The 57,671-nt window shown below is 47.6% G+C and carries 41 protein-coding genes and 2 pseudogenes (1 of these 43 running past the window's edge); 28 read left to right on the top strand and 15 right to left on the bottom strand.

From position 1 onward, the window contains the following. The 9 genes and pseudogenes from NDA06_RS12820 to NDA06_RS12780 all read left to right on the top strand — a co-directional run. Nucleotides 1-539 (top strand): annotated as a pseudogene (locus NDA06_RS12820) (IS701 family transposase); it begins 728 nt to the left of the window's first position. A gap of 277 nt (nt 540-816) precedes the next feature. Further along, nucleotides 817-1,740 carry an isopeptide-forming domain-containing fimbrial protein gene (locus NDA06_RS12815; RefSeq protein WP_190985879.1) on the top strand — a complete coding sequence of 308 codons (924 nt, stop codon included), beginning with the start codon at nt 817-819 and terminating at the stop codon, nt 1,738-1,740. Next, entirely contained in the window at nt 1,740-5,768 is a 4,029-nt protein-coding gene (locus NDA06_RS12810) for a hypothetical protein (RefSeq protein ID WP_190985880.1), read from the top strand. The genes NDA06_RS12815 and NDA06_RS12810 overlap by 1 nt, the downstream gene beginning before the upstream one ends. 90 nt (nt 5,769-5,858) lie before the next feature. Then, entirely contained in the window at nt 5,859-7,967 is a 2,109-nt protein-coding gene (locus NDA06_RS12805) for an OmpA family protein (protein WP_190985881.1), read from the top strand. A gap of 105 nt (nt 7,968-8,072) precedes the next feature. Continuing rightward, nucleotides 8,073-11,147 (top strand): DUF11 domain-containing protein, encoded by a 3,075-nt coding sequence (locus NDA06_RS12800; RefSeq protein ID WP_190985882.1) that lies wholly within the window; start codon nt 8,073-8,075, stop codon nt 11,145-11,147. Between the two features lie 176 nt (nt 11,148-11,323). After that, nucleotides 11,324-16,300 carry an SdrD B-like domain-containing protein gene (locus NDA06_RS12795; RefSeq protein WP_190985883.1) on the top strand — a complete coding sequence of 1,659 codons (4,977 nt, stop codon included), beginning with the start codon at nt 11,324-11,326 and terminating at the stop codon, nt 16,298-16,300. A 95-nt stretch (nt 16,301-16,395) separates the two neighbouring features. Further along, entirely contained in the window at nt 16,396-17,019 is a 624-nt protein-coding gene (locus NDA06_RS12790; RefSeq protein ID WP_190985884.1) for a pseudouridine synthase, read from the top strand. 223 nt (nt 17,020-17,242) lie between these two features. Beyond that, nucleotides 17,243-19,555: a serine/threonine phosphatase gene (locus tag NDA06_RS12785; protein ID WP_190985885.1), complete on the top strand. Its 2,313-nt coding sequence runs from the start codon at nt 17,243-17,245 to the stop codon at nt 19,553-19,555. A 77-nt stretch (nt 19,556-19,632) separates the two neighbouring features. Then, the gene (locus tag NDA06_RS12780; RefSeq protein WP_190985886.1) at nt 19,633-20,907 is read left to right on the top strand and encodes a protein kinase; all 1,275 of its coding nucleotides are present in this window, start codon (nt 19,633-19,635) and stop codon (nt 20,905-20,907) included. Here the strand turns inward: NDA06_RS12780 and NDA06_RS12775 are convergent. Further along, complete coding sequence (locus tag NDA06_RS12775) at nt 20,904-21,125, bottom strand: DUF4327 family protein (RefSeq protein ID WP_190415607.1); 222 nt, start codon at nt 21,123-21,125, stop codon at nt 20,904-20,906. The two genes, NDA06_RS12780 and NDA06_RS12775, sit on opposite strands and share 4 nt — an antisense overlap. A gap of 312 nt (nt 21,126-21,437) precedes the next feature. On the opposite strand from NDA06_RS12775, the gene NDA06_RS12770 reads away from it, so the two are divergent. Further along, on the top strand, nt 21,438-22,322 hold the full coding sequence (locus tag NDA06_RS12770) for a lipid kinase (RefSeq protein ID WP_190985906.1): 885 nt from the start codon (nt 21,438-21,440) through the stop codon (nt 22,320-22,322). Between the two features lie 23 nt (nt 22,323-22,345). Here NDA06_RS12770 and NDA06_RS12765 read toward each other — a convergent pair whose 3' ends face one another. Further along, nucleotides 22,346-23,086: a Uma2 family endonuclease gene (locus tag NDA06_RS12765; protein WP_190985887.1), complete on the bottom strand. Its 741-nt coding sequence runs from the start codon at nt 23,084-23,086 to the stop codon at nt 22,346-22,348. A gap of 151 nt (nt 23,087-23,237) precedes the next feature. Beyond that, nucleotides 23,238-24,899 (bottom strand): citramalate synthase, encoded by a 1,662-nt coding sequence (gene cimA, locus NDA06_RS12760; RefSeq protein ID WP_190985888.1) that lies wholly within the window; start codon nt 24,897-24,899, stop codon nt 23,238-23,240. Nucleotides 24,900-25,005: 106 nt separating this feature from the next. On the opposite strand from cimA, the gene NDA06_RS12755 reads away from it, so the two are divergent. From NDA06_RS12755 to NDA06_RS12745, 3 genes are all read left to right on the top strand, one after another. After that, the gene (locus NDA06_RS12755; RefSeq protein WP_190428956.1) at nt 25,006-25,344 is read left to right on the top strand and encodes a 2Fe-2S iron-sulfur cluster-binding protein; all 339 of its coding nucleotides are present in this window, start codon (nt 25,006-25,008) and stop codon (nt 25,342-25,344) included. 116 nt (nt 25,345-25,460) lie between these two features. Continuing rightward, the gene (locus NDA06_RS12750) at nt 25,461-25,988 is read left to right on the top strand and encodes a hypothetical protein (protein WP_190985907.1); all 528 of its coding nucleotides are present in this window, start codon (nt 25,461-25,463) and stop codon (nt 25,986-25,988) included. A 4-nt stretch (nt 25,989-25,992) separates the two neighbouring features. Further along, nucleotides 25,993-26,760 (top strand): ATP-binding cassette domain-containing protein, encoded by a 768-nt coding sequence (locus NDA06_RS12745; RefSeq protein WP_190985889.1) that lies wholly within the window; start codon nt 25,993-25,995, stop codon nt 26,758-26,760. Between the two features lie 92 nt (nt 26,761-26,852). On the opposite strand, the gene NDA06_RS12740 is transcribed toward NDA06_RS12745, so the two are convergent. Next, entirely contained in the window at nt 26,853-27,251 is a 399-nt protein-coding gene (locus tag NDA06_RS12740; RefSeq protein ID WP_190668485.1) for a biopolymer transporter ExbD, read from the bottom strand. Next, nucleotides 27,235-27,885 (bottom strand): MotA/TolQ/ExbB proton channel family protein, encoded by a 651-nt coding sequence (locus tag NDA06_RS12735; RefSeq protein WP_190428953.1) that lies wholly within the window; start codon nt 27,883-27,885, stop codon nt 27,235-27,237. Before NDA06_RS12735 ends, NDA06_RS12740 begins: the two co-directional genes overlap by 17 nt. A gap of 312 nt (nt 27,886-28,197) precedes the next feature. Here NDA06_RS12735 and NDA06_RS12730 point away from each other — a divergent pair, with 312 nt between their 5' ends. From NDA06_RS12730 to NDA06_RS12715, 4 genes are all read left to right on the top strand, one after another. Beyond that, nucleotides 28,198-30,354: a TonB family protein gene (locus tag NDA06_RS12730; RefSeq protein WP_348251740.1), complete on the top strand. Its 2,157-nt coding sequence runs from the start codon at nt 28,198-28,200 to the stop codon at nt 30,352-30,354. 76 nt (nt 30,355-30,430) lie between these two features. After that, on the top strand, nt 30,431-31,141 hold the full coding sequence (locus NDA06_RS12725) for a tetratricopeptide repeat protein (protein WP_190415592.1): 711 nt from the start codon (nt 30,431-30,433) through the stop codon (nt 31,139-31,141). 604 nt (nt 31,142-31,745) lie between these two features. After that, the gene (locus tag NDA06_RS12720; protein WP_190985891.1) at nt 31,746-34,286 is read left to right on the top strand and encodes a TonB-dependent siderophore receptor; all 2,541 of its coding nucleotides are present in this window, start codon (nt 31,746-31,748) and stop codon (nt 34,284-34,286) included. A gap of 239 nt (nt 34,287-34,525) precedes the next feature. Beyond that, nucleotides 34,526-35,713 carry a PepSY-associated TM helix domain-containing protein gene (locus tag NDA06_RS12715; RefSeq protein WP_190985892.1) on the top strand — a complete coding sequence of 396 codons (1,188 nt, stop codon included), beginning with the start codon at nt 34,526-34,528 and terminating at the stop codon, nt 35,711-35,713. Between the two features lie 43 nt (nt 35,714-35,756). Here NDA06_RS12715 and NDA06_RS12710 read toward each other — a convergent pair whose 3' ends face one another. After that, the gene (locus tag NDA06_RS12710) at nt 35,757-36,542 is read right to left on the bottom strand and encodes a winged helix-turn-helix domain-containing protein (RefSeq protein ID WP_190428949.1); all 786 of its coding nucleotides are present in this window, start codon (nt 36,540-36,542) and stop codon (nt 35,757-35,759) included. Between the two features lie 500 nt (nt 36,543-37,042). Between NDA06_RS12710 and NDA06_RS12705 the strand changes: the two genes are divergently transcribed. Continuing rightward, nucleotides 37,043-37,402, top strand: coding sequence for a hypothetical protein (locus NDA06_RS12705; protein WP_190985893.1), 360 nt, complete (start codon nt 37,043-37,045; stop codon nt 37,400-37,402). Nucleotides 37,403-37,521: 119 nt separating this feature from the next. After that, complete coding sequence (locus tag NDA06_RS12700) at nt 37,522-37,770, top strand: DUF6761 family protein (RefSeq protein WP_190415582.1); 249 nt, start codon at nt 37,522-37,524, stop codon at nt 37,768-37,770. Between the two features lie 394 nt (nt 37,771-38,164). Here the strand turns inward: NDA06_RS12700 and grxD are convergent, their stop codons facing one another. The 3 genes from grxD to NDA06_RS12685 all read right to left on the bottom strand — a co-directional run bounded on the left by grxD (nt 38,165) and on the right by NDA06_RS12685 (nt 39,494). Continuing rightward, complete coding sequence (gene grxD, locus NDA06_RS12695) at nt 38,165-38,488, bottom strand: Grx4 family monothiol glutaredoxin (RefSeq protein ID WP_190415580.1); 324 nt, start codon at nt 38,486-38,488, stop codon at nt 38,165-38,167. 69 nt (nt 38,489-38,557) lie between these two features. Further along, entirely contained in the window at nt 38,558-38,818 is a 261-nt protein-coding gene (locus tag NDA06_RS12690) for a BolA family transcriptional regulator (RefSeq protein ID WP_190415578.1), read from the bottom strand. 37 nt (nt 38,819-38,855) lie between these two features. After that, nucleotides 38,856-39,494 (bottom strand): hypothetical protein, encoded by a 639-nt coding sequence (locus tag NDA06_RS12685; RefSeq protein WP_199292123.1) that lies wholly within the window; start codon nt 39,492-39,494, stop codon nt 38,856-38,858. A 307-nt stretch (nt 39,495-39,801) separates the two neighbouring features. Here NDA06_RS12685 and NDA06_RS12680 point away from each other — a divergent pair, with 307 nt between their 5' ends. The 3 genes from NDA06_RS12680 (at nt 39,802) to NDA06_RS12670 (ending at nt 42,952) form a co-directional block, all read left to right on the top strand. Next, nucleotides 39,802-40,098: a hypothetical protein gene (locus NDA06_RS12680; RefSeq protein WP_206755363.1), complete on the top strand. Its 297-nt coding sequence runs from the start codon at nt 39,802-39,804 to the stop codon at nt 40,096-40,098. A gap of 402 nt (nt 40,099-40,500) precedes the next feature. Continuing rightward, a complete protein-coding gene (locus NDA06_RS12675; protein WP_348251739.1) occupies nt 40,501-41,364 on the top strand; it encodes a metallophosphoesterase in 864 nt (287 codons plus the stop codon). 355 nt (nt 41,365-41,719) lie between these two features. Continuing rightward, entirely contained in the window at nt 41,720-42,952 is a 1,233-nt protein-coding gene (locus NDA06_RS12670; protein ID WP_199324084.1) for a DUF4336 domain-containing protein, read from the top strand. Nucleotides 42,953-43,461: 509 nt separating this feature from the next. Here the strand turns inward: NDA06_RS12670 and NDA06_RS12665 are convergent. After that, nucleotides 43,462-44,637: a WYL domain-containing protein gene (locus NDA06_RS12665; protein ID WP_190985896.1), complete on the bottom strand. Its 1,176-nt coding sequence runs from the start codon at nt 44,635-44,637 to the stop codon at nt 43,462-43,464. A 292-nt stretch (nt 44,638-44,929) separates the two neighbouring features. Here NDA06_RS12665 and NDA06_RS12660 point away from each other — a divergent pair, with 292 nt between their 5' ends. Further along, the gene (locus NDA06_RS12660) at nt 44,930-46,150 is read left to right on the top strand and encodes a hypothetical protein (RefSeq protein WP_190985897.1); all 1,221 of its coding nucleotides are present in this window, start codon (nt 44,930-44,932) and stop codon (nt 46,148-46,150) included. Between the two features lie 53 nt (nt 46,151-46,203). Next, the gene (locus tag NDA06_RS12655; RefSeq protein ID WP_190985898.1) at nt 46,204-46,953 is read left to right on the top strand and encodes a hypothetical protein; all 750 of its coding nucleotides are present in this window, start codon (nt 46,204-46,206) and stop codon (nt 46,951-46,953) included. Between the two features lie 136 nt (nt 46,954-47,089). Here NDA06_RS12655 and NDA06_RS12650 read toward each other — a convergent pair whose 3' ends face one another. Then, nucleotides 47,090-47,671 carry a Uma2 family endonuclease gene (locus tag NDA06_RS12650; RefSeq protein WP_190525772.1) on the bottom strand — a complete coding sequence of 194 codons (582 nt, stop codon included), beginning with the start codon at nt 47,669-47,671 and terminating at the stop codon, nt 47,090-47,092. Between the two features lie 212 nt (nt 47,672-47,883). Here NDA06_RS12650 and NDA06_RS12645 point away from each other — a divergent pair, with 212 nt between their 5' ends. The 4 genes from NDA06_RS12645 (at nt 47,884) to NDA06_RS12630 (ending at nt 55,393) form a co-directional block, all read left to right on the top strand. Next, a complete protein-coding gene (locus NDA06_RS12645; protein WP_190985899.1) occupies nt 47,884-48,060 on the top strand; it encodes a hypothetical protein in 177 nt (58 codons plus the stop codon). A gap of 107 nt (nt 48,061-48,167) precedes the next feature. Beyond that, the gene (locus NDA06_RS12640) at nt 48,168-50,804 is read left to right on the top strand and encodes a response regulator (protein ID WP_190985900.1); all 2,637 of its coding nucleotides are present in this window, start codon (nt 48,168-48,170) and stop codon (nt 50,802-50,804) included. After that, complete coding sequence (locus tag NDA06_RS12635) at nt 50,801-53,095, top strand: GAF domain-containing protein (protein WP_190985901.1); 2,295 nt, start codon at nt 50,801-50,803, stop codon at nt 53,093-53,095. Before NDA06_RS12640 ends, NDA06_RS12635 begins: the two co-directional genes overlap by 4 nt. Before the next feature lie 192 nt (nt 53,096-53,287). Then, nucleotides 53,288-55,393, top strand: a complete 2,106-nt coding sequence (locus tag NDA06_RS12630; RefSeq protein WP_190985902.1) for a S8 family serine peptidase — start codon at nt 53,288-53,290, stop codon at nt 55,391-55,393. A gap of 162 nt (nt 55,394-55,555) precedes the next feature. On the opposite strand, the gene NDA06_RS12625 is transcribed toward NDA06_RS12630, so the two are convergent. The 4 genes and pseudogenes from NDA06_RS12625 to NDA06_RS12610 all read right to left on the bottom strand — a co-directional run. Beyond that, nucleotides 55,556-56,338: a 1-acyl-sn-glycerol-3-phosphate acyltransferase gene (locus tag NDA06_RS12625; protein ID WP_190985903.1), complete on the bottom strand. Its 783-nt coding sequence runs from the start codon at nt 56,336-56,338 to the stop codon at nt 55,556-55,558. Nucleotides 56,339-56,489: 151 nt separating this feature from the next. Next, nucleotides 56,490-56,999, bottom strand: a complete 510-nt coding sequence (tadA, locus tag NDA06_RS12620) for a tRNA adenosine(34) deaminase TadA (protein WP_190985904.1) — start codon at nt 56,997-56,999, stop codon at nt 56,490-56,492. Nucleotides 57,000-57,052: 53 nt separating this feature from the next. After that, nucleotides 57,053-57,373, bottom strand: coding sequence for a glutaredoxin 3 (gene grxC, locus NDA06_RS12615; protein ID WP_190985905.1), 321 nt, complete (start codon nt 57,371-57,373; stop codon nt 57,053-57,055). Nucleotides 57,374-57,566: 193 nt separating this feature from the next. Continuing rightward, nucleotides 57,567-57,671, bottom strand: a pseudogene (locus NDA06_RS12610) (IS630 family transposase); the annotation flags it as partial.

The following is a 57,671-nucleotide window of genomic DNA, read 5'->3' as shown; positions in this document are numbered from 1 at the left end:
GTCAATTCATGCCAGTTGAGGACTTTACTCCTGTTCAACTCAATAAGGATAAACAAAAGACCGTTTGGGTGGCAACGGTTGAAGTTGAACTCGATAAGCTAGAAGGAACGAGAACAATTGCTATCGTCATGAATGCCTCAACCTTCGACTCTTCTAGTGATGTTGATTATTTTATTACCAATGTTGCCTCAAATATAGCCACGCCGGATTGGATAGTTGCTACCTATGCTCAAAGGAATTGGGTGGAAGTATTTTATCGGGAAGCTAAAGGCTGGTTAGGGCTATCTGAATATCAAGTCAGAGATTATAGAAGCCTGCTGAGACATTTCATTTTGGTGTTTTGTGCCTATACATTTATTTTATGGCACACCAAGACTGGAGGATTAAGAAGGCGTTGGGCATTGAAACCTTTAAACACCTTTACTGAAGCATTAGAAGCGTTTCGGACAGCCATGTCTTTCCGTTTTGTGCAGTGGCTGAATCAAAATTGGGACGTATTCTCAGCTTATAAAGAGGCTTTGGGCTTTATTTGGGCTTAAAATCTGTCTAAGTCCCGTTAATTTCATCTACCAAAAGTTATAAAAAACTATTAAGGCTAAAAAGGAAACTCTTCCTCTAGCAATATTCCTTAGAAAATTCTCTTGCGGAAGCGACTCAGATACAGGTATTGTCGTAGATCGTAGAAACCTGGTAGTGTAAGTTTCACCTAATCAGGGTCTATACCCCTCAGGGAGCATCAGGGAGTCTACCACCACAATTTCTTTATCTCTTTAACAGTCCAGCGATGGGGTGTTTTGTTTAGTTAATCTCTGAAGAATGAAATCCCTGCAACCTCTGTTGGGGCGTACCTACCTGCGTCTAACAGCTATCCTAACGTGTTCGTTTGCTTTTGCTTTTCAGTCGTTGCCCGTTAGCGCAATAGACATCTTGAATACCGCCTCTGCTGCGGGTGACAATCTCCCCCCAGAAGGCGTAAAATCCAATGAAACTTCAGTCACAGCAGGTCAAGCGGCTCTAGAACTGATCAAAACAGGCGATCGCGCCGCAGCAGAACCGGGCGACACGGTTGTTTATCGCTTGGCGTTGAAAAATACCGGCACAGCCACTGCCAGCAATATCAGCATTACAGACACCCTACCTGTGGGCTTACGGTATGTGCCGGAGTCCTTGCAAGCCTCGCTGACCACTGGCTCCAGTACTGCCCAAATCACTATACAACCCGCTACTACGTCCAACCGGACAGTTACCTTTAATTTTCTTAAACTTGAGCCGAACCAAACCCTGAACGTGGTTTATGCCGCCGTGGTAACGCCAGACGCTATTCGCGGTAACGGGAGAAATCAGGCACAAGAAACGAGGAGCAACATTGCCAGCCATCAGTTGCGGATTAGACCCGGCATTTTGTCAGACTGCGGCACCCTGATTGGGCGAGTATTTGTTGATAAAAACTTTGATGGCGAACAGCAGCCAGGAGAGCCAGGGGTGCCCAACGCCGTGATTTTTATGGATGACGGCAACCGCATCACGACCGATGCCAACGGTTTATTCTCACTTGCCAATGTTATCTCTGGCTACCGCACCGGCACGCTGGATTTAACCAGTCTACCGGGCTACACTCTGGCTCCCAACCAAAAATTTATTGAGCGCAATAGTCAGTCCCGCCTGGTGCAACTCGAACCGGGAGGATTAGTACGGATGAATTTCGGGGTGACACCTGCCTATCGGGAGGGCAAGCAGTGATGAACCAGGCAAAAGGCAAAAAGCAGCCGCCAAAAGATGGGATTTTGACGTATTTCTCGTTCTTTTTACTGTTTACTTTTTATTTCTTACTTCCTCGCTCCGCGAAAGCAAATGAACTGTCTGCACTACCTCAAGGTGGACTCGCAGAAGATTCCGAGTTTGCAATAAAAAATTCCACGACGCTCCCTGCAATCGAGGAGGCGACTGCCCTAGAGACGAATTCTAAATTCGCTGTCCCAGATTCCGCAGAAATTCTAGATTTAGCTCAAAATACTATACCGACGGATTCACCCCTCCCTTCAGTAGAGACGGTAACGGTAGAGGAATCGGCAAAACCAGCAACAGCAGCGCCCAGCCTCGTAGCGCCTGAAAATACCGCACCGACGGCTTCACCCCTTCCCGAACTTCGAGAAGAGGTTGGGACAGCGCCTGAGAACTCGACAACGATCGTACCAACTGCCACCGAGCTGAGACAGTCGATCCCTCAAACAAATGCCCAGCAACCTGCTAAGCCAAACTCAGATGCGATTCTGGCACCCACCGAAGTTCGGATTCTGACCCCTAAAAGTGGAGTCTTGGGAGAGTCGTCTACTAACCTCGTTGTCCAGTACCACACCCAAGCTCAGGTACAAGTCAGCGTCAACAAAAAACCACTGGATGCCAAAACATCCACCCAGATAGAGCGAGACGAAGTCCAAAACATTATCACTCAGGTTTGGTACAACGTCCCTCTAGAGAAAGGCGAGAACACAATTACAGTGCAAGCGAATAACGGCACCTCGGCAAGTGTCAAGCTAACTGTAAAAAGGACAACTGCCCAAACCTTAGAAATTGCTCCCGTGAGCGATGCTCGGATTCCCGCTGATGGGCGATCGCTATTGCCCCTAGCAGGGAGAATCACTAATGAGAATGGGCAATTAATCCGCGAAGATACAGTTGTCACTTTAACGACCAGCGCCGGTAAGTTTGTCGGTGCTGACGAGGACAAAGATCGAGCCGGATTTCAGGTGATTGCCAGAGAAGGACAATTTACCGCCCAACTGCAATCAGGTTTGGAAGCGCAGAAAGTCCGCATTCGAGCCGCTACAGAGGGGAATCGGTTAGAGGGGATTCGGGTTGGGAAAGACGCTCATCCTACCCCCATTAACCAGTCCCCAAACGCTAATCCCCTATCTCCCAATCTCCAGCAATATCCAACCCCCTCGAATACCCAATACCCGCCAGTACCCCCGACTGATAACCCCGTCGCTTATACCCAAGATGAAATATCTGCTAATACCCTTTCCGCTAACACCCTAGAAACTTATACGCAGGTAGAATTTATCACTAATCTGCGTCCTTCCTTGGTTTCGGGCGTGGTGAATCTGCGAATTGGCCCTAAAGGAACAAACTTCTGGGGACCGCGCCGAGAGTTTCTGAATCCGGATACCATCGACGATGGCACCAATATCGATTTGAGTGCTGCTGTTTTCGCCACAGGTAAAGTGGGGGAATGGCTGCTCACCGGCGCATATAATAGCGCTCGTCCGCTCAACCAAACTTGCGATGGCATCACCACCCTGTTCCGGGGGCCGCAATTCTGCGAGCAACAATATCCCGTCTATGGCGATAGCTCCACCGTTGATTATCTAACCCCCTCAAAAGATAGCCTGTATTTCCGTCTGGAACGCACTTCCCCAGTTTTTGGTGCCGAACCAGACTATGTAATGTGGGGAGATTACAACACCACAGAATTCGCCCGCGCCTCCCAGCTATTTAGCGCTACGTCTCGCCAGCTACACGGGTTCAAAGGCAACTATAACCTGGGCAATCTGCAAATCACTGCCCTCTATAGCCCGGATGTCGAAGGATTCCAGCGAGATACCGTTGCTCCCAATGGCACCAGCGGCTATTATTTTCTATCTCGTCGTCTGCTTGTCCCTGGTAGTGAAAGTGTTTTCCTAGAAACAGAAGAAATTAATCGTCCGGGAACGGTGACATCGCGCAAACCCCTGGTTCGTGGGCCTGACTACGAAATTGACTACGACCGGGGGACGCTGCTATTCCGTCGTCCCATCTTTGCCACGCGATTTGACCCGTTTGGCGTGACTCAGGTGCAGCGAATTGTCGTCACTTACCAGCATGAAGGGGTTGATAGCGAAGAGACAAATATTTATGCGGGACGAGCGCAGTATAACTTCTCACAGGACTTGAATCGCCAAGCTTGGGTGGGAGGTAGCTATTTTCGGCAAGATGAGGGATTGCAGGATTTTGAGCTATTGGGTGCGGATTTCCTGTTCCCTTTAGGGAATAGTGGTCAAATTGTTGGGGAATATGCCCGCTCAGCTCATAATTCTCCTTTTAACGGAGATATGAACGGCAATGCTTATCGACTAGAAGCGTATGGTGCGATCGCTAAAAGCATCCTCGCCCGCGCTTATTACCGTTCTGTCGAGGAAAATTTCTCCAATAATGCGACAACCAGTTTTACCCCCGGTCAAACGAGATACGGCGCAAATATTGCCGCCCAACTTAGCCAAACCACTTCGCTGACTGCTAGCTACGACCACGAGGTAAATTTCGGTACGGCACCCTTAGAACGGGTTGAATTCTTTGATATTTTTAACCCTCAACCTCAACCGACACCCGGTGAAAAAGTCGATAATTCTCTAACCACGGTTCGCGCCGGAATTCTGCAAAAGTTTGGGGCTTCAGACCTCAGCTTAGAATACGTCAATCGCTCCCGCGACGACCGTATCGGCGACACCTTCGACAGCAACGCCAGCCAAATAGTCTCTCGCCTCAACGTTGCTTTAAATGATGCCCTAACCTTTCGGGCACAAAATGAACTGAACTTGGGAAACGGCAGCGATGCCCTTTATCCCGACCGTACTACCTTTGGGCTGGATTGGGCAGTGATGGAAGGAGTAGCTTTGCGACTCGCCCACCAATTTGTAGACACTAGAGTCTTTGGTCGCAATTCCATCACCAGCCTGGACACACTGGTAGAACAAAAACTCGGCGAAAACACCTCCATTACAGGTCGCTACTCGATTATCAGCGGCTTCAACACCATCACTGGGCAAGGGGCGGTCGGGTTAAACCACCGCTGGGTTGTTGCCCCCGGATTGCGAGTCCATCTGGGTTACGAGCATATCTTCAGCGACTTGTTTAGCCGCACCGCCGCCGGACCGCGATTTGAACAGCCCTACGCGACTGGGCAAGGTGCCTCCGCCTTAGGACTCAGCGGCGGCGACGCTTACAGTGTTGGGGTGGAATATACCGACAATCCCAATTTCCAAGCATCCGCCCGATTCGAGCATCGTACCGGCTCTGGCGGCAGTAACACTGTGATTTCTGGCGCTGCTGCCGGTAAACTCTCTCCCTCCTTGACTGCCTTGGTGCGCTATCAACAAGCAAGTGCTTCTAACCAGTTGTTATACGCCTTGGGAGACACCATGAATGTCAAGCTGGGCATGGCTTACCGCAATCCCAATTCTGACAAGTGGAATGGTTTGTTGAGTTATGAATATCGCCGCAACCCCTCCACAATCCCAGAGACATTGCTACTAGGGAGTGGCACGGGTTACAGAGATCACATCATTGCTGCTGAGGCGATTTATGCTCCTTCCTGGCGGTGGGAATTTTATGGCAAATATGCCATGCGAAACAGCACTACCGATTTAGCCAATAACTTCAGCAACTCTTCGACTGTGTTTCTGGCACAGTTCCGGACGATGTACCGGCTGGGATATCGCTGGGATGTGGCGGGGGAAGCTCGTTGGATTGGACAACCCGATACGAATTTTAATGAAACCGGCTTTGCGCTAGAGGCAGGTTATTATGTGACGCCAGACTTGCGAGCTTCTCTGGGATATAGCTTTGGCAGTGTAGATGACCGCGATTTTAGCGGTTATCGGTCGGAAGGTGGTGTTTATTTTGGCTTAACGCTGAAGGTAAATGAATTACTCGGCGGCTTCGGGCGACAAAAAGTATCACCGCCACAGCAGCAAGAGTCCCAGGTGCAACCAGTCGCGGTAGAGAGGTAATGGGGAATGAGAAAGGGGTAATTGGTAATGGGTAATCGGTAAAGAATAACCAATTATCAATCGCTGATCGCTAATCACGAATGACTACAAATGAACGCTAAAAAGTTTCTCTTACCTTTTGTTTTTTTACTGTTGCCTGTTTCTGCAACTGCTCAGACAGAAAATTTAAAAGTTGTTGTTAATAGCAATCAGGATGGAGCCGTTAATCCAGATGATGCCTTAACGCTGCGGGAAGCGATTGAGATTGTTAATGGGACATTATCTTTAGATCGTCTTAGTAGTGCCGAACAAAGCCTGGTTTCAAGTAATGTTGGCACGACGCTGATTGCTTTTAATTTGCCGTCAGCAGATACCACCATCCGCCTCGTTGAGGTGTTGCCACCATTAGCTCGTCCGGGATTAATCGTCGATGGTACAACTCAACCAGAGTATGAACCCGAAGGGACTGCAACTGCCGAAATTGCAATTCCGATTCCGGTAGTCGCGATCGCTCCCGCCGCCAATCGAGAAGTCTTCCGTGGCTTAACAGTTGTTGCGGATGGAGTGACAATTCGAGGATTAAGCCTCTATGGTTTTACCTCTCGCCATCGGGCCACGGCTACCTTGCCACCCGCAGATATTTTTATCGATAATCCTCAATCTGCTGCGATTAAGGGAGCCGCAAATGGTCAAAAGTTAATGGAGAATCGGGAAGGCGAACCATCACCAATTTCCAATTCCCCCAAAAATGTAGTAATTGAAAACAACTGGTTAGGGATTTTGCCCGATCAAAGTATGCCGCAGCAAACTTCGGCATTTGGGGTATTTGTCTTTAACAGCTTAGGAACAACGATTCAACGCAACCGAATTGCCAACCACGATGGTAGCGGGATTATTACCTCTGTCCAAGCTGAGAATTTGCAGGTGACAGAAAACATTATTGTTGGCAACGGGATTGCGGGAATGCCCGATGCGATTCGCTTAGAAGGAAGGATTAATAACACGCAGGTTAGCGCTAATTTGATTTGCGGCAACGATGGTAGTGGTGTCTTTTTATTTAAACCCCAAGGCGCGGCGCAGATTAACAATAACCAAATTATTTATAACGGTCGTCGCTTGCGTCGGGCAGCCGTTTACTTAATGGGGAACGATCATCAGGTGAGCGAGAACCAAATCGGTCATCAAACCGGACCGGGTGTCGTGGTTGCATCTTATCCCAAGAGCGATCGCAATCTCATTCAATCCAATCGTTACTTCGATTTAGCCGGTTTGAGCATCGACTTAATCGCGCAACAGAACACGGGTGTCCAAGATTACCAACGCGGAGATGGCCCCAATCCACCCCGGAATTCGCCCAATCGTCGCTTGGATACAGCTAACTCAGCGATTAATGCCCCCCAATTCATTAGCCGCGAATTTTTTGTACTAGGTAATAAAACTAATCTGTCTGGAACTGCCGATCCGGGTTCTCAGGTGACAATTTATCGAGTCGAGGAGAATAGCGAGACGCCCTATGCCTCCTTAAGAGAACCGCTGACAACGGGTGCAGCAGATGACGAGGGAAAATTTAGCCTCACACTCGATAATTTACAACCCGGAGATAGAGTTAGCGCGATCGCTACTATCCCAAAATACGGTACCTCTGAACCCGCTGCCAATGCTGAAATTGTGTCACCGTCACCAGTCGGCGACCAGGTGAACCTCTCTTCTACCACCAACTTTACCAGCACGAATATATTGCGAAGCAGACTGCGGACAATTCCTCAATGTACCACCGCACCCGCTCCGCCAGTGGTACAAGTGCCACCGGAAGAACCACCGCCAGAACCCATCCGCATCCAGGTACCCACCAACGTCCACTTTGCCCTCGACAAAGCAACGATTACTCCAGAAAGTGCCAGAGTTCTGGATCGAATTGCCGAAGTTTTACAAGCAAATTCCCCGATTGTGATTGAGCTTCGAGGTCACACCGACCCTCGTGCTAGCGATGCTTATAATCTTGACTTGTCAAATCGGCGAGCGATCGCAGTGAGAAATTATTTATTGCGTCAAGGCATTGCCCCAGAACGCATGACAATTCGTGCCTTGGGTGAATCTCAACTGCGAGTAACTGGAAGAAACCGTCTAGATTATGCCCGGAATCGTCGGGTCGAATTTATCTTCCAAGATGCCAGAGGCATCGAGCTATTTGTCCAAGAAGAAGATTTGCAGTTGGAGTAGGAAAAAGGCTCTAATGCTCTCATGTAAAGAAAAAATAATTCTTGATGAGAGCCTTTTACTTTTTGATGATATTGCCAGACGAAGTGTGAGGAAACTGTTAGTTTAATGTTGAAATTTTACCTGTATTCCCCAACAAATCAAACTCCCCTTAGCCGCTGGAGCCGTTTTTGCGGCAGCCTTGCCCTTGCCATTTGTGCTATTAGTGCTGCCAGTAAAGTTGCATATGCTGAAGGCAGCCGGGAACTGACCAATAACCCAGGCAATCGCCCATTTTTAGAATATCGAAACGCCCCCTTTGAGACTACTGATATACCGCGTCGAACCAGAATTCGGGTTTTCGCGAAGGCAGGAGAAACAATCTACCTTGGTTCCAGTGCCGTCGGTGTTGGAGATGGCGAGATCCAATATAGACCGCCTAATAGCAATGCTTTTACTTCTTGTGGTGCAGGTATCGGTAAGATCGAAAACCGAGCGCAAGAGGAAGCAGGCCCTCTACCTGTCAATCCCCAAGGCTACAGCCCCTGCACAATTACGGCAATCCAAACTTCATCTGCTGGAGATGGCATTTGGGAAATCGACTTTGTCAGCCCAGATCCTCAAAGCGATAACAATCCGTACGAAAATAGCGCCAATGCGCCTCAAATACAAAACAGCTATAGCTGGACAGCAACAGATCAGCTGAATGATGTTCCTTGGGTTTTAGCTTGGGATGTCACAGTCGCCAACGGAAATCAACCTATCCCCGGTCGAGCCTATGCAAATTATTTTTCTCTCAACTTGGGAGCCAATGGGCGAAGTCTCCGTTCCAAAGCCTTTGTTTTGACTGATGAAGGCTATCAGTACCAAATCGATTTAAATGGTCTCGATCCCTTTGGATTTATCTTTTTTGCCAATAACAAAGGTTTTACGGCAAATCCAAACGGCGGTCCGATTTACCAATCTGTTCCGCTTATAGGAAGTAACGTATATAACCCGGATCAGCCAGATTTCGGGACGGATGTCACCTATAAAATCTTCTTTAATCAACCCAGTTCTACCCTGCCGCTGCAAGCACCCATAACTCCAGCCAGTGGTGGTCAGACATGGCTACTGACACCAGCCGTGGCACCCCCTACTCCCACTGATTTTAAATTTACAGGCACAGAGGGAACTAACGGTCAGGCGGGTACAACTACTCCATTGGGAGGAAATTTTAGCTTTAACACCCCGGCATCGGGCAGCTACCAGATTATTCTTGATCTCAACCAAGACAAAAAATACGGTACTGGAAACGATCGCATACTAGTAGGAACCGCAGATGTTGGGATCAACACTGTACCTTGGGATGGCTTAGATGCGAATGGAGCGACTATCCCTCCTAGTAATATCGCTTACGGTGCCCAAATCGTACTTAGTGCCGGTGAAATTCATTTTCCATTTCTAGATCCTGAAAGCAACCCGAATGGCTTGAAAATCCTGCGGCTTAATAATCCCACTCCGGCAAGTAATCCGGCACCGCCTCCTGATAGGGTCTACTATAATGACGCTCCTTTAGTAGAAAACCCGCCTCCCCCAGAAGCACCTAACCCTCTGAGCGCCCTAGCAGGGATTTCCAGCAGCAATGGTGCCCATGCATTTCAAGGGGTTGGTAAGGAAGGTTTTGGTAATAACAGAGGTATTGATACTTGGACATACTACCCATCTACACTCACCAATCTTGAGCAAGGCATCACCATATCCGAAGCCGATTTGCAGATTCAAAAAACGCTGGTGACGAGTCCAGTGGTTGCAGGCAGTCCTGTTACCTACACCCTCACCGTTACCAACAACGGCCCCTCTAACGTGACTGGAGCAACGGTAACAGATAACGTTCCGGAGCAAATCACTGGAGTTACTTGGACTTGCGCCATTACAACCGGAACTGGTAGTTGCGGACAACCTAGCAGTACGGGAAATGCTATCAACACAACAGTAAATCTAAATAGCGGAGCTGTTGCTACCTATACCGTTACAGGTGCCATCTCTCCCATAACTCCATCTGGAGAATTAAGCAACACAGCAACGGTCACGCGACCGAAGGATGTAACCGACCCCAATCCTAACAACAACACATCAAGCACTACGACTACTATTCAACCGAACCCAGTTACGCCCACTGGCATCAAGTCAGTTCGTCTAGTCACGGACGCAGATGCTAGCAGCTCTGTGACGACTGGAGATACTATTGAATTCACAATTATTTATGTCAATAACTCCGCGACCCCTGTCACTAACTTCCTAGCGACCGACAGCATTGATGCCACTAAGTTGAGTTTTGTTGCCGGCAGTTATAGCTTTACAGCCTCTGGTACTGGAACAACAGTGACACAGAATCCCAACTACAACGGGACAACTGACCCGAACCTTACCAATCCGACAGCTTTGGGCACATTAAGTGGAAATGGGGGTCGGGTAGTCATCAAGTTCCAGGCAATTATTACAGCGGCTGCTGGCGTGCAGATTAGCAACCAAGCTGTTGCTACATCAACAGGTGGCACCGTTAACTCGTCGGTTACAGATGCCATTCAAGGGAATGGCGACTTGCCTCAAATTGTAGATGACGGAATTAATCAAGGAAACCTTCCAAATACTGGGGATGATGACCCGACTGTGATAACGGTCGCTTCACCTGGGAATGGAAATCTGCGTTTGGTGAAGCGAATTACATCTGTGACTAGAAATGGTGCGCCGCTGAGTGGGATTAACTTCAATAGTTTTGTAGATGACCCAAATAGCGACAATGACAATGCATCTGGCTGGTCGCAACTGTCGCCTATAGGAGTTTCCACCATAGCGGCTGAAACAGCTTTGAGAAGCGGCGACGAAGTCGAATACACCATTTATTTTCTCTCTGATGGTACTGCTCCAACTAACAATGTCAGATTCTGCGATCCGATTCCAACAGGAACAACCTTTGTTGCTGACAGTTTTGGTTCGGGTGCGGGGATTTCGGTGAATCGCTCTGGAACAATTGCCACCCGAACGAATGCTTCAGATGCAGATGAAGGGACATTTCTCTCGCCACTTGCTCCTTTACCTGCGGGTAATGGTTGTCCTAATCAAAATAATGCTGATGGGGCAGTAATTGTGAATCTGGGTAATATTTCTAATGCAACGGGTAGTAATTACGGTTTTACCCGCTTTCGCGTCAAAATAAACTGAACAAAGTTGTATATTTCTGATTTTAGAGGGTAAATTGAATAAAAAAATTCGATTTTAAAGCTAAAATTAAACATTAAAAATTCTTAGGGGCTATATTATTCCAGGGTTTTGCAACACCGAGATTTTATTGCCCGCTGCCTTCGACAACATTATTTGTTACAGCTTTAAAATTACTCATGCAACTACGATTCAGGCAGCCTTTGCAATTGTCATCCAATTCTTATTGCCCTCTACAGAATTTTAAGCTTTGGCTAGTTGGTGGCACAGCAACTATTGCAGCCTTAATTGGAAATCCCAGCGTCACTTCGGCTCAAACTACCTTTCCATCTGTGCCAGGACTAAACTTTCAAACAAGTGGGCGACAACGCTGCGCTAATGTTGGTGACTGGTATACCACAAATGGTTTAACTCCCTGTTCGCCTACCAGTGCCACTCCAACCACCAGTACCGATAAAATTCATCGCATCAGCGTAAGCATTACTCCAGCAATGATTGCTGCGGGAGGGGGAAGCGTTACTATTACGGTCGAGGATGCAGAGAGTAATGGAGCATTAGATGAGGTTAATGATGCTGATATAGGAACCCTTATTTGTCCACCGACTGGAGCTACCACTTGCGACCCGACTCGCTTTCAATTACGGGATGCCACTGGAAACCTTCTTCAGAGTCAAGTAATTGGAACGAATACTGGCACAAATGCTGCCAATAATACATCTGTTGTTTTTACCGTCAACCAACCTGATACATACCAAGTCACGAGTGAGACAGGAGCAGAACCAATCTTTGGTAATAATGCAACTAACCTCAATGACGATGACAATACTTTTAAAGTAATTGTTTCTCAGAGTGGTGGATTAGTTGGTAACTTCCAAGGTACTGTTCAGCAAAACACTGAAGATAACCTGACAATCCCGTTCTATTTTCTACTCGGTCCTACTAGTAATGGTACGAGTAATTTATTCTTGCGAAATTTTGACCTAGATAATGGTGGAACCGTAACTTATATTCGTCCCAACGGCTCTTCAATACAAGGCACAGGATCAGGTAATGCTGTTTGGAATGGTGGACTCAACAATCTGAACAATGGAGGCGACAACTTAACTGCAACGAATACCAAGTTAGCTACGGGTGGTGATGCTGGAATATGGAGGTTGAGAATTAACAATTTCACTCCTGACAATCAAATTCTTATTGAGTCAAATGCAGATGGAAGCCGCTTACCTTTGTTTGACCAGCTTCCTACCACAGCAGGTAACTTCACGATTACGCCAAGCGATACGCTTTCAACTACACTTCTTACCCCTATAGATCACCCATTTACTGTCAAAAATAACTTTTTTACAAATGACATTATCAACCTGACAGCTACAGGAACCAATGCGAATTATACGGTGCAATTGTTGGATGCTTCGGGTAAGGCTTTACCAGATACTGATAGCAATGGAGTTCCTGACACGGGAATTTTAACTCCAGGGCAAACTGGGAACTTTATTTTGCGCGTGACTCCAAATGCTGGGGCAACTACTGCTGACACTACGCAGATAAATGCAGTTTCCTTCATGGATAACAAGGTCGATCCAGCGAATAACACTACGCAATTTGTTAATAAAACTACTACCATCACTCCAAGCAGCACTGGCTCGATTGGCGACTTAGTTTTCAATGACCTGAATGCAAACGGAACTCAAGACTCTGGAGAACCTGGTTTAGCAAATGTCACTATTACTCTAAGAGATGCCAACGGCAACGTTATTGCCACTACTACAACAGATGCCAACGGCAACTACAGCTTTCCCAATCTGCCAGCAGGCGGCTACACGGTCACAGCCACCAACCCAGCAGGCTTTAACATCACTACAGGTAGCAACCAAGTCCCTGTTAATCTGGCAGCGGGACAGACGGTTAACAATGTGGATTTTGGCTATAGCCAGCCGTCAGGGGGTACGATTGGCGATCGCGTCTTCAACGATCTGGACAGCGATGGCACTCAAGATCCTAACGAACCTGGAATGAGCGGCGTTACCGTTACACTAAAAGATGCCAACGGCAACGTCATTGCCACCGCTACAACGGACGCCAACGGCAATTACAGCTTTACCAATCTCCCTGCTGGCAGTTACACGGTGGATGCGACCGATCCGGCTGGATTTACCCTGACTACGGGCAACGACCCCTTTTCTGTTAATCTGGCAGCGGGTCAAACTGTGAATAATGTGGACTTTGGCTACCGTCAGCCGGGGGGGAAGATTGGTGACTTAGTCTTCAATGATACTAACGGGAATGGCACTCAAGACCCTGGAGAACCCGGTTTAGCCGGTGTCACGGTTACTCTCACAGGCCCAAGCGGCACCTTAACCACGACGACGGACGCCAATGGCAACTACAACTTTAGCAATTTGCCAGCAGGTAGCTACAGCATCACAGTTACCGATCCAACTGGCTTCACCCTGACTACTAGCAACGAACCCTTCAACGTTAACCTCGCTCAAGGTCAGACCATCAGCAACGTGGATTTTGGCTTCCGCCAGACAGGCTCAATTGGCGACTTAGTCTTCAATGATACTAACGGGAATGGCATTCAAGACCCTGGCGAACCCGGTTTAGCAAATATTACCGTTACCCTGAAAAATGCCAATGGTACGGCGATCGCCACAACAACAACGAACGCTAATGGCAACTACACGTTTACCAATCTGCCAGCAGGCAGCTACACGGTGGAAGCGACCGATCCGACAGGCTTCACCCTGACCACGAACAACGATCCATTCTCGGTTAACTTGGGAGCGGGTCAAACTGTCAATAACGTGGACTTCGGCTATCGTCAGACCAACGCCTCCATCGGCAACTCAGTGTTTAATGACTTGAACAATAACGGCATTCAAGACCCTGGCGAACCAGGCATCGGCGGCGTCACCGTTACTTTAACAGGCCCAGGCGGCACCACCGTTACCACGACGACTGATCCTAACGGGAACTATATCTTCAGCAATCTGCCAGCAGGCAACTATACCGTTGCCGTCAACAATCCTCCCCCTGGATTCAATCCAACTGCCACTCCTGCCGCCATCAATCTAGAAACGGGTCAAAACGTCACCAACGCCGATTTTGGTTTCCGCCAACCACAGGGAACGATTGGCGATCGCGTCTTTAATGACACCAACGGTAACGGCATTCAGGATGCTGGAGAACCGGGCATCAGCGGCGTTACCGTCACTTTAACAGGCCCAAACGGCACCGTCACTACGACGACGGATGCTAATGGTAACTACAACTTCAGTAATCTGCCAGCAGGCAACTATACCGTTGCTGTCAACACCCCCCCAACTGGCTTTACTGCCACTGCCACTCCTTCTGCCATCACTCTGGCAACGGGTCAAAACGTTGACAACGCCGACTTTGGCTTCCGCCAGCCGAACAATTCTATCGCTAGTCTTGTCTACAACGACTTGAACGGCAACGGCATTCAGGATGCTGGCGAGAAAGGCATTAGTGGTGTCACCGTTACTTTGAAAGATGCCAACGGTAACGTCATTGCCACCACTACAACAGATGCCAACGGCAATTACATCTTCAATAATCTGCCAAATGGCACCTACATTGTCGATGTCACCGACCCGACCGGCTTTAAGCTAACAACTAACAACGATTTACTTTCCGTTACCATCTCACCTAATAATCCAAACTTCTCTAATGCCAACTTTGGCTTCCTTGCGGGAGGTACGATTGGCGATCGCGTCTTTAACGACACTAACGGCAACGGCATTCAGGATGAGGGTGAACCAGGAATTAGCGGTGTCGCCGTTACACTAAAAAATGCCAACGGTGCTGTCATTGCCACCACCACCACGGACGCTAACAGCAACTACAATTTCAGCGGTCTACCACTCGGCAACTACATCGTCGAAGTCGCCGATCCGGCTGGATTTACGCTGACGACTAACAACGACTCTTCCCCGGTCAGCCTTACAGCCGCAGCACCAATTGTCAATAACGTGGACTTTGGCTTCCGCCAGGCCAATGGTTCTATTGGCGACCTAGTGTTTAATGACTTGGATGGTAATGGTACTAAAGACCCGGATGAACCAGGAATCAGCGGCGTTACCGTCACGCTGAGAGATGCCAACGGCAACATCATTGCTACCACCACCACGGATGCTAACGGCAACTACAGCTTCACCAATCTACCAGTCGGCAACTACATTATCGATGTCACAGATCCGGCTGGCTTTACGCTGACGACTAGCAACGACTCAATTCCTGTAACCTTCACTCCTGGTAAAGCCGTCACCAATATCGACTTTGGCTTCCGCAAGCCGGGTGCTTCTTTTGGCAATCGCGTCTTTAACGATACTAACGGCAACGGCACTCAAGACGCTGGTGAAACCGGGATTGGTGGTGTTACTCTCACGCTAAAAGATGCCAACGGCAACATTATTGCCACCACCATCACGGACGCCAATGGAAACTACGTCTTCAGCGGTCTTGCCGCAGGCACTTATACGGTAGAAGTCAGCAATCCCCCTGGTTTGACCCTAACCACTAACAATGCCTCATTCCGCGTTACTGTCACCGCCAATCAGACGGTCACTAACGCCGATTTTGGCTTCCGGCAGGCTACACTCGGTGCTGGAAATTTACGTTTGGTGAAACGAATTACCAATGCAACGAGAAATGGCGTTCCGATTAGCGGAATTAATTTCAGCAGCTTTGTAAATGATCCAAATGACCAAAATGATGATGTTCCGGGCTTTGCTCAACTGTCCCCAGTAGGAGTTGTCAAAGTACCATCAGAGAATGCTTTGACTAGCGGCGATGAAGTTGAATACACCATCTACTTCCTATCGGATGGTGGTAGCCCAGTCAATAACGTTAGATTCTGCGACGCGATTCCATCCGGGACTACGTTTATTAGCAATAATTTTGGGTCAGGTAGCGGGATTTCGCTGAATCGCGCGGGAACAGTTACTAACCAAACAAATGCTTCAGATACAGATGCTGGGACATTTTTCTCTCCGTTGGCTCCATTATCTGCGGGAAATGCTTGCTCTAACCAAACGAATCCCGATGGGGCAGTTATCCTAAATTTAGGCACTGTTTCCAATACGACTGGTAGTAACTTTGGTTTTGTCCGTTTCCGCGTCAAAATCAACTAATGATTTATTAGTCATTAGTCATTAGTTATTAGTTCCATGTCAGTTGCTGCGTCGGCAGATTCCAAGTTTTAAGCTAATGACAAATAACTAAACTAATGACTGATGACTGTGACAAGCGATATCTAATTTTTTACAAGCCTTATGGCGTCTTAACTCAGTTTACGGACAACACTCCAACTGAACAGAAACGCAGCACGCTGAAAGATTACATTCTCGTCCCCTCGGTTTATCCAGTCGGTCGTTTGGATTGGGATAGTGAAGGATTGTTGCTGTTGACGAATGACGGGCAAATGCAGCATCGCTTGAGCAATCCTCGATTTGGGCATCCCCGGACTTACTGGGTGCAGGTGGAACGTATTCCGGATGAAGAGGCGCTGAGACATTTGCGCGAAGGCTTAGTCATTCAAGATTACCGAACGCGAAAGGCATTGGTGCAGTTGTTACCCGATGAACCACAACTACCGCCTCGCGATCCACCGATTCGCTTTCGCAAGAATGTGCCGACAGCATGGGTGGCGATGACTTTGACGGAGGGACGGAACCGACAAGTACGACGGATGACCGCAGCGGTAGGGTTTCCAACGCTGCGGCTCGTACGAGTTGCGATCGCTCACTTGTCTCTTGTGGGACTGGAACCCGGACAGTGGCGCGATCTAACTTCAATTGAGTTAGAACTATTAAAGAAGCTGTGTCAAACTGATGCTAGCCGCATACAGTAGTGACGAGTCGCGATCGTTATCCACTGAGCGATCGCGTAATGTAGACGTAGCACGAATCATTGAGGGTGCAAGACGTGCGTATGGCATCCCCGTCTGCTAACGCTGACCTTAAGACTTCTACCCGTTGAAGTTGGAAGCTTCGATTGTGACGTGGCAAACTAGATCGCAGTTACTTTGTCTCCCTTAAGTTAAAACACCACACGGGAATCGAGGAAGTTCCGCCATGCTTGTCTGTCCCCAGTGTCAGTTTGAAAATCCAAATACCAACAAGTTTTGTCAAAAATGTGGAACTTCCCTAACCCACAAAGTTTGCCCTGAATGCACAACTCAAGTGCCATTTAATCTCGTAGAGTGTCCCAAATGTGGTGCCACGACGGGAACGGTGTGGTGGGCAATTCTCTCGAAAGATTTAAACTCGCAAGTCGCCGCAGCCGCCACTCCCATGCTTGGGCAGGAAGCGGCAACATCTGATTCTCGCGAAAATATGGAAGTTGCAGAGAGCGCCCCGACTGCTGAAACAACACCGCCGTCACCGGCTGCGGCTTCAGACGCAGCTACAATGCCAGCAGACCTTACAGTTGAAGTTGACCTGGACGGGGCAACTGTACCCTTGCCAAACGCTTCAGGGGCCGGGGAGTTGCAGGCAACCTCTTCACTAGAGGAAAACACTTTGTCAGCAAATTCTTCAGCTTCTACAATGTCACCCTCCGCATCTGTTTCATCAACAGATGCTCAGACTCCAATGGCGGAGAACGAATTAACTGCCTCAAGTTCGGCTGCGGACACTTCCACACAAACAACCCCTGAAAATAGCAGTAGCGGGGAGACTCAATTAACGCCACAGGTTGTATATTTAGACCCTCAACAGCGTTATCAATTGCTAGACTCCCTACCGACCAATTCGGACAGCGCTGAGGTGATGGTGAGAGTTTTGGATTGCCAGCCGTTCCAAAAAGCTCCGCTGACCGCCATTATGGAGCAGCTACAAGGTGCTGAAGCAGCGAATGCTGCAAGTAACTCAGAATCGATGTCTTCTGCGGCGGAATCGGTCAAAAACCGTAATTTTATTGACCAGACGCTGAATGTAAATTCTTTAGCCGCCAAAAGTATTCCCAATATTGCACAAGCATATTTGGATTTACAGAATAAGTTGTCCCCGACCCTGCCAGCGATTCACGATGCATGGCAGCAGGACAGAACTTCCGTTGTACTGCTAGAAGACCGTTCCCAGTGGCCTCTCCTGAATGACTTGGACAATGATGCTCAAATTCCGCTGTTGCAGATTTTGTACTGGCTAGATGAAATGACGAAATTGTGGGTAGCACTAGAACCCTGGCAAATGCGTCAGAGTCTGCTGGAGCTATCAAATCTGCGCGTAGATGAAGATCAGACACTGTGCCTGCAACGCTTGTATAAAGAGCCAGCCAACGCAACCCTGTCACTCGAAAATTTGGGGCAAGTGTGGCAAAAATTATTTGAACTATCAGGGCGATCGCAATTAGATTCTCTGGATCAACTTTTGGTTAACCTACAAAGCGGTAAAATTCAAACCCCCTTAGAGCTGAGAGCGCAGCTACAAGCGATCGCTCAAGAACAAGAAGATTCTCAAACCTCAAAAACTCGGATTCAGCCGCCCCTGACCTCAGAAGATCGCGTTCCTGACACCAGCGAGGGCGATGATATGCCCACCATCATCCTGCCGATGCAGTTGCTCAGTCTCGACGATGCGGGTACTACGGATATCGGGCGGCAACGCGAACACAATGAAGACAACTTCGGCATCAACACAGAAGTTAAAAAGCAGGAAACTCCACTAGGTCGAACCGTCCAAGCGCGGGGGCTGTATATTCTCTGCGACGGCATGGGAGGACACGCTGGGGGCGAAGTGGCAAGTGTGATGGCGGTGGACACCGTTAGGCGCTATTTCCAAGACAATTGGCAAAACCGTTTACCAACAGAAGACCGCATTCGAGAGGCAGTGCTTTTAGCCAATAAAGCGATTTTTGATATCAACCAACAGCAAGAACGCTCTGGCTCTGGACGAATGGGGACGACCCTTGTCATGGTTTTGATTGAGGATACGAAGGTAGCGATCGCTCATGTTGGGGATAGCCGCCTGTACCGTCTCAGCCGCAAACGCGGTTTAGAACAAATTACAATCGACCACGAAGTGGGTCAACGGGAAATCCAGCGCGGGGTAGATCCTGCCATCGCCTACGATCGACCTGATGCTTACCAGCTGACCCAAGCTTTGGGACCGCGAGACGAAAATTTTGTCCGTCCTGATGTCCAATTTTTGGAACTCAATGAAGATACTTTATTGCTTCTGTGTTCCGATGGTTTATCAGACAACGACCTCATAGAAACTCACTGGCAAACTCACCTTTTGCCTCTCTTAAGTTCTAGAGCCAACCTAGATCAGGGTCTTTTGCAACTCATTGACCTCGCCAATCAGCACAACGGTCACGATAACATCACAGCGGTGGTTATCCGAGCGAAAGTGCGACCAAACCTGGATCAACATCAGATGTTTTAAAAGTTTTGAATTTTGAGTTTTGAGTTTTGAATTCAAACTTAAAACTCAAAACTTAAAACTAATAACTCAAAACTATTATGGTTACGCTGACCCTTCTCGATCCATCGTCTACCTCTCCGCAGCAGTGGAACTTCCAAAGAGCATCCACGATTCGGATTGGTCGCGCCCCTGATAATGACGTAGTTCTGAATGATGGCATGGTTTCCAGGCACCATCTAGAACTTCGGAAAGTAGGCAACTCATCTAGTAGCAACGGAGGCACCCCATCCGTCCAATGGTTGTTGGTCAATCAAGGCACGAACGGCACCTTTGTCAATGGCATCCTGATTTCTCAGGGGATGGTATCAGATGATTCCCTCATTCAACTGGCGCGAGGAGGCCCGGTACTAAAATTTCAACTCAGTAGCACAGAAGAGCCAGCAACCCTCTCTCAGAAGTCTGGAGAAAGGGCACGCAGTATTCCAATCCCACAGCCAGCAGTCAGTTCTGAAGCAGCTTGTTCTCACGCCGGAAATCCGCCGGGGAATTTGTTCTGCATCCACTGCGGGCAACCTCTAGTAAAGATACATCGCCACATCCGTCAGTATCAGGTGTTGCGGACGCTAGGACAAGGAGGAATGGGCACCACTTACCTTGCCTGGGACCCTGAACGTTTGCGCGGGGAGGCTCTCGTGGTGTTAAAGGAAATGAATGCCGATATGGCACAAAATTCTAAAGCCAGAGAACTCTTTGAACGAGAAGCTCGTACCCTCAAGACACTGCATTATTCAGGGATTCCGCAGTATTATGACTTTTTTGTAGAGGCTGGCAAGAAATACCTGGCAATGGAGCTGATCCAAGGCGAGGACTTAGAAAAGCGCATCTATCTAAAGGGACCAGTACATCTCAAACAGGCGATTGAGTGGATGATTCAAGCCTGCGACATCTTGGGCTATATCCACAGTCAAGATCCGCCCCTCATTCACCGGGACATTAAACCGGCAAATTTGATGGTGCGCTTTCGAGACAATCAGGTGGTTGTATTGGATTTTGGGGCAGTCAAAGAAATTGGCACGCCACCAGGCACACGCATTGGTGCCCCAGATTATAGCGCCCCAGAACAAGATCGGGGTCAGCCAGTGACACAATCAGATTTATATGCAATCGGGCCGACCCTAATTTTTCTATTAAGTGGTGAAAGCCCCCAAAAGTTTTATAAACGAAAGGGGATGGGTTACAGATTCAATGTCGAAGGAATGCCGACAATTACACCCCAACTGCGGATAGTGATAGAGAAAGTGACAGAACCCCGACCGAGCGATCGCTATCAATCAGCATGGGAACTTTCCCAAGCTTTAACCGCCTGCCTTTAATCCTCGTCTTCCCAAGCTTCAACCGCCAGCAGTTCGCTGACTGGATCTTGCATGGTAAATCCAAATTCCAACAGTTCTTTTTTCCAGTAAGACCACTCATCTCCGTAGAGGAGAGCGATTTTCCAGAGTTTATCTGTGGGCTTGATAATATTCGATGTTACAAGTGAATGCATTTGACGCTGCATTTTCACCATTGGGTGAATTACTTGCTGAGTCATAGGGTCTAGAAATCAGTTTTGTAAATACTACGAAGTAAAAAAGCTTCCCGCTTCTGAGATTTAATGCGTAGAATTCTATGCGCTAGGGAAGCAATCCTTTATCCTTGTAGCGTATATCAGGGTGTTCTGGCAAGTGTTTTGACAAGTTTTGTACGGAAATTACTACCGTCGCATCCGCTAAGAGCGATTTGAAGCTCCTTTGCAACACAACTAGACAGTATCGCAGGCTGCAATCGGAAGCATATACTTGAGGCTGGGAGGATTGGGGTAATTTCTTTCTACCAATGACCGATTTCCCTCAAAACAATGCAAATGAGTCAGCGGGCACTGCTGTTAGTGAATCCGAATGCTCGACGAGGTCAAGACGCCAGACGGCAAGCAGTTGAACAATTGCAACAACTGGGTTTTGAACTAGTAGAGGAAAAGAGTGAAAATCCCAAGCAGTTTTCCGAACTGATTCGGAAACACTGCCAACAGGTTGATTTGGTCATCATTGGGGGTGGAGATGGCAGTGTCAATGCAGCAGTCGAAGGATTGCTAGATACTGACTTACCTTTGGGAATTTTGCCTTTAGGCACTGCCAATAATCTGGCAAGAACCCTCAATATTCCCCAGTCGCTACCAGAGGCTTGTCAAATCATTGCCAATGGTCAAATTCAACGGATTGACTTGGGCTGGGTGAACGGACAATATTTTTTCAATATTGCTAGTCTGGGGCTGAGTGCAGAAGTCAACCGCAGAGTCTCCAAAAGATTGAAGCGCCATTGGGGCGTTTTTGCTTATATTGCTACAGCAGTGCAAGTCATCTCGACTGTGCGACCGTTTTGGGTTGATATCCATTGGGAAGGTCAGTCTATCGAAGTAAAAACTTTGCAGATTACGGTGGGAAATGGTCGCTATTACGGCAGTGGCTTAGTGATTGCGGATGATGCCACCATTGACGACCAAAGGCTGGATCTGCAAAGTTGGGAAATTAAGCATTGGTGGGAACCACTGCCGTTGGTATTTGCTGCTTTGCGCGGAAAATCTGCGATAGGTAGGGGGGTGCGTACCATCCAGGGTAAAGACATTGAGTTATATACTCGAAAACCTTATCCAATTAATACCGATGGGGAAAGAACAACGGAGACGCCAGCCCGATTTCGGGTGATTCCGCAAGTTCTATCGGTTTTTGTGCCGTCATCTAGCGAAAGGTAGATAAATAGGATAAGAGCGATCGCTTACTCTAGATCGATACCGAGCGATCGCAGTCGTTCAGCCAATCGTTCGGCGCGTTGTCGTTCTTGTTCTAGTTGGGATTGAGCCTGTTGAGCCTGCGCTTGAGCTTGCTGAGCTTGCACTTGAGCCTGTTGAGCGGCTTCTACTGCCTGTTGAGCAGCTTCTTCTGGGGTCGGTACGCAATCGCCTTCTGGAGTAAAGTAGCGTAGCTGTCCCTGTTCTACGCCCAGATACAAGCCTAGCTCCTCACTCCAACGCCAGCTCTTTTCATTTGGGGCAATTTCCTGATATTGATTTCCCATCAATCGAAAACCTTGAAATTCCAGCGTATCTGGGGAAAACCAGAAATACTCCGGCGTGCGGAAGCGGTCTTGATACAAGTCTTTCTTCAAACTGCGGTCTGTCGTGGCGGTAGAAGTTGATAGCAACTCGATAATCAAATTGGGATACTTGCCATCTTCTTCCCACACCACCCAAGCATTGCGAGGAGATTTTTGGGTCTGTTTGACCAAGAAGAAATCGGGACCCCGAAAATCACGATTTCTCAGTTGTTGCCGACTAAAATAAATCGTGAGATTGGCACCGATAAAAAAATCCTCTCTTTCGCGCCACAGCCATTCCAGACAAGTGACAAGCAACAGCAGTTGCATATAGTGCAAAGAACTTTCCATTTCTGGCTCATCGCTATACAGTTGGCTAGCGTCGGGCATCATTGCATCTAGTTGCTGGGCAGTTAAAGTCATCTTCTCTCCCTCGCACTGGTTTAGCTTTATTGTGGCGGATGAGAATGCGATCGCGTTTTACTGTTGAGGAGAAGGCGATCGCGCTTTTAGGGAATTTCAAAGAGCGATCGCCATCAAAACCTATGGAGAAAGACGTAACCGACTCTGGTTTCTACAATTGTGTCGTTGCAACTTCTGTCGTCCGACTTGCTGAAGATTGCAACAGCAAACCGTACTCAATTCCCTCGACGACTGCCTGATAAGAAGCTTCCAGAATATTGCTAGAAACCCCCACAGTTGCCCAGCGCTGATGACCGTTGCTGGATTCCACGAGAACGCGAGTTTTGGCTGAAGTCCCCGCGCCACTGTCGAGAATCCGCACTTTGTAGTCGGTCAAGTGAAATACAGCAATTTCTGGATAGAAATTGACTAAAGCTTTGCGTAATGCAGCATCCAACGCCGAAACGGGACCATTTGCTTCCGCAGCTTCCAAAATATCTTTGCCATTGACAGCGACTTTCACAGTAGCAAGGGCGTTTGCATTCCTGACGATATCGCAGTGGACTTGAAAACCCTTGAGTTCAAACATTTGCTGCCGTTGTCCCAGTGCCTCGCGCATCAGCAAATCGAAACTCGCTTCGGCTGCTTCAAACTGATAGCCTTCATTCTCCAGTTCCTTAAGGCGGCGTAGAAGTTGGCGACAGGCGGGATCTTGCTTATCTAGGTCAATGCCAAAGCTGCGAGCCTTTGCCAAAATATTACTTAATCCAGCTTGGTCGGAAATCACGATCCGACGCTCGTTGCCGACTTGTTCTGGCTGAATATGTTCGTAAGTCAACGGGTTGCGCTCAACCGCTGAAACGTGGATGCCGCCTTTGTGAGCAAACGCAGAACGACCTACAAAGGGTGCGTGTTCATCGGGAGCAAGATTGACGACTTCGCTGATTGAACGACTGGCAGCTGTCAGATGTAGCAGTTGTTCGTCTTGAATACAGTCATATCCCAGTTTGAGTTGCAAATTGGGAATCACAGAGCAAAGGTTAGCATTCCCGCAGCGTTCGCCGTAGCCGTTGATTGTGCCTTGCACCATTCTGGCTCCCTCCATGACGGCTGCTAAAGCATTCGCTACCGCTGTATCAGAATCATTGTGCGTGTGAATGCCGAGAAGCGGTAAGTTTTGAGTTTTGAACTCAGTGTTGGCTTCTGACTGCTGAGCGCTTATTCCAATTACACTGGCGACATCCCGGACAATTTGGCTAATTTCGTGGGGAAGCGTGCCGCCATTGGTGTCGCAGAAAACGAGCCATTCTGCACCGGCTGCGATCGCACTTTCTAAGGTCTTGAGCGCATAATCCCGATTGTGCTTATAGCCATCAAACCAGTGTTCGGCATCGTAAATTACCCGCCGCCCCTGACTGCGGAGATATTCAATCGTATCTCCGATCATCGCCAGATTTTCTTCTAAGCTGGTCTTCAGACCTTCTGTAACTTGTAAATCCCACGATTTGCCAAAAATCGTCACCCAGCGCGTCCCCGCCGCGAGAATGGGCTGCAACATCGGATCTTCTGCCGCAGTTGTATTTGGACGGCGAGTAGAACAAAAAGCGACAACTTCCGCGGAGGAAAGCGGTTCTTCTTTCAATTGCCAAAAAAATTGTACATCTTTGGGATTCGCCCCAGGCCAACCGCCTTCAATGAACGGAACGCCTAATTTATCTAGCTTTCGGGCAATTCGCAACTTGTCTTCGAGTGACAGCGATAGCCCTTCGCGTTGGGCACCGTCGCGCAACGTCGTGTCGTAAATCCAAATTCGGTTTGTTTGATCTGAGTGCATGGGAAGTTGTCGCCGAGGGAGAAAATTTAACAGCTAATTTTGTAAAGAACTGTAAAAATAAAGTGAAGATAAATTGTCACTCAAGAGGCTCGTTGAATCCATCATTATGCCAAAGGTAACAGCTCAAGGAAAAACGTTTGAGTGCAGTACGGGTGCTAACCTGCGTAAAGTGCTACTGGAAAATGGCATCGACCTCTACAATGGCAAGGCAAAAATCATTAATTGCCAGGGGATTGGCACCTGTGGCACCTGTGCAGTGGCAGTAGAAGGAAACGTTTCCGAAGCCAACTGGAAAGATAAAACCCGGCGATCGCTTCCTCCTCATTCTCCCACGGCAAACCGTCGCTTAGCTTGTCAAACCCAGGTTTTAGGAGATGTCAAAGTAACCAAATTTGATGGATTTTGGGGACAAGGCACTCAAACGGTTTGGACGCCGCAAAAATAAAACAATTTCAGTTTTAAATTTTAGATTTTGGGTTATAAAGCGTGTCACAAAATCTTGATTTACAGTCGGAATCAGCCCAGTCGGAATCAGCGCAACCCAGTCATTTCGTTTTTCGCATTTCCCCCCTGATTCGCATCACGTTGATAGCACTTTACCTGGCACTGACGATTCCGCTACCGTTTTTGTCACAGGCATCTGCGTCACCTGTACCACCTTGGTTGCTGTGGCTGGGAATTGCCTTAGGGTTAGTCCCATTATCTGGCGTCCTCAGCGAACGGGTAATTGTGGATGATGAAAAAATCCAGGTCACTTATCCTCGCTGGGTTCCCGTTTTCTTCCGCAAGGGTTGGTCGTTAGCTTGGGCAGAAGTCAAAGATTTAAAATTTCGCTCGACAGGGCAAGGTGGAATCGTTTATTACTTTGTAAGTAAGTCAGAGCAAAAAGCTTATTTGCTCCCGATGCGGGTCGTTGGCTTTGCTCGGTTAGTTAAACTGGTGGAAGACAAGACGGGAATTGATACAACTGATGTTCGTCCTTTGTCTCAGCCTTGGATGTATCTAATTTTGTTAGTGTTCTCGCTGCTGCTTTTTGTTACAGATGCGTGGACAATTTGGATGGCGACTACACAAGGACGATTGACATAATTTTTTGAACTACGAAGACACGAAAGCACAAAAAAATTTGCTGCGGCTGGAACGGGTAAGCCTTGCAGCGCCAGTTGGTTCGCAGTATTTATTGAAGGAGATTTCGTTTGAGGTATTTCCGGGCGATCGCTTGTGTTTAATTGGCCCTTCTGGTGCCGGGAAAACCTCGCTATTGCGGCTATTAAACCGGCTATTAGAACCTACTGCTGGCACAATTTACCTAGAAAATCAAGATTACCGAAAGCTTCCAGTTATCCCGTTGCGTCGGCAGGTAATGTTGGTTTCTCAAGAACCAAAACTTTTGGGAATGACGGTTAGAGATGCCTTAGCTTATCCTCTGGTTTTGCAAGGAGTCACAAAACAGGTAATTCAGCAACAATTGCTCAAATGGATCGAGCAATTGCACATCCCAGAAGATTGGTTAGGTCGGACGGAAGTGCAACTGTCGCAAGGACAGCGGCAATTGGTTGGAATTGTTCGCGCCTTGATGATTGAACCTAAAATTTTATTATTTGATGAGCCAACGTCTGCCCTAGATGCGGGTCGTGCTGCTTACGTCCTGCAAGTATTGACACAACTGTGCAACGAGGGAAAAACGACAGTGGTGATGGTCAATCACCAGTTAGATTTAGCCCAAATGTTTTGCAATCGGGTTTTGTATTTGCAGGATGGGCAGTTGCTTGAGGATGTCTCAGCAGCACAGATAGACTGGACTAATTTACGCGATCGCTTCATCCAAGCGGAAGCCCAAGCCGCCCAAGATTGGGGTTAAAAAGAGTTGTCATGAGTGATGAGTCATTAGTTAGTAACAACAAACTAATGACTATCGACTGATAACGAATAATCTTTTACCCAATGGACGGATTATTTCTTCGTAGCGATCGCTAATTTCGCCCCTTTTACCTTACGCAATTGATCCATCACTGCTACAACTTGACCGTGATTGACTCCTTCATCAGCATTTAGCACGACAAGGGTTTCTTGCTCAGATGGAATTAGCGATCGCACTCCGGTTTCCAGTTCCTCTAAATCAACGGGCTGGCGGTTCAGTGCGATTTCTCCCTCTTCGTCAATTGACACCGTTACGGGTGTCGATTTTTGAGCTTGTCCGGTCGCTGCTTTCGGCAAATTTACCGATAGCCCTTCTGAACGGGTCAAAAACAGCGTGGACATGATGAAAAAGGTCAAAATGGCGAAGATTACATCGATCATCGGCACGATGTTAATCTGCACTGGGATATCCGGCTCATCGGGTAGTCGCATAAGAAGGCTCTCCTTTTTCATAACGGCGGCGGTATAACAGTTCTAACTGACCGCCGTATTCTTGAATGTGTGCCATCTGCCTCTGATAAAACCCGCGAAAGGCATTGGAGAATACTAGGGCAAAAATAGCAACAATTAACCCGGTGGCGGTGGAAACTAATGCCTCACTAATCCCTGCTGTGACACCGACCGTCTGGCTGCCTCCAACGCTCCCTAGCGTCAGCGAGGCAAAGGAGTTAATCAGTCCCAAAACTGTTCCTAGCAACCCCAGCAGAGGGGAAAGGGCGATGATCGTTTCAAAAACTACATTGAATCGCTTCAATCCAGGTAACTCTGCTTGTGCTTCACTTTCTAGCGCTAATCGAAATTCTTCTGGATTGGGTTGTTCCAGTTCCAATGCTGCCAAAAAGATTCGCGCAATCGGCAAGTCAGCATTCTGTTTTAGCCGATGCACAGCAGCTTCGGGATCGTGCTGATAAAGCTTCATCACATCTCGGACAACCCGACCTTGCCGTCGGTTAATGCCATACCAAAATCTTGAACGCTCTATTACTAGGGCGATCGCTAATATAGAAAATGCTAGGAGTGGCCACATGACCACGCCGCCCGCCGCAAAAAGATTACTAATTCCCATCTAAGTTTCTCTAGGGCACTCAACAAGGCTTAGCCTACCAGCTTACTTGAGTCTTAAAGCTGATAGAAGTTCTCAAGAGAAATTAAACCTAATGAGAATCTATGTCAAGCAGTTCTCCACAACTTGGGGAATAATGATTTTTATTAAGTAATTTTAACGGAACTGTTGAAAAGGTTGAGAAGCCTATCAAGGAAAGGTTTGGAGAGGGTTTGGCTAAGGTGATAACAGCCCATTTTCCTGGTTCTCCCTCTTGACATTTACTTCAGTGCATCTTACCTTGACCAAACAAGTGCAAATAACTTGCAATAATATATGGGCTTGTCAACTGTTGCTGTTCAGCAGCGAGAAAAAGAAGAAGAGGCTCTGAGGTCTTTTATTGCCTATAGCCTCATCGGTTCCCTAGCGCTCCATATCGGAGTATTGGCGATGAGCAATCGTTGGGTGAAAACATCTGACATTATTGCAGAAGAGCCAATGGAAGTTGTGGTTCTCGATCCTGAGAGCCTTGAAGCTTTGGAACCAGAGGAAGATACACCAAAAGAAGATCAACAAGAGCAGACGCCATCGGCAGCAAGTTCAGTTGCAGCCGGAGGTTCTCGCATACTTACGGGTTCTAGGCAGGAATCGGAAGAAGGTTCAGTTGCAGCAGAGAGTTCGAGTCAAAGCAGTACACCCGATACCAGTACAGCTGCGCCAGCATCTCAACCTCGCACGGAACCAAAAGCGATCGCTCGCTCTCCACTAGTAGCGTCGCAACCCGCGCCTACACGCCCTGAAGTGGTACCGCAGCCAGTGCGACAGCCGCTTGCAGTAAATTTACCTCCGTTCCGACCCGCTCAAACGCCCAAACGAGTCGAGCAACGAGTCGATCCCGATCGAGTGGCAAGCGTGCCACCCACACCAGTAGAAAAGACGTCTTTGGAACGCACTGACGAACCCAATCGAACAAGTAACTCGCAGCCGATTCCCCAGCCTAGATCGGTTGCCGTTGCGCCGTCTTCACAAAATGACAAGCCAGCAGCGCCAACACAAGCGAGTCCATCTTTCCAGCAACAAACATCTGAAAGATTTAGAGATTTGGTTAGAGGAATCACTGGCTCCAGACAAACTCAAGAAAGTGCAGGAAATAGTGGCAGTCAAACTGATAAAAGCAGTGCTGTCGGCGGATCTACTGTTGCAAGCGGATTGGGAAGCCTGCTAGGCAGTGGTTCTGGGACGGGCAGCAGCACTCAAGGCTCAGGACAAGGAAGCGGTACCGGCAATGGCTTGGGTACCGGCAATGGCTTGGGTACCGGCAGTGGCTCTGGTAGAGGCAATGGCTTGGGTACAGGTACAGGCAATGGTTCGGGCAATGGCTTGGGTACGGGTACAGGCAATGGTTCGGGCAATGGCTTAGGTACCGGTAATGGCTTAGGTACCGGCAATGGCTCTGGTAGAGGCACTGGCACCAGCAAAGAACCGGGAAGCGGAAGGGATGTAGCGATAGCTCCAGAAAATTTCAAACCGAGAACCGAGCCAAGAACTGAGCCAAGAGACAGGGATGAAGAACGTCCTTCGAGAAGATCGGGATCGAGCCGAATCGGTTGCGTTAAATGTGACAAGCCCGACTATCCAAGCAATGCGAGACGGCAAGGCGTTGAAGGCGCATCCAAGGTCAGTGTTGATGTTGACGACAAAGGGAATGTCACCAATGTTCGGCTGTCGCGTTCCAGCGGTAACAGCGAACTTGATGAAGCTGCTGTGAGAGCGGCAAGAAATTGGAAGTTTGATTCTTCCTCTGGTAGACGACAGGGGGTTGTGGCTTCAGTTGATTTTCAGCTAGAAGGATCGGAGCGATCGCGTCGTTCTCGCGAACGTCGTCGCACAGAATCGGCATCTTCCAGCCGTAGCTCGGAGTCATCGACTCCCCGGCGGCGGCGTTTGGAAACAGCTTCTTCTTCCACGAGTCCTTCGGAAACACGCCGGATTAGTCGGCGGCGGCGTTTGGAAACGGCTTCTTCTTCCACGAGTGCCTCGGAAACGCCGCGTCGTTCTCGGCGGAGGCGTCTGGAAACAGCATCTTCTTCCACGAGTGCCTCGGAAACACGCCGGATTAGTCGGCGACGGCGTCTGGAAACAGCATCTTCTTCCACAAGTGCCTCGGAAACACGCCGGATTAGTCGGCGACGGCGTCTGGAAACAGCATCTTCTTCCAGGAGTGCCTCAGAAACGCCGCGTCGTTCTCGGCGGCGGGTCGAATCTGCGGCTGCCAGTCCGTCCCAGCAAGCCCCACGGGCACGGCGGCGGCGGGTGGAATCTGCCTCTAGTTCGACCTCTAGACCGTCACGGCAAGCCCCACGGGCGCGGCGGCAGCGGCGTCTGGAAGCCGGTTCAGCAAGTCAGGCACAACAAGCTCCACGAGCGCGGCGGCGGAGAGCTGCACCTTCCTCAGCAGAATCATCGGGTTCAGCTACTACGAACAATGAATAATTGCCTCTCAACCAGAGTGGGTATAGACTCTTGAACTGATTGTTGAATACCCAATCACTCGTCACTAAGTAGATTTATGAACATCAAGACAGCGATCGCAATTCTAGGAGTTGTTATCGGAGTGGGTGGAGTGAACCCTGTAGTTCGTGCCCAAACTAAACCATCCCCCACTCCTACCAGTCCTCAAATTAAACCATCCCCCGCTCCTACTAGTCCCCAAATTAAACCGTCTGCTCCTACCAGTCCTCAAATTAAACCGCCTGCGTCTACCAGTCCTCAAATTAAACCACCTGCTCCCAGCAGTCCCCGCCTCCAAGGGAATCCTGAGGCGCTGCTCCAACAGGGTTTGGACAAACTTGATGCGGGAGACTACAAGGCAGCCGTCGATCTGTTGTCGAAGGTGCTAGAAGTAAATCCCAATGATACGGAAGCTTACTATAACCGAGCCGTAGCTCTTGTTGAGCTAGAGGACTACGAGAAAGCGATCGCTGACTACAGCAAAGTGCTGCAACTCGATCCCAAGGATGATGAAGCTTATTTGAATCGAGGACTAGCTCGGACTGAGTTAGAAGACGACGCCGGAGCGATCGCTGATTACAGCGAAGTTATCAAACTAAAGCCCGATCAAGCAGAAGCTTACTATCAGCGAGGAATCGCTTATGCTCAGCTAGAGGAAGATAATAAAGCGATTGAAGACCTTCAGAAAGCCTCTGAACTCTTCGCTACGCAAGGCAAGCCAGATGAGTCCAAAGAAGCACTGGCGCTGATCAAAAAACTTCAGCCATAGCCTGAATCGAGAGGCTGAGCGACGCTCAGCCTCTCAGCGTTTTTTTGAATTTGATGTGATAGATTTTTGACCCGCGCCGCCGCTTCAGGAGTCACTAAGTGTGTTCGGGTTTTTTCGCTGATTTTTCAGACACTCTAGTTTCGCGTGTAGAGTTGGCGCGTGTTGAGTCGGTGCGTGTAGAGATTGGCTGCGATCGCCCTCGTGATTTCTCTAGGACTCAATATTTTGTAGCCATCGGATCTATTAACAAGGCGAAAAGCAATCGTTCTCCACTCTAAACCAGCCTGCTGGTGGATTAAATTCGCCTTTCTTGAATAACTTTCTTAATTAGAGAAAACACTTTTATAAGGTTTTGTCAATTATTCGCTTGCTTAACTTCTTTAAACATTGGTTAAAGAAGTTAAGCTTGAGCCAATTACTGAAGAAGAAATGCCCAAAACTAGCCATTTGTCAATCTTTCTCTTAGGCGATACCTCTAAATTTTTCCACTTGACTTTTGCACAGGCGTCGTTTTATCTTAACCACACTAATGATAATTACTTGCAATAAAAATCAGGCTTGTTAACCAAGACCTGGGTGCATAAATTAGGTGTGTGGAAACGGAATGAAACTACAGCAATTACTTCCTGGCTTGTTGCTCGCAGGCTCAGTTGTCATGACAGTGGCTCAGCCAGTACGAGCTGATGTCGTAGTCACAGGCGTGCAACTCAACTCAACGCCCGACGGCTTGCAAGTGATTTTGCAGACGACAAATGGAGCAGCGCCCCAAGTGGTCACATCCAGCTATGACCAAACCCTGCTCATTGACCTGCTTAACGCCCAGCTAAGCCTTCCAGAAGGGGATACGTTTACTCAGGACAACCCAGCTTTCGGCATAACTTCTTTAACCGTAAACCGCTTGTATGGCAACAGTGTTCGGGTAACGATCAAAGGCGTCGCAGAACTACCAGTCGCAGAGGTCGTGCCGAGTCCGCAAGGAGTGGTACTCAGCTTAACAACTGCCTCCGAAACAGCAGAGGCTTCCCCTCCTAGCCAAACGCCAGAGACGACTGACTTTGAGCCTTCTGAGTCGCCTCAGACCCCTTCAGAGGCTGAACCTGGTGACGAAACCCAACCAGATGCAGATGCTTCAGTTGAAGAGCCAGAAGAAATTGAAATAGTAGTGACGGGTCAGCAAGAAGGCGGATATAGAGTCATCGACGCCACAACCGCCACGCGAACCGATACACCCTTGCGCGACGTTCCTCAGTCGATTCAGGTTGTCCCTCGGCAGGTGATTGAAGATCAACAAGTCGTAAGAATCACAGAAGCCGCACGCAACGTCAGTGGCGTTGTGAGAAGCGAGGGCTATGGAGGCGCTACTGATAACTACACCATCCGGGGATTTGCCATCTCCAGTAACTTGAGAAATGGTTTCAGCGATGGCGGTTTTTACTCATTAACGGATGTCGCCAACATCGAACGAGTCGAAGTTCTCAAAGGGCCAGCTTCGGTGCTTTATGGTCAGATTGAACCGGGTGGTGTCGTGAATTACATCACCAAGCAACCGCTGAGCGAACCTTATTATGCCGCTTCATTTACGGCTGGAAGTTACGACTTCTATCGCCCATCGATAGATATTTCTGGCCCCCTCGATCCTGACAAAAATGTATTGTATCGATTGAATGTTGCCTATGAGAATTCGGGTAGTTTTAGAGATTTCGTAGACAGCGAGCTTTTCGTGGTTGCACCTGTTTTAAGCTTCAAGATTACCGATAAAACTACCTTAACCCTGGAGTATGAGTACCTGGATCTCGATCGAACTTTCGACCGAGCCTTTCCACCGCTAACTGCGATGTTTGATCTTCCCATTAGTCGTTATTTAGGAGAACCCAACGACAGTTACAACCATAGAAGCCATAAAGCTAGTTATGTTCTGGATCACCGTTTTAGCGAAAATTGGCGGCTCCGGAATGCTTTTTCAGCTCAAATCGTTGATACAGAGCGTAAAAATGTCCAAGCACGTACCTTCCAATTAGAGGGAGATGGACGCACCTTACGGCGAAGATATAATGACTCTGATGAAAACAGAGAAGATTATTCTCTGCAAACAGACTTGGTAGGCAAATTTAATACTGGCTCGATTAATCATCAACTTCTCATTGGGATTGAGTTAAGTAAAATTAGAAATGGCTACACATTACGCAGAGCAAATTTCCCTTCAATTGATATTTACAATCCAGTTTACGGGTTTCCTCGTCCAAACAGTTTCGGTGACGCCTTTGGCAGAGAAGAAAACACTAATACGTTAGGTATCTATGTACAAGACCAGATAACATTGTTGCCAAATCTGAAATTACTGATTGGCGGTCGATTTGATTCGGTCGATCTTGACATCGAAGATGTTTCAGACGCTTTGAATGGAAGCGAAGCTGAAAAATCCAGCCGTTACTTTGAAGCCTTTTCACCCCGTGTTGGAATTGTTTATCAGCCGATAGAACCAATTTCACTCTATGCCAGTTACAGCCGCTCTTTTCGACCAAATATTTTTGCTTTTACGTCGAACGGACAGCTAATAGAGCCTGAAAGAGGTACCCAATACGAGGCCGGAATTAAAGGCGAATTTTTAGATGGCAGATTGTCCACGACGCTGGCAGCTTACCAGATAACGAAAACAAACGTTGCCACGGCAGATCCCAATGATAGTGATTTCTCAATTGCAGCGGGAGAAGTTAAGAGCCGAGGCATCGAATTGGACGTGAGGGGAGAAATTAGACCCGGTTGGAATGTTATTGCATCTTATGCCCATATGGATGCTTTTGTTAGCAAAGATGAGAGCATTCCTGAAGGGGACGAATTGGTTAACGCGCCAAATAATAGCGCTAGCTTGTGGATGACTTATGAATTCCAAAGAGGTGCTTTGCAAGGGTTAGGTTTTGGAGCTGGAGTATATTTCGTGGGGGCGCGGGAAGCGGAGCTTCCAAATACCATCGAAATCCCTTCGTATTTGAGAACTGATGCCGCTATCTTCTATCGGCGGAACAATTACCGCGCTGCTCTGAATATCAAGAATCTCTTTGATATCAAATATTACGATTCTCAGGGCTTCTTAGTTTACCCCGGAGCGCCTTTAACTTTGTTGGGGACATTTGGGGTGGAATTTTGATGTTTTAGGCTCTGGCTAAGCGGTTAATCTGGTATCCTCAACGCCATTCTGGTTAAAGCTCAATACTTTTCGATGAGTAAGTTTCATCGTTCAGAGATCCTCCCAACCCCCTTTTTTGAGGGGGACTATGTTTCTCTATTTGTTCAGCTCTATTTGAGAGGAACTAGCCTTACTGAAAAGTATTAGATTAAACCCGCCCTGAGGAAGCCAGAAGACAAAATTCAAAGGAAGTCTTGCTGATGAAATTACGCAAACTTGCATTGATACTGCACCGCTATGTGGGTGTAATATTCGGTCTTCTGATACTTGTAATCGGATTGACGGGAAGCGCTTTAGTCTTTCACGAAGAGATCGATCGCGCTCTCAATTCCCATTTACATCAGGTTGTCCCGCAGGGTGAATCTGCTTCCGAGAGCCTGCGCGATCGCATATCCCCAGATTCAGCTTTACAGATCGTCCGCTCAGCCTATCCAGACTTGACGCTGTCTTATATCGATCTGCCGCGAAAGCCAGACTCGGTATACACGGTGGGGATGGAATCAAAGAAGGATGAGTTTATCTACGCTTACGTTAACCCCTACACTGGAGCGATCCTCGGCACACAACAGTGGGGACGCACGTTGATGACTTTCGTGTATGACATCCACTTCTCTCTTCTCGCTGGCAAGGTTGGCGAGAAAGTCGTTGGGATTTGTGGCTTGTTGCTGTTGCTGCTGAGCGTCTCTGGGATGATTTTATGGTCTGGTTGGAGAAGGCTCCTTTCCGGCTTCCAGATCAGGTGGCAAGCTCCCTGGCAGCTGGTCAACTATGATCTCCATAAGGTCGGGGGTATCGTGTCTGCTGTGTTTCTGCTCCTGATTGCTTCCACAGGAGCCGCAATGATTTTTCACGCGGAAACCGAGCCAGCAGTCTACTGGCTAACACAGACGCCACAACCTACTCCCTTAACGTCCACACCTCAAGTGGGCAAGTCACCTTTGACACTCGCAGAAATTTTGCCCAAAGCTGATGCGGCGTTGCCAGAAGGCAAAACCACCTTCATTTCTCTTGCTAGTAAACCGGATGGAATCGTCAGGGTCACGAAGAAATTGCCCCAGGAAATCCGCCCAGATGGTCGTAGCCGTGTCTATCTCGACCAGTACAGCGGGAAGGTCTTGCGGGTGGAAAATGCGCTGACAGTACCTTTAGGAACCCGGATTATGAATGAGCTGTTTACTTTGCACATTGGGATTTATGGTGGGCTAGGAATGCGGATTTTGTATGTGTTCGCTGGCTTGACCCCCACCGTTCTATTTATCACTGGCTTTTTGATGTGGCGACAACGCCAGTGGGCGATCGCTCGTCGTCAAGAAGCGATCCGTCAGAGTCAGGGAATCCCAGAACCTCGCCCGAAAATCTACCCAACAACTGAAGTGCCTTGGATTTGAGGTGGGTGGCAAAGTTTATCTTATCTATCTTAAAAATTGATACTTAGCGGTGGCGGTTCTGTCCGCCTAGCATGGCAGGGGTAGCATGAGCAGGGAGCGGTTTGGAATCGTTCTCAATTATTGAGGCAACTGGTTCTGCTCCCTTAAGAATCTCTGGATTGAACCGATAGCCCACGTTGCGGACAGTTTGAATCATGCTGGGTTGTCGAGGATCGGTTTCAATTTTCTTGCGTAGGGAGAGGACGTGAGTATCAATAGTGCGTGGATTATCGATAGCGTCAGGCCAAGCGCGGCGCAGCAGTTCGGAACGGCTCAGCGCTACTCCTCCAGCCTGTGCCAGAACGTAAAGCAGGCTGAACTCTTGGGGCGTCAGGTCAATGAATTCTTCTTTGAAGCGGACGCGGCGCTGCACTAAGTCTATTTTTAGGTCGCCATAATCTAGGGATATCGGTGCGGCTGTGACGCGAACGCGGCGAACTAGCGCCTCAACCCGCGCCATAAATTCTTGCATCCCAAATGGCTTGGTCAAATAATCGTCGGCTCCCGCTTTTAACCCAGCGACAATATCGGCTTCCATACTGCGGGCGGACAGCATCAAGATGAGTACCTGTCCCTGTTGATGAAGCCATCGGCAAAATTCAATTCCATCGCCATCTGGCAGGTCGGAATCAAGGATTACGAGTGCGGGTTGGCGAGTATAAAACGTTTCTCTACCTTGATGAACGCCAGCGGATTGACACACCCAGTAGCTTGCTTGCTGTAAGTGCCAGCCCAGTAGCGATCGCAGGTGCGGGTTCCCCTCGATGATCTGAATGCAAATCGATCCCACGGTGGCATGCTTCCCTTCAAGCTGGTGAGATTTAGCTTAACAAAGCTTATGTCAGGATTCTGTAACCAGGGCTACGAGGGGTCTAGGCTATACAATTAAAAATTAAAAGTGAGAAATTAAAAAAAATCTATTGAAACTCAAACTTTTGTTTTATATTTTTAATACTTTAAAAGAAATATTACAGATTTAGGGCGAGTCTGAAGTCAAAGCTGCCATTTCACCAAGCAGTCAGTAAAATGAAAGTTAACGAAGGGTAACGTTTAGTCAAGTTTACTGAACAATGCCATGCCAAAAGCTTCCGATGACCAAATTAGTATACCTAGCTAAAGCAAGCAGGATGTCTTTCCTACTAGAAACCCACTGAGCGAGGCACAAGGCATGAGCGAGGCACAAGGCATGAGGCAAATCGCGTTTTGGATATACCAGGCATGGGACAACAGGCAAATCTATCCTGGTAATCGGAAATGTGGTTAAAAAACCGGAATTTTATTGACAAAAGCTTGAAATCATGCTTCCCACAGGGACAGTCTTTGTCAACCGGCGGTTTAAACAAGCTAACGACTAAATGGCAGTGCTTGCTGGAAAAGATGGCACAAATCGCTCGGCAGGGGCATGACGTTGGGGATCAAGTTTTCTACGATGAAACTAAAGTGAGAGCGATCGCGCAACTCGCTGCTCTCGGCGGGATGAGTTTTGGTGTTATTCCCTTAATTTTCAAGGAACACAACCAAGCGTTCTCTCATCACCAAACTGGGGTGCATTCGTTTTCGGTTTCCGCACCGCAACTCCAAACCGCTGTAGTTCTGGTTAAGACACTAGCCTTAACTGAAGCAAACCCGAAGTACGCTTGCGTTTTCTAGCGCCTAGCGCCTAGCGCCCTTAATGAGTTGCCAGAATCAAAGCTAACCGCTTAGAGCGAAAGTTTCCTTCTTGCGACTTCACCCCTTATACTTCTAATTCAAACCTGATACTTCCGACCATGCTACAGGACTCTCAAACCATCCGCTACTACCAAAGACTCACCGACGCCCTCGTCGAAATGTGGAATCGGGGTTATCGTTTCGATGATTTGCGGCTGTTTTTAGATGGCTATCTCGCAGCTATGCGTCATTCTAACGTTCTGGAACCCTTTCTCATCCACCGCTTAGAAGAAGAAGTTACCCGTTACATTTACGATCCATCCAACTTTGACATGACCCAGACTCAACCTAAATCGGACTATTATTAGTTCGGGTTAGCTGCTTTGGTCAAGCTGAGGCTATCAGCATCAGCCTTGCCATCGTTGCCTGTGGATAATGTGGTTAAATTGCCTGTTAAATTGCCCACAGGGATCGGGTTTGGGTAGACAACAGCTATCTTCCGGGTGCTGTTTATCTTTGACGTTCAGCAGCTTCGGAATTTTTATACAGCCGATAAGGAAAAATTTGAAAAAAGAGCGATCGCCCTTAGTATCGTTTACGTCCTAGTCCAGTCAATAATTTTATTTAGGATGATTTAGGCTGCACAGCTTTTGAATGAGCTTTTAAATTTAGTCGCAAGTTATCCTAAACCCAGTAAAAATTCCCTCCTGGATTCTTAATTTGAAGAACCAGGAGGGAATTTTCAGTTCGTATCCCAAAGCTTTAGGAAGCTAAGGCAACTTCAACCATTTCCTGCAATTCGCCCTTTTGATACAGTTCAATCAGAATGTCTGAGCCGCCAACAAACTGACCATCAACGTAAACTTGGGGAATGGTAGGCCAATTAGAATATTCCTTAATTCCCTGCCGGATTTCCCAGTCGTCCAAAATATCAATCGTGTGGTAGGGTACGCCCAAAGTATTCAGAATTTGTACCACATTGTTAGAAAAACCACACTGGGGCATCAGCTTATTGCCCTTCATAAAGACCACAATCTTATGCTCTTTGAGCAAGCTGTCAATCCGCTCTTTTAGTTCTGGCGTCATAGTTCTGCTTGGAATGCCTCTATTTTCTAGTGTAATGCCAGTGCGCGAGAACGCAATTTTTATTCAGGTTCAACCTCGCTTGGTAGCAGCCTCCCAATCTTGGGGAGTATAGGTTTTCAGTGCTAGAGCATGAATCGCTTCTGTAGCCATCGCTTGCTGCACTGCACCGTAAACCAGTTGGTGCTGTTGTACAAGCCTTTTGCCTTCAAACTGCGACGAAACCACTGTCACTTGGTAATGGTCGCCACCGCCAGTCAGATCCTGAACTTGAATCTGGGCATCTGGCATTTTGGCTTTGATCATCGCCTCTACCTGATCTGGGCTAACCATTTAAACTCCCGTATCACTTCAAGTTGCTAATTCTAATCTACCGTTTAGGTGCAGAGGAAGATGAATTGGAGCGATCGCTCGAAGAATTAGCCGGTGCGGAATCAGGAGAATCGATAAATCCAATTTCTAGCAACTGCTGATAAGCTTTCTTGCCGAGATCCCGTGTCGGCTGCTGACTGCGAACAATCTGTATTAACAAAGGTACTGCCAAATCTGGCTGATTTTGCGCGCGATGTACCAGCGCTAGCTGATAAGTTGCCCGATCTCGAAGTTGAGCAGCTTCTACAGCCTTGCGGCGTTGGCTCTCGTAAACTCGATTATCAATTCCCGAAAAACTAGAACCCAGTTGTTGATAGAAATTTGACAACTGGTTAAAAACCTGACGAGCCTCTTGGAGCTTCTTGGCGGCTAGAGTATAGTTTTGCGAAGATACAGCACTATCTGCCTCACTCAGCAAACGGTTCCCTCCTGCCATACTTAATAAGCCACTGTCCGGATCGATCGGGCGCAGATTGTTGGGATCGGTTAAGTCTGGTTGTGTTTGACTGGTGTCTTCTGGTAAAGCAGGCATTTGGTTCTGAGCCTGCACGGGTTGTAGCAGAGCCAAAGACACTGTCAAAGGTAGGCCAGCAAGGCAGGTAAAACCGAGGCGTCGAGCAGTTCCAGAAGATACCATAAAATAACCCTATTGGGGGGCTGAAAACAGAACGATGACAAACTTTGGGTATCTTAACATTGTCGGACTCACCAAGTTTAAGACCAGCCGCTGATAAATTCCCAAAGTCATGCCCTGTTTAGATTGACAAAACTATAAAAAAGTTTCCGAATATTCTTTAATAATATAAAAAATAAGGGTGGAGATTTTACGCGCAAAAGCTCAAATATCCCTAGAGCAATTCCATCTAATCTGATAAAGGACTGCGAATTTGGGCGGAGTCAAGGATTTCAATTGGATTTGTAGCCTTGTCCCGTCAACTTGCATCTTGTCCCTGCTGGTTGAAACCACCGTCACCCGTTCATCTGGCGCTAGGAGTTCCGCTAAGGGTCGATCCGCTATTTTTAGCTTAAATGGAGATGAGCGGGCGATCGCGCGATCGGCGTCAGTCCGTAGCGATTTCCCAGCACCTCAATATCTTGTACACGAACAGGATATTGAACGTGTCAATTCAGCGATAGCGATCGCATCTTCTATTATCTTGTTGCTGCGGCTTGCTCAAGAAGAAGCGAATCTTTCCCTTAAAATTAACCATAAATTATCTGAACTAATTCGTGTGGCTTAACTCGGAAGCCAGCCACTAAGGACTATCAAGCAGTTATTTGAAGCGGCAGAAGAACAAGAGAAATAGGAAACGATTAGGCAAAGGCAAGAAGCCGAAGTAAGACACATCAAAGCGTTAGAGACGTTAGCCAAACGGGAAGCCGATGCTGAGAAAGATGTCGAACGGCTGCTAGGAAATTCTTAGGCGCAAGCTTATGATGAGGCGGTGAAGTTACTTTTGAACCTCCAAGATTTAGCACTCAATAAAAACCAAAAGCTAGCTTTTCGGACACGCCTAAACCAAATTCACGAGCAATTACAGTAGACGCCCTGCTTTTATAAAACGTTTAAATAATGTAGGTTTATATCAAACCTACATCTTGCTTCCAATCGGTCAGTGCCAGGAATAGCAGCAATTTCGCAGTTGAACTGGCGTCAAGATGACAACGTCTTTTCAAGGCAAACGCTACCCTTAAGCCCTATGCGGATTGCTTCTATTTCCGACCAACCCATTCATGAAATCCCCTTTATTACCGCTGCTGCGGCAGGTCATCTCCAGGTGGTTGAGCAAGTTTTACCGATTTTATCGGCAGAAGCTGACTCACTTCCACCTGGCTTAGACGCCATCATCATCGCTAGCGATTTACAGGGTATCAATCCCACAGATGGACGCCTTCTCGGTCATCGTGTTGCGGAAGAATTAGAAACTTTAGCGCACCTGGGACGGATTCCATCACCACAGAAAACAGGCATTATCTTGGCAGGCGATCTTTACGCACGAAGCGATAAACGTGGGGGTGAGGGAGATGTCCGCGAAGTCTGGCAATCTTTCAGTCATCGTTTTCGCTGGGTTGCTGGAGTTGCAGGAAACCATGACATCTTGGGAAACACGCCAGAGGAAATTCAAACCTTTAAAAAGGGGCGAGGTATCCGCTATTTAGATGGTGAAATCGCTGTGGTTGATGGATTTCGCATCGCAGGCATCTCAGGGATTATCGGTAAACCGACTAAACTTTGGCGTCGTTCAGAAAAGGATTTTCATCAAGCTATTCGCCAACTGCTCAAGGAATTACCAGATATCCTAATTTTGCACGAAGGCCCCAACGATCCAGACGCGAAACTTATCGGAAATCAGTCAATTCGCGCTGAACTTGCCACAGCGAACGAGTTGTTAGTCATTTGCGGTCACTCCCATTGGAAGGTGCCGATGACTACTTTATTCCCAGGAGTCCAAGTTCTCAATGTAGACAGCCGCGTTGTTGTCCTCACGGTGGCAAAGTCGGGGTAATTTGCTGTAAACCTTTTTTAAGGGCAAAGGGGATAAATCATCAACGGAAAAATCGGCTTTCTCCCATTCCTCCAGGTTCCCACTCCTTTATCCTCTAAAAAACCTACCCTTGTGAGGGGGTTAGGTGTGCTTTATATAGGAAGTATCGATCCTAATAGGGTAGAAAACGAGCGTTCGTTTAAAGTCTAATTGTCATGAGGGTCTAGATTTTAGATAAAAATAAGTTATTGAGTCAAAAGTTTGCTTTCCTCCAGCAGCTAGAAATTCGACAAACACGGGCGTCAGCATTCATGAAGAAGGGGAAGGGGTCGTGGAGTGGATAGAACCGCTAAAAAAAGCGCACCAGACACACCTATTGAAGGCATCGTTTGGGCAGGGGCAAGATAGTTTGAGTATCAAACCTGGAGACTCGTCATGGCCTTTTTGGCTGGCTGTGCCACTCTACCCATACAGTCGGCGGCGGACACTCCGCAAAGAAGTCGTGAAGGACACGATCTGGACTTTTGACCAGATGCAGGGCATCCTCTACACTGTTGTACCGATTCGCATGACCGTCGTTAAGCTCTCTGAAGGGGGTCTTCTGGTCTATGCTCCAGTCGCGCCGACCAAAGAGTGCATCCGGCTGGTTCAGGAGTTAGAGGCGAAATACGGCGATGTTAAGTACATCATCCTGCCAACCGCTTCTGGCTTAGAACACAAGGTTTTCGTGGGGCCGTTCGCTAGATGCTTTCCTTTGGCACAGGTGTTTGTGACTGAGAACCAATGGAGCTTTCCAGTGAATCTGCCGCTGAGTTGGCTTGGTTTCCCTAGCAAACGCACTCACGTACTTCCGGAGAATAGCAAGGATGCGCCCTTTGCTGAGGACTTTAATTATGCGGTGCTGAGCATCGACTTGGGGCGAGGGTCGTTTGAAGAAGTTGCTTTATTGCACAAGCGATCGCGCACGCTGCTGCTGACAGATTCGGTACTTTCGGTGCCAGAGTCTCCGCCAGAGATTGTCCAAGTTGACCCATATCCCTTGCTGTTCCACGCCAGAGATAGCGCCTTGGAACGGGTTGAAGATACTGAGGAGAATCGTCGCAAGGGATGGCAGCGCATTACGCTGTTTGCTTTGTATCTACGTCCCAGTGCCTTGGAAATGAGCGAGCAGGGGCAGGCTTTGCGCGATGCCCTGAAAGCACCGGATCGGTCCAAGAAGGCGTATTTCGGTTGGTTTCCCTTTAAATGGAAGGCTCAGTGGCAGCAGTCCTTTGAGGCGCTGCGAGGGAGCGGTCGCCCGTTCGTGGCACCAATTCTGCAATCGTTCATTTTCACCCAAGATCCTCAGGCAGTCCTTGATTGGGCGGACGAGGTGGGAAGCTGGAACTTCCAGCGAATTATTCCCTGCCACTTTGATGCGCCGATTGAGGCAACTCCCGATCAGTTCCGGCGGGCGTTCACCTTCCTGAAGAAGAAGTCTTCTATCGGTGAGGGTTTCTTAGGGGGTGGAAGTCAGCCTTTGCCGGAGGAAGACTTTGAATTTATCAGGGAACTCGAAGAAAATTTGACTAAGCGTGGCATCACATCGCCACCGAAAGAAAAGGTATGAGACAGTGATTTTTGTAATTAGGTTCTTAGCCTGAATATACTTCAATCACTATACCCCCAACCCTTCCTTCGTCAGCTCTGCATTTGATTCCATCTATATAGCAGAAGTGGCTTTTGTATTCTTCTTCGTCGTTGCTGTCTGCATAATATGCGATGTATCCACCTGACATGGAACTATTGTAAAAATGCAGTTTTCTGCCATTAATATCTGTCGCTTTACTGCGACAGTCACTACAAATGTATTCCGGGTATCTAAGAGAAGGAGTTACCTCAGCATGGCAAATGGGACAGGTTTGTGTGGTCATGCTCAAAACTATTTCTATACCTGTATGACTATAGCCTCAACTTAATCAAAACAACTGCTCAATAAGACAGGCAGGAACATGTTGATTAAGTATGGCTGTAGGATTAATTACCCTGACTAAAACAGGAGCGATCGCTTCCCGTGCTGTTTCGGTTTTGGAAAAGTGGATTTAGAGGGGAAGAACGCGATCGCTCTGAGCAATCTAGTTAATCTGAAGAATACTGGGCAAGTAAGTCTTGTGCCATTTTTCGATGTTTCTCAACTAAGTAAGGAGGAGTGAGAAACCGCACATTGCCCATAAAACGACAAGCCCAGTAACAGAATTCATTGAGCGAGCGCTGAGGCAATTCTATGCTGTACTCTAAATACTCTGGTTTCCCATCCTTCGCCTTTGACCCCAGAGTAATGTTTTGTCTGGGATGACGTTTCTCACCTTCCTGAATAAACGCCATTGCCTCTCGGAAAAACCGAACAGTCACTTTTACAAAGAGTAACTGACCTTGACGCTCTAGTTGCTGCTCTTGCCTTGTTCCTAAATAGATTCCCCACCCTGTTTCCAGTAGTTGATGGGCTATCTGCAAACTTTGCAACTGGTATTGTTTGCCTCGACCCAAAGCCTCTATCAGTTTAAAGTACTCGCTAAAGCGATCGAGTCTAGACAGTGCCAAGTGCCCAGTCTGGTAATGTTCGTGCAGCAGATACCAAGCAACATCTGAATATACAAGTTGCAGAGGATAAACCCGTATGAGGTGCATACCCTCACTCTGATTCTGATAAGGATTACGACAACGATAAATCTCAATTACTTGCCCTTTTACAATTGCAGTTTCTAATTCCTCTAACAACTCGAATAATGAGCCTCGGTACTTACTTTGAGACATCATCTCTTCGGGATCGGTATAGATGATTGCTCGATTAATCTGGGTTCGTACTGGATAAAATATGTTCTCGCGCAATCCCAAACCCCGTAGTCGTCGCTCTAAGGCTTGATATACCTTGCTAACTTGCGGATCTTGTTGATACTTCGCCTGAGAATACAGCGCATTCACTGCAACCTGTAGCTCCTCTCGGCTCATTGCACCCGTGCCCAAATAGTATCCCCACCGATAAATGGATTGATCGAGAATACCGTAGCGACGTAGAACCTTTAGATCCTTACGGATGGTGTGTTCTGTATAGAGAGGTAGGTCGATTCCAACCTCTTGTGCAACGTCCCGAAGACGGGCTAAAACCTCTCGTGAGGCATTGTGATGTTTTCCAGAGTTGCCATCTGGCGAGTCAACGTACCCTACACCAGGGTACTTTACCAGTGTGGCAACTAGCAGCATCAGCCGCTCAAAGGCATGGCAGTCGGAATAAGAATGAATTGAGGCTCGGCTCATCTTATGCTGTCAAACAATAGAAAGTATTTTACCGAAATAAATTAATAACCTTGAAAGCCAGATAGCATCTGCCTTTCTGCAAAATTATTACTTTTAACCTCAGTATCATGAATTTATAGAAACCAGCAGAACTCCCGATCTAAGATGCTTTCTAGATTGTCGATTTCACATTAGGAATATTCCTCATATGCAGCATTGCCCCGACTGTCAACATACACTTCCCAACCGTGAAGACCTTTTCTACTGTCCAAAGTGCCTGACTCCACTACGATGTAAGAACTGCAAGGCACCATTGGAACTTGGTGCGGTGGGTTGTGTTGCATGTGGTACGCCTATCGGTGAAGCCGGAGTCGCTTCAAACACTTGTACTCAAACTCCTCTTAATAAGGGCATTCAGGATGTTCCTCTTAACACCTTGAAGTTTGTTGAAAAGAGTAAAGGTCATTCATGCTCGTTTGAGGCTTCGTTAACGAATGAGATGGGAACTAGCTTAGGTGGTACTGCGCTAGCCGCAATTATCGGACGCACTTCAAACGGTATTCCTAGGAATGGTCACGCTAAAGGGCAAAACATCTATTCAGACGAAACCCAGCAACTCTCTTTGTTTGACTTGAATCAGAACCAGGATGAGATTGTAGTGAATGCCCCAATTCAACATACTCTTCCTCCTGCCGAATCCAGAGTAGATGCAGAAAAATTGCGGGACATCTTTCGCTATAACGGAGAGCAACTGCGTCTCAAGGAAACTCGGCTAAAAGCTAACAATAAACTAGATGCATCACGGCGTCTAGTTTACCTGTTCTTGTACGCCCATGAACTAGAAGGACGGCATGAAATTCCGCGCACAGTCCTTAATGAGGAACTCAAAAAAGCTGGATACTACGCTACCAACGTAGTTACCTGGATTAGCAAGAGCTCCGATCTTTTTCGGGAAGAAGATAGAGTAGGATTGCAAAAATCGGGTCGCGAGGAAGCGCAGAAAGTTCTTGCAGAAATCCTTGATCCTAATATTCAAAGCAAATGGAGCTTGAATACAGGTGGAGGGACACGAGGAGCAAAATCTAACGGTCAAGGAGATGAGAGCGCAGACAGTTCTCCCAAAAATGGTAGTCGGAAAAGTAATAGCTTTTCTCAAACTGTAGAGTCATGGGTTACTGCATGGAAAACTCTCTCCTTGAATATTGACGGATTTGCAGCTATCAAAGACCGCTCGACTTCAGAGAAAGGAATCTTTGCTTTGTGGGCTGTGGGCAAGGCAACTAGTGAGCCTGAACAGGTAGCCTCCAGCTATATGATCGCCCAGTTTTTGTACCTTACATTTGGTATCAAAGTAAGTGAGCGCAATCTCGGTCGGAGCCTAGGAGAGATTGCTGGACAGGGTGCTTTAATCAAAGTTCAAGGTGGATTTAAGCTACTTTCACCTGGCATTGCTGAAGCGGAAAAGATGGCAGGATTTGCACCGAACATCTCACAGACCACGAATTTACCTCAAGATTCTGAAAATTCGCCGTGATGAAATTAACAAGTTACTAACTTATCCAAGAACTTTTGGGAGATTAGCTCGCTGTGCAGTTACAAGACATTGTAAGCAGTATCACGGACTTTAGCGTATGGTCTCACGCTCAGAAAATCTGCTTTTTTGCTTGGTATATACACTCCTATCGCAATCAGGAGCGCTTTAACCAAGCCGACCTTAGAGCTTGCTATGACGAGCTTTATCTGGATAAGCCGTCTAATGTTAGCCCATATCTCGCACAGTTACGAGATAGAAAGCCCAAGGAGGTTGTTCAAGATAAGCGGGGTTATTATTTAGTTCGGCAAGTCAGAGAAAAATTTGAACTGGAGTATGGTCAACGCCAAACTGCCATTCAAGTTGAGCAGCTTTTGCTAGACTTGCCTGACAAAGTATCCGATCTGGCGGAACAAGTTTTTCTTCAGGAAGCGATTGCTTGTTTTCGCTGTGGAGCTTTCCGTGCAGCAATCGTCATGTCTTGGAATTTAGCGTTTGATCACTTATGTAATTATGTGCTGAAGTTGCACCTGACAGCTTTCAATATGCAACTTCCAATCAAATATCCAAAGCGCCACATTACACCGATAGCAACGAGAGATGACTTCAGCGAATTGAAGGAGTTTGATGTGATTGAGATTTGTAAATCTGCAAAAATTATTTCTGGCAACCTTCAGAAAATATTGCAGGAAAAGTTAAGACGTCGTAATATGGCTGCTCATCCCTCAAGCGAAGTGATTTCACAGCTTCAAGCTGAGGATTTCATAAGCGATTTAGTTAATAATGTAGTACTCAAATTGGTTTAGTCCTTTTGCTACAGAAAATCGAGCGGTGCGATCGCTCCCGCAGCTATTTCAGTAAGCTGTAACCCACTTCAGCAAAGTATTGTGGAACTTGGTTTCCGATGCCGTTGGCACGACCAAAGAGCGATCGCTATCATATTCACGCATCAGCATTCTGAAGTCCAGGGACTTTTCGATAGATGGAGGCAATATCGCAGCGAAAATCGATACTTGCAAAGTAAACTTCATCTCCTTGGCGGTAGATTTGAGAAACCCAATTGCCTGAATCGGAAAGGCGAAAACACTCGACACTCATCTGAGATTGATGAATTAACACATATTCTCGTAAAGATGGCGACGTTTGATAGTCAGCAAATTTCTCTCCTCTATCAAAAGCTGCTGTTGAGGGAGATAGCACTTCAATGACCAAGATGGGATAGAGGATGAAGTCATCTGTAGAGTTTGTATCCCGCTCATCGCAAGTTACTGCAACATCGGGATAGTAATAGCAGTCTGCTGACTCAAGCCTGACTTTAATATCTGAAGAAAGAACAATGCAGGGGGCGTGTTCAAGGTGATTATTGAACAAAGTAACTAAGTTGCCAGCAATAATAATATGAGGCTTCTTTGCCCCTACCATTGCATAAACTTGCCCTCGCCTATACTCATGTTTGATAGGACTGACTCGCTCTCCCTCTAGGTAATCTTCTTTGGAAATGTAGAAGTTTTTGCTAATAGTCATTGGGTAGTTTTTCAAAACGAGTGGCTATTTCGGCAATCTGTAACCAACTTTAACAAAGCATTGCCGAACTTGGCTTCAGATTCAGTTGACACAACAAAATAGCGATCGCTCTTTTGTTACTGACGGTTGTATACCCGGAAACACACCTTATTCATCCTGTACTCCCCTAGATAGAGAAAGGGAAAGTAACGACCGTAGAACTTGTTAAAGTAGTGATACTGTGGGGTCTTAATGCAGTCGTTTTTAAAGCGATCGCTACTCGCGCAACATTCCAACCCCCCTGCAATTTAACGCTAGGCTCAGATGCGCTACTTGTGGATCAACAGCAACTCAAAGCCCTCAAACAGGAATTAGCATGGGCTGGGTTGCTAGTTTCCGAGCAATTCTAAAAACAAAAATTATAAATTGACATAACCGCAAGAATGTAGAGAAGGATGAAAGTGGTGTCTACCTCCAGGTATGTCAGCCAGACAATCCATTGATAGTTGATATAACAATGATTCCCGATAACGAAGCTGACCGACTCGCCGCCGTGCGTCGCTACGACATTCTTGACACACCTCCAGATGGAGCCTTCGACCGAATTACAGCTCTAGCTGCCCGGTTTTTTAATGTCCCGATTTCCATTATTAGCATCGTTGACCACGACCGGATCTGGTTTAAATCCCATCATGGGCTAGAAGTTCAGCAAATTGGACGCGAACCCGGACTGTGTGCCAGTGCGATTTTGCAAGAAGACGTTTACACCGTTCTGGATGCCAAAGTAGACCCCCGCACGTTTGTAAATTCCTTAGTAGCTGGGGAATTTGGACTTCGCTTTTACGCGGCGGCTCCCTTGCAGACACGCGATGGTTTCAACTTAGGCACTATTTGTGTAATCGACTCTCAACCCCGTCAAGTGACCGAAGCAGAAAAGGCAACTCTCAAAGACTTAGCCGCCATCGTCATTGATGAATTGGAACTGCGACTCTCCGCTCAGAAAGCCGTACAAGCTGAAGTCGCTCTACGGATGGCAGCACTGGAAGCAACGCGATCTAAAAGCGAATTTCTGGCGATGATGAGCCATGAAATCCGCACTCCGATGAACGGAGTCATTGGGATGGCAAGCTTGCTATTGGATACAGAACTAACGTTCCAGCAACGAAAGTTTGTCGAGATTATCAGTAGCAGTGGCGATTCCTTACTGAAAATTATTAATGACATTCTCGACTTTTCAAAAATCGAGTCTGGCAAGCTGGAATTAGAAGAACAACCTTTAAACTTGTTAGATTGCATTGAAGCTGCCTTAGATTTACTCGCTCCCCATGCTTTTGAAAAAGGCTTAGAACTTGCTTACCGAATTGAGACAGGAACACCTAGCATCGTGCTAGGAGATGAAATCAGACTGCGCCAAATTCTGGTGAACTTGCTAAGTAATGCAATTAAATTTACTTCGGCTGGAGAAGTCGTGGTTTCTGTAACAGCAACAGAAGTAATGGTTAATCAGGAGTCAGCAATTAGTCACCGGCAAGAAAACCAATCATCCATTGCCCCTGATTCATTCCCTAAAACCTATTACGAAATCCAATTTTCCGTCAAAGATACCGGAATTGGGATTCCTTCAGACCGAATCAATCGTTTATTTAAGTCGTTTAGCCAGGTTGATGCCTCTACCGCCCGTCAATATGGGGGAACCGGCTTGGGACTGGTGATTAGCAAACGCTTGAGTGAAATGATGGCGGGTCAGATGTGGGTTGAAAGCGAAGTGGGACGCGGCTCCACCTTTTATTTCACGATCGTCGTCCGAGATTTTCCTGGCTGTCCACTTGTTGAACTCGATGCTGTCCAGCCGCAGTTAGCTGGAAAACGGCTATTAATTGTGGATGCCAACGTTACTAGCCGCCAGATTTTGATTTTGCAAACGCAATCTTGGGGAATGATGCCGAAGGCAACTGAATCGGGTGCCCAGGCGTTAAACTGGCTTCGGCAAGGAGAGCGTTTTGATATGGTGATTCTCGATAGGCAAATTTTAGGGATGGACGCCTTGAGCCTAGCGACAGAAATTCGCTCCTTACCGAACGCTCAAGCATTACCCGTGGTGATGTTGACAACGTTTGGCAAGGAACCGGGGGGGAAACAGTTAGATCGAGTAAAATTTGCAACCTTCCTGAATAAGCCGATTAAACAATCTCAGCTTTACAATACCTTGAGCGATCTGTTGGTACGAGAGCCGATCAAGGTGCATCGCGCACCCTTTACTTTCCCTGAGTTTCAGCTCCCCTTTGCCGAAAGTCTTCCCCTCCGAATTCTTGTCGCCGAAGATAATCGGGTGAACCAGAAGGTTGCTTTGCACATACTTCAACAGTTGGGATATCGAGCCGATGTTGTTAACAATGGGTTAGAAGTGCTGGAATCTTTGCGGGGTCAACCCTACGATCTGCTGCTGCTGGATGTGCAGATGCCAGAAATGGACGGTTTAGAGACGAGTCGTAACATCTGCCAAAAAGAATTGGCAACCGATGGGAGCGCAAAACCTTGGATTATTGCCATGACGGCGAATGTCATGCAAGGCGATCGCGAAACGTGTCTGGAAGCTGGCATGGACGACTATATCAGCAAGCCGCTCCGGAAGGAAGAGTTAGTTCAGGCTTTGCTGAGGTACAGGGGCACTGAGGTGCAGGGGTACAAAGGTGCAGGGAAGTCGGGGATTGGGGAAGTCAAAAAAAGAGAGGGCGAAGCCACTACTTCACTGAATACTGAGTGCGGACAGGGTAGCGATGTAACATTATCATTCAGTACTCCTATTGATGCGAAGATCCTGGAAGCATTTGCTAAAACAGTGGGAGGGAAAGCCTCAAATTTATTGACTCAATTGATTCATTGCTATTTAGAAGATGCTCCCAAACTGCTGCAAGCAATGGAGACAGCAGTGAGTAACCAAGATGCGATCGCGCTCAGGCAAGCATCTCATACTTTGAAAGCCAGCAGTGCCGCTCTTGGGGCAGTACAACTGGCTACTTTGTGTAAACAGCTAGAAGCGATGAGCCGGACTGGAGAAATTGCGGGTGCATCCAAAATTGTTGTACAGATTGAAACAGAGTATGAAAAAGTGAAAACGGCTTTGCAGATGGAAGCACAATCAAGTCAGCAATGAATATTACTTGCACCGAACCAGATTCCTACCTCGTCCTGATTGTTGACGATGACAAATTCACACGGATGCAGCTGCGCGCCATGATTGAACACGAAGGCTACACAGTGGCAGAGGCAAGTGATGGAGAGGAAGGCTTAGCTGCTTACATCAGCCTACATCCAGATATTGTGTTGCTAGATGCGTTGATGCCGATTCTGGATGGCTTTAGTTGTTGTCGCCAGTTAAAATCACTTCCTCAAGGCGATCGCACACCTGTTTTAATCATTACCAGTCTTGATGACCGAGAATCTGTCAATCAGGCGTTTGAGGCAGGTGCTACCGATTACGTGACTAAGCCGGTTCACTGGGCAGTGCTGCGCCAACGGATGCGTCGTCTCCTCCAAGCGAGTCGAGCAGCGGAAGAATTACGGCAGCAAAATCAGCGACAACGGCTAATGGGAGCGATGCTGGAGCGCATCCGCCAATCTCTGAATCTAGAAGAAATTCTCAATACTACAGCCAGCGAGGTGCGGCAATTTCTTCAGACCGATAGAGTGGTAATTTATCGCTTCAATCCAGATTGGAGTGGCATGGTGGAGGTGGAATCTGTAGATGAGCGCTGGACTCCTATCTTAGGGAAAACCATTGTAGATCCATGCTTTGCCGAAAACTATGTCAAGCCTTACAAACACGGACGTATCCGAGCTACGGAGGATATTTACAACGCTGGCTTGAAACAGTGTTACATCGATTTAATGTCTCAGTTTCAAGTCAAAGCTAATTTGGTGGTGCCCATCCTGCAAAACAGGTCTGAGGATAGGGAACCGGGGAGCCGGGAGGAATCTTCGCTCAGTCCCCAAATAGCCCCTAGCACGGATAGCACTCAGTTATGGGGGCTGTTGATTGCTCATCACTGTTCGCAACCTCGGCACTGGCAACCGTGGGAGATTGATTTTCTCAGTTCGTTGGCAATTCAGGTAGCGATCGCGATTCAACAATCTGAACTTTACCAACAGGTGCAGCGGCTCAACACAAACCTCGAACACCAGGTACAGGAACGCACCAGCCAGTTGCAGCAAGCTCTCAAATTTGAAGCGATGCTCAAACGAATTACTGATAAAGTGCGTGACAGCCTTGATGAGAGCCAAATTTTGCAAACAGCCGTGCAAGAATTAGCACAAGTGCTGGGAGTTACATACTGCGATACGGCGTTATATGACATTAATGGGGCTACTTCCACGGTTTGCTATGAGTACACGCTTTCCATGCCTTCATCTGAGGGAAGCGAAATCCAAATGGCAAGTAATCCGGCGATTTACTCCCAACTATTGCAAGGAAAGCATTTACAATTTTGCAAAATAGGCCCTAACCCAATTCAGCCGGTTTCCGGTGAATTTTCAGTTTTGGCTTGTCCGATTTTTGATGACCAAGGGGTTTTGGGCGATCTGTGGTTATTAAACGATCGGGAATATATTTTTAACGAACTAGAGATTCGCTTATTACAGCAGGTTGCTAATCAATGCGCGATCGCAATTCGCCAAGCCCGACTTTACCAAGCTTCACTGGCTCAAGTTGAGGAATTAGAAAAACTCAATTTTCTCAAAGATGATTTTTTGAGTACGGTTTCTCATGAGTTACGCACCCCCGTATCCAACATGAAAATGGCAATTCAGATGTTGGAAGTGATTATGGAAGAAACCTGCAATTGGCGGGATGAAATCGCTAATAAAAGTGCGGAGAGACACCCAGGTTATTGCTATTTTGAGCTGTTAAATAATGAGTGTGACCGAGAGATTAATCTGATTAACGATCTACTCCACTTACAGCAACTCAATGCAGAGGCGCATCCTTTAGAAAAAACAGCGATTCATCTACAAGACTGGATTCCCCATATCGTAGAACCTTTTGAACAGCGAACCCACAAACACAAGCAAATCTTACAAGTAGAGATTCCCGAAGAACTGCCGATTCTAATCTCCGATCCATTCTGTTTAGCACGCATCCTCACCGAGCTGCTGAATAATGCTTGTAAATATACTCCGCAAGGAGAAAAAATTAAGGTAGCTGTCCATGCTAAATCAGAAAAGCTTCAGCTCGAAGTGACTAATTCTGGAATCGAAATTCCTACAGATGAAATTCCCCGAATCTTTGATAAGTTCTACCGCATTCCAAGTAATGACCCGTGGAAGCATGGCGGAACTGGTCTAGGACTGGCATTGGTTCAAAAAATGGTAGCTTATTTAGGAGGAACAATTAAAGTGGAAAGCGAATCTAAAATCACCTGTTTTTTAGTTGAACTACCGATTTTTTGATTTTAGTAAAACTTGTTAGCAGACAATAAAGTAATTTGCAATAATTGTCAAGAAATCTAAAAATTTCATTGGGATTAAAAATACAATATTGATAAAACAGAAAGGAAGAATCAAGAGAAACTATGATGTTACAAAAAGAATAGAATTGCTATAGAGAATAAAAATAAAAAATTAAAACTTAGCTGTTTACCAATGAGCAATGACCAATCTGCGGCTAGTGTGCCAGAAGAAAGCGTCGGTCGTATTTTACAGCGGGGGGGTGAAGAACTGGCATTGGAGAAAGTGAGCGATCGCTTCACGGTCCGCCCCGCTACCTCCGACGCTGCATCTGAGGAGTTCGCGCAAACCATTCCCGCCCAAGCACACCAGGAAATCCCCGGTAGAAGCGGGATGACTCCTCCCCTACAAGAATTTATTGTTGACCCATCCCAACGGGACGAAGCCATGCAGGCGGCAAGAGAATCTGAGGACGTCGCCTTTGCCAGTCATGTCTATAAACTTAAAGAGAATCCGCAAACGTTAGTTTACCTAACGGATCAGGTGACTATTCAGTTTGCCCCATCGGTGGATGAAGAAACCCAAAGAGCGATCGCATCATTATTTGGCTTACAATTGCTGCGACCCGTTAGCGGTATTCCCAACACCTTCGTCTTCGAGGTCAGTCCGCAAGCACGGGAAAATCCCATTAAAATTGCCAACCGCTTAATGGGGCGACAAGAGGTACTTACCGCCGAACCCAATATCGTTGTTCGACAAGAAAAGCACTACCGACCCAAAGATTCCCTCTATCCCAAGCAATGGTATCTCAACAACCTTGGCGGATCTCAGATAGCAGCCGGTTCTCACATTTCGGTTGAGAAAGCCTGGGATATCACCAAAGGCATCCGTTCCATCGTTGTCGCAGTGGCAGATGATGGCTTCGACCTCAACCACCCAGATTTTCAGGGAACCGGCAAAATTGTTGCTCCTAAAGACTTCAAAGAACAAGACTTCTTGCCGCTACCTGGAGACGACAATGAAAACCACGGAACCGCCTGTGCTGGGGTTGCAGTCGCAGAAGAAACCGGCACCGGCATTGTGGGAGTTGCCCCAGGCTGTGCCCTGATGCCCCTCCGCACCACCGGCTATCTGGATGACGAAACCATCGAACAACTCTTTGACTGGGCTACCAACAACGGTGCTGCGGTCATTTCCTGTAGCTGGGGGCCAGCAGCCGTCTACTTTCCCCTGTCTCTGCGGCAACGCGCCGCCCTAACTCGTGCCGCGACCCAAGGACGAGACGGTAAAGGCTGCGTCATCGTCTTTGCTGCCGGGAATGCAAATCGTCCCATCAGTGGCACGATTAACGAGCAGGGATGGCCTAATAACCTGCTAAAAGGCCCTACCCAGTGGCTAGGCGGTTTCACCGTTCATCCAGATGCGATCGCAGTTTCTGCTTGTACCAGCCTCAACAAAAAATCTGCCTACAGTAACTGGGGAACCAACGTCTCTGTCTGTGCCCCCAGCAACAATGCCCCGCCGGGAATGTGGTTTGAACAAACCGGCTATGTCAGTACCGTCCCCGAAGTCAGAGCATTGCTGCCTGGATTGGGCATCTTTACCACTGACCGACTCGGAGCCGCTGGCTACGACAGCAGCAACTTCACCAGTGACTTTGGCGGCACCTCTAGTGCTTGTCCCGTGGTCGCAGGCGTTGCTGCCCTCATTCTGTCAGCTAATCCCGATTTAACTGCAACAGAAGTTAGGCAAATTCTGCAACAAACCGCTGACAAAGTCGTTGACCCCGACCCCGACCCCCAATTGACTTTTCGATTAGGCAGTTACGATGCAAACGGTTTCTCGCAGTGGTTCGGCTATGGCAAAGTCAACGCTTTTAAAGCTGTTCAAGCTGCCCAGCAGCAGCGCGTCCAACCCTCCCAAGCCTCCCAAGCCTTGCACGGACGCAATGACAACCTCGTCCCCATTCCCGACTACAACTCCCAAGGCGTTACCAGCGCAATTAACGTAACTTACGCCAGTCCTTTACGAGATATCCAAGTCAGCGTCAACATTCAACACCAGTTTTTGGGGGATATCGAAGTTAGCGTGAGGAGTCCTAACGGAATTACGGTGCTGTTGCAAGGTCGCACTCTGGGTTCTACAACTCAATTGCAAGCCACCTACACGCTGCAAAATACACCCGCACTCCAGCAACTTCTCAACAAACCCGTAGCAGGCATCTGGCAGTTGTGGGTCGTGGATTATGCCCAGATGGATACAGGAACTTTGAACAGCTGGGAATTAACCTTGGGCATCTGAGTAGGGGCACTGCTGTGCCCCTACTCAGTCTTTTATCGGCAATCAGAGTATATTGCTGGATATATAGAAATAGCGGTAATGGTCGTGAGTAATGAGCCGTCTCCCATTACTGATTCCCTAAAAGCTCTTGTTTGCGAATGAATGAGAATTTCTATAGAAAGGTTAAAACGATGACTGAGCGCCCGATACTTCATTTAAAGGGGGAGCAGTAGAGAGCGTATCCGCCTCTTCTACTTCGCATCCATCTATCTGTTTAAGCACCGCTTCTAAATCGGCGGTTAGTTTTTTCGCACTTTGTTTTGGCGTATTGCTGCAATAATTCGCGACTGAGATCGGCTCACCAATGTTAACTTTTATACCGCAGCCCCAATGCGGCACTGGGCTGCCGTAACGGACGCTAATCGGCACAATTTTGACATCCAATTCTGGTTGGCTAGATTCCACTTGCAAGGCAATGCGCGCCAAACCCGTCTTGAGGGGGTGAACTTGCGTATCCTGGTAGATGCCGCCTTCCGGGAAGATGACCAGCACTTCTCCCTGGCGGAGAACTTCGACGCCATGACGAAAAGTGCCAACTCCCGGATTTCGGGTATCTACTGGGAACCCTCCCATGCGGCTGATAAACCAGCCTTGCCACCCTTTCATTTCATCCGCTGACACCATAAACCGCAGGTCACGACCCGTCACAGGTTGTCCAGCCGCATGAGGCACGACAAACGCATCCCAGCGAGAGCGATGGGTAGGAGCTAGGATTACCGGCCCGGTAGCGGGGATATTTTCTTGTCCGGTGACTTCGGCTTTACCAAAGTAAAAGGGAATGACAAGATATTTTGTCACCTTATAGCCTAAGGAAGCTAGCCAAGGTAAAACACGGGAAGTAATAGGAACTACCTTGACAGGTTTTGGTGTCTCTATCGTTTGTTCAGAGGGGTCGGGCTGAGTCATCACGAATAAAACTTCTCACAGCATCCATAATTCCAGCTTATGTATGATTACGGCATCTGTCTTGTAGTAGAAGGACAGTTCTCATGCTGTCATTAGCAGAGTAAAAGTAAACATAAATAAGAGCAATTTTTTTGTTTTGCCTTTTGCCTTTTTACTTTTGACTTTTTAAGCGCCGTTGGGCAAACCAAGATTGCAGATGTTGGCGGCAGGCAGACTCTAAGATACCACTTATGACCGGCAAGCGGTGGTTAGAGCAAGCGCTATCTGGAATATTGGCAACGGTACGAATCGCGCCAGTTTTTGGATCGTCCACACTGTAAACGAGAAGTCGCAGACGTGCTAGCGCGATCGCACCAGCGCACATGGGGCAAGGTTCTAAGGTGACGTAGAGCGTGCATTCGTTAAGGTGCCAGTCCTGCATTGCTTGCCCAGCAGCTCTAAGAGCTAAAATTTCGGCGTGGGCAGTCGGGTCTTTGTCACGTTCTTTGCGATTTTCACCCTCTGCAATCAAGTTACCATCTGCACTCACAATTACTGCTCCCACTGGCACTTCCCCAGCATCACCCGCCTTCTCGGCAAGTTCCAGCGCTTGAATCATCCATTGTCGGTGAACTAGGTAAGCAGAGTCCTCAATTTCCGGTGGCGGAATCTCAATAGCCATGCGCTTGTGCCCGTACCGACTATACAAACGAAATTCACCTGTGTTGGCTGATTCTAGCCTTGAACGGTGGGTTGAGCCAGTAGGGGGTCTAATTGTCCGCCTGTATTCAATTGATAGAGGTCATCGCTCCCACCAATGTGCTGCTCATTGATAAAAATCTGCGGCACGCTTCGACGCCCGTTGGCACGTTCAGCCATCTTTGCTCTGGCTGCCTCATCACCATCAATTTTATACTCAGTAAAGTTGACGCCCTTCCACCAGAGCAACATCTTGGCTCTGATACAAAAGGGGCAAGTTTGCCAAGTATAGATTTCAACGTTGGCTTTGTTACGTTCTGGATGACGCCCTAGGATTGGATTAAGAAAGTCAAACATTTTAGGATTTTTAAATTTTCTAGATTTGGATATGTGTTTAGCTGTTGGCATTCAGCAATGCGCCTTCGTTTAATTTACCAAGCCCAGGGCTGAGTACCTCTGTTTAAACTAGATCGTTTTTTCAAACAAGACAACAACTACAATATATTAATAAGTTTAGCAAAATAAAAAATTAATTTTATTAATTAAGTGCTTAAGCAAAATTAATTACATATTCGGTTCCGATTTTTTTTAGCACATTTTTGACATACTTTACTAAACTTTTCCAGTCCCGATAAGCCTCTATCTCTATCCATTC

Source organism: Trichocoleus sp. ST-U1 (genome assembly GCF_039961835.1).
In the GTDB taxonomy this organism is placed as follows: Bacteria; Cyanobacteriota; Cyanobacteriia; order Cyanobacteriales; family FACHB-T130; genus FACHB-T130.
Note: the sequence above shows the minus strand (reverse complement) of the source record. Positions and strands in the feature narration are given on the sequence as shown.

Coding starts and splice junctions, on each gene's coding strand:
- NDA06_RS12725 (WP_190415592.1), top strand. CDS start 30,431: ATGAACATCAAGACAGCGATCGCAATTCTAGGAGTTGTTATCGGAGTG.
- NDA06_RS12735 (WP_190428953.1), bottom strand. CDS start 27,885: ATGGGAATTAGTAATCTTTTTGCGGCGGGCGGCGTGGTCATGTGGCCA.
- grxC (WP_190985905.1), bottom strand. CDS start 57,373: ATGTTTGACTTTCTTAATCCAATCCTAGGGCGTCATCCAGAACGTAAC.
- NDA06_RS12805 (WP_190985881.1), top strand. CDS start 5,859: ATGAACGCTAAAAAGTTTCTCTTACCTTTTGTTTTTTTACTGTTGCCT.
- NDA06_RS12730 (WP_348251740.1), top strand. CDS start 28,198: ATGGGCTTGTCAACTGTTGCTGTTCAGCAGCGAGAAAAAGAAGAAGAG.
- NDA06_RS12770 (WP_190985906.1), top strand. CDS start 21,438: ATGAGTCAGCGGGCACTGCTGTTAGTGAATCCGAATGCTCGACGAGGT.
- NDA06_RS12800 (WP_190985882.1), top strand. CDS start 8,073: ATGTTGAAATTTTACCTGTATTCCCCAACAAATCAAACTCCCCTTAGC.
- NDA06_RS12780 (WP_190985886.1), top strand. CDS start 19,633: ATGGTTACGCTGACCCTTCTCGATCCATCGTCTACCTCTCCGCAGCAG.
- NDA06_RS12810 (WP_190985880.1), top strand. CDS start 1,740: ATGAACCAGGCAAAAGGCAAAAAGCAGCCGCCAAAAGATGGGATTTTG.
- NDA06_RS12765 (WP_190985887.1), bottom strand. CDS start 23,086: ATGACTTTAACTGCCCAGCAACTAGATGCAATGATGCCCGACGCTAGC.
- NDA06_RS12790 (WP_190985884.1), top strand. CDS start 16,396: ATGACTGATGACTGTGACAAGCGATATCTAATTTTTTACAAGCCTTAT.
- cimA (WP_190985888.1), bottom strand. CDS start 24,899: ATGCACTCAGATCAAACAAACCGAATTTGGATTTACGACACGACGTTG.
- NDA06_RS12795 (WP_190985883.1), top strand. CDS start 11,324: ATGCAACTACGATTCAGGCAGCCTTTGCAATTGTCATCCAATTCTTAT.
- NDA06_RS12690 (WP_190415578.1), bottom strand. CDS start 38,818: ATGGTTAGCCCAGATCAGGTAGAGGCGATGATCAAAGCCAAAATGCCA.
- NDA06_RS12715 (WP_190985892.1), top strand. CDS start 34,526: ATGAAATTACGCAAACTTGCATTGATACTGCACCGCTATGTGGGTGTA.
- NDA06_RS12665 (WP_190985896.1), bottom strand. CDS start 44,637: ATGAGCCGAGCCTCAATTCATTCTTATTCCGACTGCCATGCCTTTGAG.
- grxD (WP_190415580.1), bottom strand. CDS start 38,488: ATGACGCCAGAACTAAAAGAGCGGATTGACAGCTTGCTCAAAGAGCAT.
- NDA06_RS12625 (WP_190985903.1), bottom strand. CDS start 56,338: ATGACTCAGCCCGACCCCTCTGAACAAACGATAGAGACACCAAAACCT.
- NDA06_RS12630 (WP_190985902.1), top strand. CDS start 53,288: ATGAGCAATGACCAATCTGCGGCTAGTGTGCCAGAAGAAAGCGTCGGT.
- NDA06_RS12720 (WP_190985891.1), top strand. CDS start 31,746: ATGAAACTACAGCAATTACTTCCTGGCTTGTTGCTCGCAGGCTCAGTT.
- NDA06_RS12815 (WP_190985879.1), top strand. CDS start 817: ATGAAATCCCTGCAACCTCTGTTGGGGCGTACCTACCTGCGTCTAACA.
- NDA06_RS12785 (WP_190985885.1), top strand. CDS start 17,243: ATGCTTGTCTGTCCCCAGTGTCAGTTTGAAAATCCAAATACCAACAAG.
- NDA06_RS12685 (WP_199292123.1), bottom strand. CDS start 39,494: ATGGTATCTTCTGGAACTGCTCGACGCCTCGGTTTTACCTGCCTTGCT.
- NDA06_RS12650 (WP_190525772.1), bottom strand. CDS start 47,671: ATGACTATTAGCAAAAACTTCTACATTTCCAAAGAAGATTACCTAGAG.
- NDA06_RS12640 (WP_190985900.1), top strand. CDS start 48,168: ATGATTCCCGATAACGAAGCTGACCGACTCGCCGCCGTGCGTCGCTAC.
- NDA06_RS12775 (WP_190415607.1), bottom strand. CDS start 21,125: ATGACTCAGCAAGTAATTCACCCAATGGTGAAAATGCAGCGTCAAATG.
- NDA06_RS12740 (WP_190668485.1), bottom strand. CDS start 27,251: ATGCGACTACCCGATGAGCCGGATATCCCAGTGCAGATTAACATCGTG.
- tadA (WP_190985904.1), bottom strand. CDS start 56,999: ATGGCTATTGAGATTCCGCCACCGGAAATTGAGGACTCTGCTTACCTA.
- NDA06_RS12700 (WP_190415582.1), top strand. CDS start 37,522: ATGCTACAGGACTCTCAAACCATCCGCTACTACCAAAGACTCACCGAC.
- NDA06_RS12635 (WP_190985901.1), top strand. CDS start 50,801: ATGAATATTACTTGCACCGAACCAGATTCCTACCTCGTCCTGATTGTT.
- NDA06_RS12755 (WP_190428956.1), top strand. CDS start 25,006: ATGCCAAAGGTAACAGCTCAAGGAAAAACGTTTGAGTGCAGTACGGGT.